This is a genomic window from Oceanospirillum sanctuarii (assembly GCF_002150805.1).
Classification (GTDB): Bacteria; Pseudomonadota; Gammaproteobacteria; order Pseudomonadales; family Halomonadaceae; genus Oceanospirillum; species Oceanospirillum sanctuarii.
Genome location: NZ_MTBA01000004.1, coordinates 230686 through 288215 on the forward strand (window position 1 = coordinate 230686; position 57530 = coordinate 288215).

Sequence of the window (57530 nt, forward strand, 5' to 3'; positions counted from 1 at the left end):
GGGTGTTTTTTCTAACACCCAACACAGATCTCAGTCAGCTTACAGCTGGCTACGACCTTTCTGTGCAGCAATACGCATACGCAGAGCATTCAGCTTGATAAAGCCTTCCGCGTCTTTCTGATCGTAAGCACCGGCATCGTCTTCGAAAGTTACGATGTTGCCGTCGTACAGGCTGTCTGCAGACTCACGACCCACAACGATAACGTTGCCTTTGTACAGTTTCACACGAACCACACCGTTCACGTATTCCTGAGACTCATCGATCATGGTCTGCAGCATCTTACGCTCTGCACTCCACCAGTAACCGTTATAGATCAGCTCAGCGTATTTCGGCATCAGGCTGTCTTTCAGGTGAGCCGCTTCACGGTCCAGAGTGATGGACTCGATCGCACGGTGTGCTTTCAGGATGATGGTGCCCCCTGGAGTTTCGTAGCAACCACGGGCTTTCATACCCACGTAACGGTTTTCTACGATGTCTACACGGCCGATACCGTTCTCACCACCTACTTTGTTCAGGTAGGTCAGAACAGTCGCAGGGCTCATCTCTTCACCGTTGATCGCAACGATGTCACCTTTCTTGAAGGTCAGGTCCAGATAAGTTGCTTCGTCCGGAGCACGCTCAGGGCTCACAGACCAACGCCACATATCTTCTTCCGGCTCAGCCATAGGATCTTCCAGAATGCCACCCTCGTAAGAGATGTGCAGCAGGTTAGCATCCATGGAATAAGGAGACTTCTTCTTGTTAGAAGAGAAATCAACCGGAATGTTGTGGTCTTCACAGTACTTCATCAGGGTGTCACGGGAAGTCAGATCCCACTCACGCCAAGGAGCGATCACTTTAACACCTGGTTTCAGAGCGTAAGCGCCCATTTCGAAACGAACCTGGTCGTTACCTTTACCGGTTGCACCGTGAGCAATCGCGTCAGCACCTGTTTCGTTAGCGATCTCAACCAGACGCTTAGCGATCAGAGGACGTGCGATAGAGGTACCCAGCAGGTACTCACCTTCATAGATGGTGTTGGCACGGAACATAGGGAATACGAAATCACGAACGTACTCTTCACGTACGTCTTCGATGTAGATCTCTTTAACACCCAGAGCTTCAGCTTTGGCACGTGCTGGCTCTACTTCTTCACCCTGACCCAGGTCAGCAGTAAAGGTCACTACTTCGGCGTTATATTCGTCCTGTAACCAGCGCACGATTACAGAAGTATCCAGGCCACCAGAATAGGCCAGTACTACTTTTTTAATGTCTGACATTGGATGCTCCACGCTGACTAAAACGGCCAGAGACCTCTCTGACCCTATCAATTTTCTCAATGATCAATCCGACAGAACAACGATAAACGGCTATCACTGGGATAGCCGTTTCAGGTATTTCGTCTGCCTGAAGAAATTCTTGCGCAATAGTATATACGAGTTGAAGAAAAGTTACGATTTGAGAAAAAGCGACACATCAAAATAAACTTTTTCTCTGACGACCCGCCTCAACAGGCTCAAACCTTTCCCGTTATCAGAAGGATTATTGCAGTTCGCCGTTAAACTCACCGGTATATTCAGGCTCTGCATTCGGATCACCCGGTGCCAGACCTTCACGCTCCAGACGAATAGTGACACGACGGTTCTTCGCACGGTTTGCCTTGGTGGTATTCGGCACAATCGGATAACGCTCACCATGGTAACGGGCGGTCACCATAGCTTCATCCAGACCAACGTCCAGCAGGTAGTTCAGCACCGTATCGGTACGCTGCTTAGAAAGCTTACGGTTATCCCGACGGCTGCCATAACTGTCAGAGTGACCGTCCAGGAAGACAAACTTCACGGATGGGTCAGCTTTGATATAACGAACAATCAGGCTCAGCAGCTCTTTGTCATCAGCTGTGATATCAAAACCACCTCCCGGGAAGGACACCGTGGAACGGGCAATCTGATCAAAGTTCACCGGCAGCAACTCACCGCGACAGGCGATATAGTCAAAGTAAGCGGGTTTGAAATTCAGCGCACTGAGATGACCACGCACCGGCGCATAACGGGTGTCTTTCGGGGTCTGCATGAAAGTAGGATTCATACCACGATTGAGAGATTCGATCATAAGGTGAGCCTGAGGTGAATCCACACGTACCCCTTCTTCGCCTTCGCCCACAGAAACACGCCCCAGATCCAACGGCGCATCACCGGGTTTCCATTCAGGCGCAAGCGCCATCAGGTCGGCCCGACCTTTACGCAAAGGCTGGCCCAGAGGCTCAAGGAAAAATTTCAGATCCTCACCGGAACGGTGAGTAAAACGGGCGACGCCCATTTCAGGAATAGGATGAGTGAGTTCGCAATACAGCGGAGAAGGTTCTGTCGCCTTCCATTCGCTGTTACCGATACCGGCACCGTAATCTGCAGCCATCAGTACAGGCGACAACAAAAGGCCCGATGCGATAGCCAGCCAGTGTATTCCCCGTGACGTTTTCGCCAATGACCGAGTAAGCGGCATCAGTTGCAATCTCCTTGATTTTTAAGAACTCTCATTTTGCCCTGATCGGCCTGCAAACTCAAAACTTTAGCCTATATCTGACGGTTTGAATCAGTTACCATCTGTCCATCGTACTATTGACCAAACAGACTAGGGAGCAAAGGGTCTTGGATTCTTTCACATCTGAAGCAGAGCATTTTGGCGACAAACACCCGATGGCCTACCGCTTCCGCGGCTTCCTGCCAGTGGTAGTTGATGTTGAAACTGCAGGTTTTAACGCCAAAACCGATGCGTTGCTGGAGATTGCAGCTGTTACCCTGATGATGGATGAAGACGGGTATCTGCACCCTTATAACACCTACTCCTGCCATGTTGAGCCTTTCGAAGGTGCCAACATCGAACAGGCCGCGCTGGATTTCACCAAAATCGATCTGGATAACCCGATCCGTAAAAGCATGGCGAAAAGTGAACAGCAGGCTTTAGGCGAGATCTTCAAACCGGTTCGTAAAGCGCTGAAAGAGTTCGACTGTACCCGCGCCGTTCTGGTGGGACACAACGCCAGTTTTGATCAGGGCTTCCTGAATGCCGCCGTTGATCGCAGCGGCATCAAGCGTAATCCGTTCCACCCTTTCTCAAGCTTTGATACGGCAACTTTATCCGGACTGGCGTACGGCCAGACGGTTCTGGCAAAAGCCTGCAAAGTGGCGGGTATCAACTTCGACAACAGTCAGGCGCACTCTGCCCGTTACGATACTGAGAAAACCGCTGAGCTGTTCTGCTCTATCGTAAACCGTTGGAAAGAACTGGGCGGCTGGGAACTGGCTGCAGAAGAGCAACATCGCCTGAGAGACTAAGATCAGATTTGACAGCAAAACACCATCTGCGCTTGGTGTATATGGCTGAAAATCAAAAAGCCCTGACATGTTAAACATGGTCAGGGCTTTTTTGTGGCGCAGCTTACAAGCCTTTCAACTCATAACCTTCACCGGCTGTTTTTCCGAAAAGGGAAATTACAGCTTGCCAGCTTCGTCAGCCAGGTAAGAAGCAACACCTTCCGGAGATGCAGTCATACCTTTGTCGCCTTTGTTCCAGCCAGCCGGGCAAACTTCACCGTGCTCTTCGGTGAACTGCAGCGCGTCAACCAGACGAATCAGCTCGTCCATGTTACGACCCAGAGGCAGATCGTTAACGATCTGAGAACGTACGTTACCTTCCTGGTCGATCAGGAAAGCACCACGGAATGCAACGCCACCGTCTGCTTCAACGTCATACGCCTGGCAGATTTCGTGCTTAACGTCAGCAACCATGGTGTATTTAACCTGGCCGATACCGCCATCGTTGATAGCGGTGTTACGCCATGCGTTGTGAGTGAACTGAGAGTCGATAGAAACCGCTACAACTTCAACGTTACGAGCTTTGAACTCGTCCATGCGGTGATCCAGAGCGATCAGCTCAGATGGGCAAACGAAAGTGAAGTCCAGTGGGTAGAAGAATACCAGACCGTACTTGCCTTTCAGCGCCTCAGTCAGGTTGTAGTTATCAACGATTTCGCCAGTACCCAGTACAGCTGCTGCAGTAAAGTCAGGAGCTTTTTTTCCAACCAATACGCCCATTTTAATTCTCCAATTTTTGGGTTGTTTTAATCACAAATCTTAAGCAAAAAAATTCTGACACCGTAAGGTGTCAGAATTAAAAAAATATCCACACAAAGTAGATATAGGCATAAATTCAGACATTCAAGCCTGATTTATGCACTCAATTAAACCTCTGTTAGTGGTTCAATTGAGCAGATAATCAGGAAGCTGCTGCTTCAGAGATCAGCTTTTTCAGCTCACCGGACTGGTACATCTCGATGATGATGTCACAACCGCCAACCAGCTCGCCCTTAACCCACAGCTGAGGGAAAGTCGGCCAGTTTGCATACTTAGGCAGTTCGGCACGGATATCCGGGTTATCCAGAATATTAACAAATGCGAATTTTTCTTCACAGGCCATCAGCGCCTGAACAGCCTGAGAGGAGAAGCCGCACTGTGGCATCTGTGGATTACCCTTCATATACAGCAGGATAGGGTTGTTTTCGATCTGTTCTTTGATGGTATCTAAAGTCGTGCTCATGTGCGTTCCTTAAAACAGGGAAAAGCATTTACGGGTATTAACCGACTAATAAGGTCAATTTTACCGTGCTTCATTTAAAAATACAGCCTCAATAGCGGTTATTCTATCAATCCAGCTCGAAGGGCCCTACTGGCTTCGCTTTTTCGAAAACCAATCGTTTTTTTAAAATGCGACTTTATTGACAGCGACAAGTTTTGCCTTTAGCTTTAATCTTTTGGTCATCTTCTCGGCAGCAACTCGCTGCCGTTTTCTGTTTTGGGGCTACAGTTTTTTGATCCCTGTTCTCGTTTACTGAGAATAACTGAGCATCCATAACCTGCGATTACCTTGCGCGTCATAAGAAGGCCGAGAAAAAACCGACTTCAGTTGCGGGCAAGCGTCCGGGTTTCGGGCCTGTATCACTAGCTGAACAGATACAGACATCGCCCTAAAGAATACAAGCTAAAACTGATTTATCAGGATACCAACCCTATATAGCAGTATCCGTGAACTCTTTTATTGGAATTCGAGAAAATGGCAAGACACTTTTTAACCCTGCTGGACCTGTCTCCGGAAGAACTCAACTACGTTATTGAGCGGGCTATCACCATTAAGAAAGGCCTGAAGGCTGGTGAAATCTATGAACCGCTGAAAAATAAAGTTCTGGGTATGATTTTTGAAAAATCGTCTACCCGAACCCGAGTATCCTTCGAAGCCGGTATGACCCAGTTCGGTGGCAGTGCCATTTTCCTTTCTCCGCGCGATACCCAACTGGGCCGTGGCGAGCCGGTTGAAGACAGCGCCCGTGTACTATCTGAAATGGTAGATGCAGTGATGATCCGTACCTTTGATCACGCATTGGTTGAGCGCTTTGCTGAGTATTCCAGCGTTCCTGTGATCAACGCACTGACTGACGATTACCACCCATGTCAGCTTCTGGCAGATGTACAGACCTTTGTTGAGCTACGCGGCAGCATTCAGGGCAAAACCGTGACCTGGGTCGGCGATGGCAATAACATGTGCAATTCTTATATCAACGCGGCCCGTCAGTTTGATTTCCAGCTGAATATTGCTTGTCCGGAAGGTTTTGAGCCGCTGCCGGAACTGCTGGAAGCCAACAAAGATCGCATCAAAATTTTCCGCAAGCCGGAAGAAGCTGTAGCTGGCTCCCACCTGGTTGTCACCGATGTATGGGCCTCCATGGGTCAGGAAGAAGAACAGAAAGAACGTGAGAAAGCTTTTGCCGGTTATCAGGTAACTACTGGAATGATGGATCTGGCGGATAAAGAAGCCCTCTTTATGCACTGCCTGCCTGCTCATCGTGGTGAAGAAGTCAGCGCTGAACTGATGGATGACGACCGTGCAGTGATCTGGCAGGAAGCGGGCAACCGTCTTCATGCGCAGAAAGCCTTGCTAGAATTCCTGATTCTGGGCAAAATTGAGAATAACTCTTAATTGCTTTTGCACGGCAGATTCACAATAGCCCGGGAGTTACTTCCGGGCTTTTTCATTTTTAGTCATGGTTTATCTGTCCTCTGCCACCCAGTAAGGAACCCTGAATGAGCACTCTGCTTCAGGTCGACAACATTGAATGCCGCTACGATCAACTGGTTATTACTCAGGAGATCGGCTTTGCCCTCAATCAGGGTGATATCTGCTGTCTTCTCGGTCCCAGCGGCTGCGGTAAGACCACACTGTTACGCACCATTGCAGGTTTCGACCCTGTTTACACTGGCTCTATCACGCTTAATGGCGAAACCATCTCGGCTCCGGGCTTTATGGTTCAGCCCGAAGAGCGCCGCATCGGTATGGTGTTTCAGGATTACGCCCTTTTCCCACACCTGACACTGGCTGAAAACGTCGCCTTTGGCCTGCGAAAACTCAGTGATCAGGAGCGCAAAGAGCGTGTAGCTGAGATGCTGGATCTGGTGAACATGAGTGATCTGGGACACCGCTACCCTCACGAGCTTTCCGGGGGTCAGCAACAGCGTGTGGCACTGGCCCGGGCACTGGCTCCCCGTCCGCAGATGATACTGCTGGATGAGCCTTTCTCGAATCTGGATTTCGAACTGCGCAAGCATCTGGGTCTGGAAGTGCGTCGCATCCTGAAAAGCCTGAACATCAGCGCAATTCTGGTAACCCATGATCAGACTGAAGCTTTTGCAATGGCTGATTATGTCGGCGTACTGAATCAGGGACGCATGCAACAGTGGGATACCCCTTACAACCTGTATCATGAGCCTCAGAATCGCTTTGTGGCTAACTTTGTGGGTCAGGGTTACTTCATCCCCGGCAAACTACAGAATCACTGCAATGTAACAACTGAGATCGGCACTATCGAAGGTAACCGCGCCTACCCTTGGCAGGACGGCACGCCGGTTGATGTTCTACTGCGCCCGGATGACATTATTCATAATCCTCAGGGACCGATTGAGGCCACTGTGGAACAGTTTACCTTTACCGGTTCAGCAACCCTGTATCGTCTGAAGCTGCCATCCGGTCAGGTTGTAGAATCCATGTTCAACAGCCATGCGGAATTCAATATCGGTGATACCGTGCGTCTTGAAGTGAAAGCAGATCACTTGATTCTTTTCCCACAGCCCGGCGCTGACATTGTTGAAGCCCCAGCGGCATTGGCAGAAGCCAGCTGATCGGCTAAGTATTTACAACGCTAATCAGCAAGCATAAAAAAACCACTCAAATCCGAAAGATTGAGTGGTTTTTTATTATCCGAAAATTCTCTCTATCAGCTGTTAAGCACCCGCTTGGTCTGTAGCTTTCACATCGTTCTTTGAGATCTCCAGTACCTTTTGGCGCTTTCGGCGGATATAAAGCGTTCGCATCACACGGGCAACCAGCTCACCGGATTCATCCAGAATCTGTACTTCAAACTCCGGCAGGTACTTTTCACCGGACGCTGTCTTCTGGCGAATATCATCCAGCATCTCCTGAGTGACTCGAAACTCTGCCCGCACTGTCGAGCGCCCCGGCTTAATGTAGTCGATATGTGCAGCCTTATCCCAGACCACATAATCACGCCCCAGACTCTCCGACAACATCAGCATATAGAAGGGATCCGTCATCGAATACAGAGAGCCGCCGTAGTGAACACCAACATAATTCCGGTTATACCAGCGTAACTTCATACGAACACGGGTATAGGAATAATCCTTTGTCAGCTCTTCGACTTTGACACCAGCACCAAGCAAAGGTGGCCAGAGGGAGATTCCCCATTTCAGAAATGCAGCTTTCACAACTCAACCCTCTTCAAGAACAGAAAACACTCAGAAACCGATAACCGACAAAATAATTCAAACAACCGTTTGATATTAAAACAGAGACAAAAAAAGGAAGGCAAGGCCTTCCTTTTTAAAACCTGATAAACAATTAATCAGCTTTTGATATCCAGCAGGTTACCCAGGGATTCCTGATTGGTTCTGGCTTCAGCCTGCTTACGCAGCAGATCATTAGCCTGATCCTGAATACTGCTGTAGGTGCTTTGCTGCTCAGTAGTCTGAGCCGTCTGGCTGACCTGATTACTTGGGGCTGAACTGATCGGCACACCACCTTTTACCGCATCCGCAGAAACACCCGCGCTTGAGGTCGGCTGAGTCGTGCCGGATTCCTCCTGGCGACTTTCACTGGCAGCGTCCAGACGTTGCTGTGCCTGATTGTTAGTGCCGGCAGCCTGACGGTTGATCAGGGTGACCTGTGAAACAGACGATTCAATCATGTTGGCCTCCAGGAGATAAAATTAAACCCATGTTGTATTTGTTGTGACCAACAATACAGACATGGGTTCAATATAGCGCTTAAATTGTGCTTTCGAAAGTGAAAGCCACGATAAACTCTATCCTGAGTTTATCGCTAACAATTAAGACTTAGGCTTGTCGTTCTTGATGAAGTAGATCAGACCGCCAAAGAAAGCAATAGCACCACCGATTACCAGAAGGCTAGCGAATACAGCATCATCCATATACATAGTCATCACCTCAGAGGGTTCGTTACATCATTAAACAAATCAACTGAGGTCAGATTAGCAAGGAGTTGGGGGGACAAACCCTGCCCCAGATCAAACTAATTAGCCACTTTGTATATAGCTGCAGCCCGCATGTGACAGGGGTCAATAAATTAACCCTGCTGCTCCAGAGTAAGCTGAATGAAACTACCGATCGCCTCTAATTCAGCCACACAAACTTCATGCGCCATCGGATAAGGATGCCACTGAGACTCCCCCGCCTGCTCTTCAGTCAGGGTTGCTGCCTTACGCCCCATAGTAAAAGGCACCACATCATCCTGCGAACCATGGCCGTGCCAGAACACCATCTTATTAAGCTGAGGATGGACATCTTCTACCGGCAGTGCCTGATAGGTTGAGAGCGCCAGGGTCGCTGCAGGTTTAACCACTTCACCTTTCTCATCAGCATAACGGGCTCCATTCAGAGAAGCCTCCAGCACAACCGCACCGCCCTGAGAAAAACCGATCCAGAAGATACGATCCTCCGAAATACCCTCCGCAATCTGCTGTTGAGTCAGATCATGCAGGCCTTTAGCGGCATCCTTAAGGTGCTCAGGTACAATCTCGCGCTCCGGCAGCATTTTCAGAATGTCGTACCAGGCAGGCATCTCCCAGCCACCGTTAATAGTTACAGGACGGTTGGGAGCCTGCGGAAACAGAAAGCGGACTTTGGCGGACTCCGGCAACTTCAGATAAGGCACCGCAGGAATAAAGTCATCAGCGCCAGCCCCCAGACCATGCAGCCAGATCACACAGGTATCCGGTTGGGGTGAGGTTTCGATCTTTTTCATGCCTTGGGTAAACATCATCATTAATTCTCTGTATCCGTTAATCTGTCGCTAATTTGTCGTGAATCAGGCTGGATTTTGCCCTTTTATCTCATTATTTTTAAGATATCTTTGAAAACAGACTGCAATTTCTTTATGCTGCCGCACGTCTGCATCTATCCATCTCAACCAGATTCTACGCCATGCCGAAGCTGTTTTTTATCATAACTGCTCTTCTGGGAAGCCTTTTGCTTTCCGCCTGTAGCAGCTCGCCCTATGGCCCAGCCACCAGCAAGGTGCATCTGGTTAAGCCCGGTGAAACTTTTTACAGCATCGCCCGGCGCTACGAGGTAGATCTGGAGACCCTCTCCCGCTTCAATCCTAAGGTTGTCCCTCACCGCCTGAAAGCCGGCACCGAACTGCAGATTCCCGTTGAAGGGGCTGATATTCAGTCGCCAAGCATCCAATACACGGTGCAAAAGGGCGATACCCTGAGCAGTATTGCCGATCACTTTGCCGTGCCCCTGGGCAGCCTGAAGCAAAGCAACCCGGGAATTGATCATGATCGCCTCTATCCGGGACAAAAGCTGATCATCGGCGTTGCCCCCCGCAGAGCAGCCACAGGTTATATCTGGCCGATTTCTAACCCTAGACTGATCAATGGCTTTGGTGAAGAGAACTGGGGCCTTCAGAAAGGCGTTAACCTGCAGGCACAACCGGGACAAACCGTATTTGCCTCCAAAGAAGGCACCGTTAGTTTTGCGGGTGAGATGCGCAGTCTTGGCAAGGTGGTGATCATTCAACACCCGGGCGATCAGCAAACGGTTTATGCCAGCTGCGAAGCCTTAGTGGTGAAAGCCGGTGATACGGTACAGAAACGTCAGCCGATTGCCACCGTAGGCTTTAATACTCTGGTCAACAGAGCAGCTCTTCACTTCCAGTTCCGTGATCGGGGCGCGCCCCTCCCGCCGGAAAACTACCTGCCGATTATTGAGTAGCTTTTGGCCTGAAGGGTAAAAAGATAAAGATAACGTATGAAAAACCGCAGCCTTAGCTGCGGTTTTTGCGTTTGGTGATGGCATCCTGCAAAAAGCCTGCAGGCATCGCTTTGGATTCATTGGCAAAATCCGTTCGGGCACCGCTTTCATCCACCCAGCAACTGATCAGACGGGCAGGCGTGACATCAAAATAGATATTCCGTGCCCGGACAAAATCGATCGCAGGTAGCTGAAGCTCATCTTCCGCCATCTCTTCCAGCTCAATCTCATCCGCGCGGCGATGGCTGTGCTTAAAGCTTTCTGCCGCAACAAAGACCGGCACACCATGGTCCTTTGCAGCCAGCGCCACCAGATAAGTGCCTGCCTTGTTAACCACAGAACCATCTTCCAGCACACTGTCTGCTCCCAAAAGCACCACATCAGCATAATCGATAAAACAACCCAGCTGAGCTTCAGCGATATAGGTGGTTTCGATCTTCATCTCAGACAAAGCACGAGCCAAACGACGACCTTCAATCCCCGGGCGTGCCTCGGTCATGATCACTTTGCAGTCTGCGGTTTGCATCGTTTCCAGCACAGCCAGCACCGTGGTACTGAAGCTGTGAGTCAGAATCACACTGCCCGGTGGAATCTGCGGGCTCATCGCCTGAACAATCGAACGCCCCGCCTGAACCGACATCTGCTGCAGCGCCTCGGCCTGCTCCATCGCATACTGACGGGCATTATCCATCGCATCTTCCGGCATACCCGCCAGCTGATCGATCCAGCGCTGCATCATATTCCAGAGTACCGCCATGCTCGGACGCGCCAGTTGCATCTGCATCGCAAGATCCATCAGCTCACTTTTCAGGTCAGCGGGACTCTCAGCATCACAGGTATTGGCGTACTCTTTCAGATCTTCCAGAGCACTGCGGGAAAGCTCGCTGCCGCCTTTGCGTACATCCTCTTTTACCGCACGGATTCGACGCTCTTTGAACTGATCATTGTTGATATACATGCCGGGGACAATCCTTTTTGTTCAGATCCTGATCTTGTTATTTTAGCTTTCTGTTGGCTTACGTTTTCGCTTACATCCGGGCTTAAATAGCCGCGTAACAGCTTAGTTGCTTTAAGCTAGTGCCTGATGAAGCTCATTAAGACGGCTCACCACCGCCTGACGATCATTATCCGCCAGAGCCTGAGGCGTTACCAGCCAGGTGCCACCCACCACAGGTACGTTATTCAGTTCCAGATAATCAGCCATATTGCTCAGGGTAATGCCGCCTGTCGGACAGAAACGAATATCCTGCAAGGGAGCGCCCATCGCTTTTAACAGAGCGATACCACCGGCCGCTTCTGCCGGGAAGAACTTCTGCAACCCGAAGCCATAATCACGGGCGCGCATCGCTTCAGAAGGCGTCATCACACCGGGCACGAAAGGCACCGGGCAATCCTGCGCAGATTCCAGCAATTTATCCGTTGCACCGGGAGAGATAATAAAGCGGGAGCCTGCATCCACCGCAGACTGAATCTGATGGGCATTGAGCACAGTACCTGCCCCCACGGAAAGCTCCGGAAAATTGCGGTTCAGATGCTCAATCACCTGCAGCGCCTTTGAGGTGCGCAGGGTCACTTCAAGATGCTGAATACCTGCCTCAACAAAACAACCGCCAACCCAATCCGCCTGCTCTTTGGTTTCCAGCACCAGTACCGGCAGCACTTTCTGGTGGCTCAGTTGAGACAAAAACATGATAACTCCTCAGCATCTAATAATCGTTTCAGATATTACAGGCCGATAAATCAGCCTTGCTATATCCGGGGCTTAATATACCCCTTATTGAACCGGTCTGCGATCCAGCTTTTGCTTCAGCCGCCACATCATAACCGGTTGAGCCAGAACGAAAATCATCGTGATGGTACTCAGCAACACCATCCCCTGAAGCGCACCGGTTTCATCCGCCGTCAGCACCCAGGAACTCCCCACCGCAGCGATACCGGTCGAGACATGCTGAAAGGCAAACTGAGCCGATGTATAGGCCGCCCGCTCATGTCCTTCAGGCGTCATACTGGTGAGCGCATTTTGCGTCACCCGACGGGCAGAGGAGAACACCATAAAACCGGCAAAAATAAGCGGCACCCAAACCAGATCCGGCTGCTGCATAAAACCATACCAAAGCACCAGTGCCAGCCCGAGACAAACCACCGTTCCGGTTCCCAGGCTGCCAAAACGATCCGTCAGATAACCGGTGACCTGCATCCCGATCAGAGATGCCACGCCACCAATCATATAGAGTTCACCAATCCGTTCCCTCGGAAAGCCCAGATTGAACTGGATATAGGCCGACAGGTTAGGAATCAGCAGGAAGTTACCAAACATGGAAACCACCACCAACATCAACGCCCAACGGGTCAGCGACTTATTCAGCAAGGACAAAACACCTACCGCAGGCTTACCTTCATGCTTGCCTTTGTGGCCATCCATCTTTGGCAACAGCAGATAAATCGCCAGCAGTACCGTCACACCACAAAGAGCAATGGCATAGAAAGGCGTTTGCCAGCCATGCCAGTTCGCCAGCTCCAGACCAAAGGGAATACCCGCAATCGCCGCGACCGAGAAAGACCCCATGGCAATCGCCATCGCCCGCCCCCGACGTTTGGGCGGCACCACATCGATAATCATCGCCATACCGATGGCTGATGCAGGACCACCAAAGGCACCGGCACAGATTCGGGCGATCAGAAGTGTCACCTGATCAACCGCCAACGTGGCAGCAAAGGTACTGACCGAAAGCCCAGCCATGGCAAAGATAGCAATCGCCCGACGATCAAAACGATCCAGATGTCGACTGAGAAAGAAGCCGGAGGCTGCGGCAGCAAAGGTATAGCTGCCGCCGATCAAGCCCAGATCCGACATAGGAATATTCAGATCATGGGTAAAATCCGGCCCCAGAGGCATCACCATCATAAAATCGACGATATTGATAAACTGAATCAGGGTAACCAGAATCACGACCCGCCATTCGCCTGGCAGGGTATCGGAGTGTTGTGAATTCATCAGAACTCCACAGCCGGAACAGCAGGGCGCTGCGGGCTGAAATATGGGAATCAAAAAAAGGGGCCTAAAGCCCCTCTGAATTACTCAAGTATAACCTGATCAAGCAGTCAGCTCGACGATCAGGCATGAGAATAATTGGTCAACTAAAACTCTAACCTTTAAGTTAAGGTTTAAACTAATCCTGTAAACTCTATAAATAAACCTCTAACCCGCCAGCCCCAGATTACAAAACCAATAAAAGAGGAGATCGACGATGATGAAAATTGGCGAACTGGCCAAACAAACAGGGCTGGCAGCCTCACGTATTCGATTCTACGAGCGAGTTGGGCTGCTAAAGACCGTCACCCGGAATGCCAATGGCTACCGGGCCTATCCTCGGGAAGCTGTCACCGTTCTCAGACTTATCACCACCGCTCAAAAAGCCGGATTTAGTCTGGATGAACTAAAAACACTACTACCCTCAGATCTAGCCAGCTGGGATCATTCGTCACTACTGAGCGCGTTACAACAAAAGATCAGAGATATCGAAGAGCTGGAAATAAAACTGGCAGAAAGCAAGAAACAACTTCTTGAAATAGAAGCTGAAATTAAGGCAAAGCCGGATGATATGAATTGCTCCGATAACGCCAAACGCGTTCTGTCCCAATTCGGCCTTTCAGCGAGTACAGAGATTACAGAAATTACAGAGAGTACAGCGAAGAAAAAATCATAACGGGTATTGACCTTAAAGCTAGGTTCAAGGGCAGCATGACAGGCAGCCAATATGCTATTCAATTCCTTGTAATGACAGGAGCCTGCATCATGTTTCGGAGATTACGATGGCTTTTTCTGAGCCTGTCCATCAGCGCGTTAACAGCCTGCGCTTCTGCAGAAATGTCACCGGACAGGCAAGCAGGAGTATCGCCTGATAGAAAAGCGAATGTATCCCAAGTCAAAGATTCAATTCCGCCTTCTGATAGGAACAACACTATGCTCTCTGCTCCCAAAAAGATTCTGATTGTTCTGACCAATCATTCTGAATACCCGAACCGTAACGACGCCACAGGTCTTTGGTTAACCGAACTGACGCATTTTCTTGAGAAGGCTGAACAGGCTGGGTTTGAAACCACCTTTACCAGTCCGTTAGGGGGCAATGTGCCTTTAGACGAACGCAGTCTGGGCTGGCTCTACATGGATCGCAGTGCCAGAAGTTATCTGAATGACGAAATCTTTCAGGCCAGACTGAACAACACCCCAGCAGCAGATGAAGTTGATCCGACCGAATTCGATGCGATCTACTTTACCGGAGGCCACGGCGTAATGTGGGACTTCAGAGATAACCCTCCCCTAAAAAACGTTGCTGAGACCATCTACCGGAATGGAGGCGTTGTCTCAGCAGTCTGTCACGGTGTTGCCGGACTGATCAATTTAGAAGATGCCACAGGAAATCCTCTGATACAGAACCGTAACCTGACTGGGTTTTCCAACAGGGAAGAGCTGCTTTCAGGCCTGAAAGATGACGTCCCTTTCCTACTGGAGGATGAACTGAATAAAAAGGGAGCGCGCTACCAAAGCAGCTGGATTCCTTTTATTCCCCACGCCATTACTGATGGCCGTCTGGTTACCGGACAAAACCCAAGTTCAGCCAAAGCCGTTGCTGACCGTGTTATCGCGCTGTTGAAGGCCGAGAACCTTTAGCGCCCAGAAACGCCCCCCCGTATTCAAAGCCGCGCCACCAGCGCGGCTTTTTTATGCGCCAATCTTTTTACGTCTCCGTCCTTTTTAAGCGTTGACCTTAAACTTTACTTCAAGCTTAAGATCCTGCTAAACGACATTGATGAGGTAATCATGATGCAAACAATCTTAGGTGCTAACGGTCAGATCGGCCGGGAACTAGCCATCAGCCTGAAACGGGACTTCAACGCGCAGCTGCGTCTTGTCAGCCGGAAACCGGAAAAAATTCATCCAAACGACGAAGTTGTCAGTGCTGATCTGATGAATTATGAACAAACCCTCAAAGCAGTTGCAGGCTCTGACATTGTTTATATGACCGCAGGCCTGCCGATGAACAGTGAACTTTGGGCATCACAATGGCCTGGCATGATGCGCAACGTCATCGAGGCCTGTGTTACTCATAAGGCCAAACTGGTTTATTTCGACAACACCTATATGTACCCGCAAACCCATGAACCACAGGTGGAAGAAACACCTTTCTCACCCAACGGAGTGAAAGGTCGGGTACGCGGTCTGATTACCAAGATGCTGTTAGACGCTATGCATCAGAGGCGTCTGGAAGCTCTGATCTGCAGAGCTCCGGAATTCTATGGGCCGGGCAAAACACAAAGCATCACCAACAGCACCATCATCGACAATCTGTTAAAGGGAAAAGAGGCCAAAGTCTTTCTGCGGGACGATACCCAAAGAAGCCTAATCTTCACGCCAGACGCCAGCCGCGCCATGGCCCTGCTGGGTAACACACCTGATGCCTATGGTGAAACATGGCATCTGCCCTGTGACGACGAACGCCCAACCTATCGGGAATTTGTACAAACGGCAGAAGAGGTGTTCGCAACCCATAGAGGTTATCGGGTGCTTAAACACTGGCAACTTTGGATCGCTGCCCGCTTCAATAAAACGATTCGGGAGACAGAGGAACTTCTGCCCCGCTATAAGACAGACAATCTGTTTGTCTCGGATAAATTTAAAGCCCGCTTTCCCGACTTTCGCATTACGCCTTTGCGGGAGGGGCTGATTGCCATCAGGGCAGAACAAGGTATTCCCGATTATGTCGCAGCCGTTAATTAACGGCACATTTGGACAATAAAAAAGGGGAGATCTGAATAAACTCAGATCCCCCCTTTTTTATGCTGCAGACCTTTTCATTTCTGCGAATAAGGATTAATCATCCGCTAACAGAGTGATCAGAGGTTCCGGTGCATACAGGGCACTCTGGAATTCCGGTACATAGTCATATCTCAACATTTTCCCCAAGTCTAACGACCGGATAAACTGAGCAAAATTTCCCGTTCCCAGTTCAAGCTTTACGTCGTCATCATCCGTACTGGAGGCGTAACTCAACTGACGGGAAACCGCATGACCATAATTCAGCTCACCTGACACCGACAGATTGGTAAAGCTGTTTGTCACCAATGCGGGTTCTTCTGAGAGATCCTGCAGTTTTTGTGTTTCCAGAGCCATCTCAAGCTGCCCAGTTTGCGAGTCTAATACTCTGAAGACGATAGAGTCAGCATTATCCTGATACTCAATGGGAGTCAGCCACTTCGGCAGGTTATAGCCGACAACACCACGAACTCTGGCCAGCTCAGTATCCACCGGAAGTTTCAGCACATAACCCCAGAAATCCTTCGACATCGCCTGTCGCACCAGACTAACCGGCCCCATATTAAAATGCCCTGGCTTCTGCGTAATCACCGCCAGAGAAATTTCGTTGTACTCATCATTATCGCAATAGTGGTAAGCATAGGCAGTAAGGGCAACCAAACCTCTGCCCGGCCAGATCTGAAGCGGCTTAGCCTGTGCTAATACATCTCTCGGCATAAGCTCCCTGAGTCGATCCAGATCCGCAGTGTAGATCACCGTTACCTTGCTGTTGTGGTAATAAAAGTTCGGAGAATAGGATTCGAAACCGATATCAACTTTCTTCTTATCGAGAGTTTCAAACCAGCTCAGATCCGTCTGCGGAGATTCCTGTCGGATAACAGACAATGGCGGGTTAGACCGATAACGGTCATAAAGGCCATCTTTCACAACTGGAACGGAATATCCGGCAATATCGATCATAGCCTGATCACCAGAGGCCGAAGTATCAGCCAGAGCAAATGTCGACATTGCCCCAAGCAACAAAGCTGACGCAGAAAAACGTTTAAACATCGGGTACTTCCTCTTTCTTAGAAAAACCTTATCCGGGCAACTAAAACCCGAAGATGGTCGGAACGGCATAAGACCGCAGAAGAAAGACACCTTAAGGTTAAATCTAACTTTAAGGTCAAGAAGCAAAGTACCGTGTTTTATGAGTTTTATGGGGGGATCTGTCGCTTTCGGGATACACGTTTTATTAAGGGGCATCTCCGGTTTAAGGAGCTAAAGCTATCCTTTAATTGAGATAACCACCCTCCCGAATAGCGATCTGATAAAGCTCATCACTATTGGCTTTCATCAGCTGATAGATACCGGCATCCAGCTGCCCTAGCGCCACCATCTTATCCATAATGGTCAGCACTTCTGTAACGGGCAGGCGATCACGATAAGGACGTTTCTGGCACAGCGCCTGAAAAATATCGCACAGGGTAAGCACCCGGGTCGGGCCATCGATCTGTTCACCAGACCAACCATGGGGATAACCGGAACCATCCAGTTTCTCGTGATGCTCCGAAGCCCATTTGGCAATGGGCGTCTGAGGGAAAAGCAGCTGCAGCACATGTTTGCTATCCAGCGGATGACAACGCATCTGCGCCAGCTCGTCGTCGGTCAGCGCTCCCGGTTTTTCCAGAATCTGATCAGGAGTGCGCAGCTTACCAACATCATGCAGCAAACCTGCTAAACGCAGAATCCGGCGCTGATAGGAATCAAAACCCAGAAGGCCGGATAAGGTATAGGTCAGATCGGCCACACGCAGGCTGTGATAATGGGTGAAGGGACTTTTAGCATCGACAATCTGAGAGATCAGCTCACCCAAAGCCTCGATCTCATCAAAGCTCATGGTCAGGGTGTAATCGATAGAAGCCAGAGTTTCAAAGATGGTTTCATCCAGATAGAGATCCTGCAGCTCCAGCCAGAAAGTATCTTTCTTCGCCGCCTGCTCAAGGGCAGCAAAGAGTTCACCGGAGAAGAGCGTACCCACATAAGGACGGACACGATCGAGCACCACATTCTTGTTGAGCAGCACCTGATACTCCGGATGTTTCTCTCTGAAACCGGCAAAAGCGACATCCAGACGATCCGCCAGAAAAATCAGGTTACTGTACTCTTTGGTATCTTGGCTCAGATGCTCCGGAAGCTTGTTCCAGCGGGTATGGTGGTAACGAATTGCCTCGGCATAGGCTTTGAATGGTGAGAAGCTTTCAAGAAAATATTCGCCACGCAGGCAGTGCTCATTCGCGCCCGACCACTCCATCTCCTCCACCAGCTTACGGTGGGTTTCTGTAGAGGAGACACCACAGTCATGCAGCATACCGGCTAACAGAACAAAGTGCCGACGTTCCTGATCCCACCCCAAATAATGGGCAATACGATGGCAGATCAGGCCTACACGGCGACCATGGCTGTGATCGTCCACACCGACATAATCCAGCGCCTTGGTTACCGTATGAGCTGCACGACCGACATCAATCTTGATGCCGTCTATTGCCTCAACCTTGGGTATTACCAAAGATTCAATCGCCATATCACTCTTATCCTTAATAACCAGATACACAGATCTCACAACAGTGCATCACGCTTAATCCTCCGCAAACCACGACATCTTGTTTCGCACTTACCCGCTTAATCGGCAAGCCCGGAGGATAAGCTTTCAACTATAGCGCTTTCATGAAGCAAACAGCCAGCAGAGTTATCACTGAGAAGGCACTGAGCATTACCACCTTAGCGCTGACTAACGCACAGACACCTGTCTGACGACCTCAACTCCCAAACGCTTAGCCAGTCGAACCAGATTCGCCCGATCCGTCTTCAGCTGACGCGCTGCTTCAGCCCAGTTGCCGTCAGCCTCTGATACTGCACGCACAATCAGCTGCTTCTGATAAGCCTCCGTTGCCGCTTTAAGCCCTAATTCGCTGGCAGGATCAGGGATAAGTGAGACAGCTGATGCAGAACCTGCTGATTCAGGGACAGAACCCTGCTCTGTGTTCGGGCTCAGGGGCAGATCCACCGCAATATTACCCAGATGACGGGGCTGAATACGGGTCATTTTTTTCAGCCCCACAGCAAGGCTCTGAGGCCTGCCGACGCTCTCTTTGGCCATTTCCGCATTGGCCACCAAAGCCGCCCGCCCGATCACATGCTCCAGCTCACGAACATTACCGGGCCAGCTGTACACTTCCAGCACCTGACGCGCCTCCTCTTCCAGCAGCAGCTGCTCAAGCCCCAGCTTGCGGCGTGACAGCTCCAGAAAATAACCGGCCAGCAAACTGACATCACCGTAGCGCTCCCTCAGAGGTGGGATCTTTACCGGATAAACGCTCAGGCGGTGGTAGAGGTCGGCCCGAAAGCGCTTTTGCTCAACCTCCTGCTGCAGAACCCGGTTGGTCGCTGCCAGTACACGGACATCCACTTTAGCCACCTGATCCTGCCCCACCGGCTGAATCTCCTGATTCTGTAACGCCCGCAGCAACTTACTTTGCGCCAGCAACGGCAGCTCACCGATCTCATCCAGAAACAGGGTGCCGCCATCAGCCAGACTGAATTTGCCTTCTCGATGACGATCCGCACCCGTAAATGCGCCTTTAACGTGACCAAAAAGCTCGCTTTCAACCAGATTCTCAGGAATCGCTGCGCAATTAACATAGACCAAAGGCCCAGAAGCTCTTTGTGAAAGGCCGTGCAGAGTGCGGGCAGCCAGCTCTTTGCCGACACCGGTTTCTCCCTCAATCAGGATGGCAAAGTCCGAAGGAGCCACCAGTGCCAGCTCCTGTTTAAGCTTCAGCATCGGCTCGCTATCGCCGATCAGCTCACCGCCATCTTTCGCCAGCGCTTCCTGTGTCAGCTCGCTGATGACGTTACGGGCGTGGAGGGAATCCGCTTCCAGATGCTGAAGCAACATGGCGGTTTTCAGGCTGGCCGCCGCCATCGCTGCGATCACATCAAGGGTTTGCAGCGGGATATGCTCAAAAGCCTCCGGGGTCATGCTGTCCAGCGTCAGCACGCCGATCAGGCGACCGTCCGCCAGCAACGGCAGCCCCATACAGGCATGTACCGGCAGATCGCCGGAGAAGCCCTGCAGCATACCGTCATAGGGATCCGGTAAGCCGCAATCCCGTTCAAAGCGAACCGGGCTCTGAGACTGACAGATGGCCGAAAACCTCGGGTGGGACTCTATCTCGAAACGCCGACCCAGAGCATCCGCCCCAAGTCCCTTCTGCGCCAGAGGCTTTAACTCCCCTCCGGATCGTTGCAGCAGGACTACCGCATCACAGGGAATACTGCCCCGCACCGCATTCAACAGCCGGTCGAACCTATCCTGTGCACTCAGACTGTCCGCCAGATCAATAGCAAACTGCAGCAGTGTGCTTTGACTGACCGGCGAAGCCACGCCCTGAGAGGAAGAAGATGGGTGATTAGGGAGGCTTGTGTGATTTGAGTGGCTTGTGTGATCCGACATATCAGACTCTGGCGATTTAGTTTCAAAAAGACATTTATAGGTCATTTTGACTTTAAAAACAAAGAGTCATTTTGACCTTACAATCCATAAAACAAAGAACCAAAAAACCGTAACCCATTGTTTTTAAAGACAATTAAAAGCATGGCACAACCAGTGCAATGACTATTACCGCCGATCAGAAAAACCGATATCCAGCTCACCGGAAGAAGCCTTACAGCACGGCAAGATCAGGGGCGATCAACTATCGGACACAAAAACCGGATCGTTTCTATTGAGGACTCAGTCTGAGGACAAGCGAATCAATCGACACCGAATCCAACGACCCGGCAATTAACCAAGCAATCAGCCAATCAGGCAGAGAACAGAGGTACCCCACACCATGCTTACATCAGCACAGATCGACATCGTTAAAAGCACTATCCCTCTTCTGGAAAGCGCAGGCAGCAAAATCACCGAACACTTCTACACCCGCATGTTCAGCCACAACCCTGAGCTGAAAAATATCTTCAACATGAGCCACCAGCACTCCGGCCGTCAGTCCGTTGCACTGTTCAATGCCGTTGCCGCTTACGCACAACACATCGACAACCTGCCAGTTCTGCATGCTGCGGTTGAGCGCATCGCGCACAAGCACACCAGCTTTGATATTCGTCCGGAGCAATACTCCATTGTGGGTCATCACCTGATTCAAACTCTGAAGGAGCTGGCTCCGGATGCGTTCACTCCCGAAGTGGAAGATGCCTGGACCGCCGCCTACCAGCAGCTGGCCGATATCTTTATTCAGCGCGAAAGTGAGATCTATCAGGAAAATGCCCAAAGTGCCGGCGGCTGGGAAGGTGCACGCCGCTTCCGTATCGAGGCCACCAAACAGGAATCCGAACTGGTTAAAAGTCTGATTCTGGTGCCGGTTGATCAGCAGCCTGTGGTGGATTACAAACCGGGGCAGTATCTGGGTATCCGTGTTAAACCGAGCCGCTCTGAGTTTGAAGAGATCCGTCAGTACTCACTTTCTGATACCCCTAACGGGAAAAGCTACCGTATCTCGGTCAAGCGGGAGCAGGGTGACGTTGATGGTCTGGTGTCCAACTATCTGCACGATGAGCTGACCAGCGGAGATGAAGTTGAACTCTTTGCACCGGCTGGCGACTTCTTCTTCACCGACCACCAGAAGCCCGTGATACTGATCTCTGCCGGTGTTGGTATCACACCGATGATCGCGACACTGGAATCACTGGCTAAATCCAGCTACCAGCAACCGGTCAGCTTCCTGCATGCCTGTGAAAATGCAGCCCAGCACTCCTTTGAACGCCGTGTGCATGAGCTGAGCGAATGCCTGAACCTCAGCTCCCACGTCTGGTACAACCAGGGCGCTGAAGAAGCAACAACAACGGCAGGCAACCTACACACTGGTCTGATGGAGCTGAGCGCTATTGCCAGCGATCTTCCGGTTGCGGGGGGCGACTTCTACCTCTGTGGCCCAGTCGCCTTTATGGCCTTTGTCAAAAAGCAGCTGCTGGCACTGGGCGTTGATACAGACCGCATCCACTACGAAGTTTTCGGGCCACACGCCGAGCTTTAAGGCAAGGCTTTAAACTCACAAGGCCTGTAAACCGTAAACACAAAGAGCCCCGCACCAGCGGGGCTCTTTGTTCAAAAGACCAACAACAAAGCCATCAAGGATCAGTCAATCGACACCCTGATCAGCCGGTCATCTGAATCCCCATCGTAGCGTGGCGAGCGATTGGTGGTAATAGCATAGATAACCCCCTCTTTCACCAAAAGATCCCGGATGCGCTCCCCCAGAGAAACAGACTTCACCGTTTTTCCTGTGTCGGGATCAATCAGAAGAATCCCCTGCGACCTCAAAGCTGCGACAACCAGATGCTTACCATCATAGGCCAGTCCTGATGGTGCCCAGGTGGAGTAACCGGAGTGAGCCAAAGGACGCTGCATCCCCTCCCTTTGGTTATCACCCTGAATCAGCGGCCAGCCGTAATTAGCCCCGGCCTGAACACGGTTAACTTCATCATGGCCGGATTGACCATGCTCGGCGTTAAATAACTGTCCAGAATTATCCCAGGCGATGCCCTGCGGGTTTCGGTGGCCTAACGACCAGACAGGAGAGTCGGGAAACGGGTTATCTGCTGGGATACTACCATCCGGTTTGATACGCAGGATTTTCCCTGCAAGGCTTTTCAGATCCTGAGGCCGACTCCGATTCTCAGTCCAGCCCGTGCTGATATAGAGCATGCCATCTGGGCCAAACGCGACCCGACCGCCATTGTAGAGCGGGTGTCCCGGAATATTATCCAGCAGTACTCGGGTTTCCCGCCATTGATTGCCATCACGAACGACTTCAATCACGCGATTCCGGCGCTGACCTTCAGAACCATAGTGCTGATAAAGAGCGACCCGCTGAGTTTCAGAGAAGTTCGGGAAAAGCGCCATTCCCAAAAGACCGCCACCCTTGCTATCCAAAATCGGCACAGATGTGACGACAGGCATTCGGGTTAATTGTCCCTCATGGATCACACCAAGGTTTCCTGACTTCTCTGTGATATAGAAATCATCACCGTAGGCTTCAATATCCCAGGGGTAGTTAAGTCCGGACACAAGCGTACGGGCTTCGGCGGCATGGATACTCATAGACAGAGCCCCCATCAGCAAAAGCAATAAAACAGAAAGGATTTTGGGCATAGACCGACCTCCTGAAAAACAAGCAACTCGAAAACGAAAACAGCCATTAAAACCCAACGGCTTTAATGGCTGTTTGTCGTATCGTATCTGATTCTTGCCTGATTCTATTCAGCAAGCCGATGCAGAAATCAGCTGCTCAGGAATTCCTGCACATGGGCGAGGAAATCCAGTGGCTTTTCCGCATGCAGCCAATGACCGCAGCCTGCCATGGTGATCAGTTGGTTATGGGGGAACAGCGCATCAACCTGAGGCAGATAGCTGTCTTCTACGTAGTGAGACACTTCACCACGAATAAAGAGTGAAGGCTTGGCAAACGCATTACCGGATGGCGCTTTAACCACAGAATCATAATCAGCATTGATCTGATCCAGACCCACGCGCCAGCCGAGCTTACCGTTCTCTTTCTTCTCAAGATTGGTACTCAGGAACTGACGCACACCCAGAGTATCCAGATGCTCTGCCATCATCGCATCCGCCTCTTTACGGCTCACTGCACCACCGGAGTTATGAACCGCATAAAGAGCCGCCAGTACGTCATCATGGCCATGCCCGTATTCGACCGGCGCGATATCCGCCACGATCAGCTTCTCAACCCGCTCCGGCTGGTTCAGCGCCAGCTGCATGGCCACTTTACCACCCATGGAGTGTCCCAGAATATGTGCTTTTTCCAGACCCAGCTTATCCATCAGCGCCAGCACATCGGCGGCCATCGCCTCGTAGCTCATGCCCTCGATATGAGGGGAACGACCATGGTTACGCAGATCCAGCGCAATAACCCGATAGGTTTCCGAAAACTTCTTGCTGAGGGTGCGCCAGTTATCCGCAGAACCGAACAGACCATGAATAATCATCAGCGGGAAACCTTCCCCCTGTTCGGTATAAAACAGCTCTGCGTTGCCGGACATAAGCACCTCGAAATCGTCGTGTCGCTATCAGCGATCAATAGCGTTGGATAAACAAAAAATTCAGTGCCGTATTATGCAATGCGTAAACCGCTTCTTCCAGCATAGCTATCCCTTGGCAGGGTAAGTCACAGAGAATTCATCCTGTCTTAATATCGCAACGCAGCATAAGTAAACTCATCACCAAACCATCAGGGTTTATCATCCTCGCTGAAAATGCTTGCTGATTAATCAGGCGATCATTAACGTAGATGTATCAGCGCTCTTGCATATTGATATGCCAAACATGCGCTAACCTGAATCTGAAGATGGTATTTCAAAGAAGTCACAGGAGTGTGTTGCATGAGTATTGCCCGACTGGAGCTGGTCTACCGACTGGCCAAACAGGAAGATGCCGTTCCGGTATTGTTTGTTCATGGCATTTTCAGCGGTGCCTGGATCTGGGAAGAACACTTTCTGGACTGGTTTGCCAATCACGGTTATCACGCCTATGCCGTTAGTCTACGGGGACACGGCCGCTCATCCTCCCCAGACCCCACCGGTCAATACAGCCTGAAAGACTACGCCCAGGATCTGGAAGATGCGATTCGCACCATCGAGCAAAACCACAAGCAGCCGCCACTGCTGGTGGGTCACTCTATGGGCGGCATGGTGGTTCAGCGCTTCCTGACTCAGCATGTGGGTCGCGGTGCGGTTTTGCTGTGCAGTATTCCGCCGCAGGGCATGATGCCATTGTCGATTCAGAGTCTCTGGTGCAATCCGATTACCACCCTTGAGATGACCCAAACCTATATGATGCCGGAGCAGGCAACACCCGCTCAGCTGCAGCGCTATATGTTCTCTGGCCCCGTGGATCAGAAGCAGCTGGATAAATGGCTGCAGTATATGGTACCGGAATCCCAGCGCCTGATCTGGGATATGAGCTGGAACGACCTGCCCAATCCTTTTGAAGTGGCAAAAACCCCTATCGCAGTGGTCGGAGCTAAACAGGATCAGCTGGTGCCTCAACTGACAGTAACTCTGACTGCAGCTACCTACGGCTGCAAAGCCCACTGGGTGGATTCCGGTCATGGTGTGATGCTGGATCATAACTGGCAGGATGGTGCAGCCACCGTTGCGGCCGCCCTTGCGGAACTTCTGCATCAGGAAGAAATGGGATGTGAAGACGCGATCTGCGCTTAACCCTCCCTCGTCAGTAAAGCCAGAAACAAGCCAGAATAAAGAAAGCCCCGTCAGTTAACTCTGACGGGGCTTTGTTTTTTCTATGCCTATCTTGAGGCTTTGGCCTGATCAGGCAGCCTTCAACTGATAACGGCTTACCTCATCAACCGCAGCCCCCAGCATGCCCTGCTCCCGCAATAGCTTACGGAACTCGCAGAGGGTTGGCAGCTGATCAAAGCGGAAGAAATGACCGTGGCACTGACAATCCGTCGCCCCCAGATCTTTCACCGGCACTTCAGAACCCGGCAGACTTGCCAGCACATTCGCCCAGTCATGTTCCCGGGGTTCAGAGTCTTCGGTGATCCAGAGGGAGAGGAAATGCATCGCAGGACGAATATAGTCCAGATGCCAGTGGCAGCGTTCACTAATACTCAGGTGATGCCGTAGCCGGGCGTGCAGTCCGCCGGGGCCAAAGGCACTACCCACATAAGCGTAGTAGCCGGGAGCAAATTCAGTTTCAGCCAGTTTACCAACGCGGATGGTTTTGGCGTGTTTCATCTCGAAAAAGAGCAGATACGTACCCTTTTCTTTCGGTAGCTGACGGGTCAGTTCAGCAATATCGAGACGTGACAGGTCTTTTATTTTTTTCATAGGGTCCCTGTTAGCGTTCTTTGGTCTGTGTTTCTATACTGATTCAGGCTCGTTTTTGTTATTGGTTGCCCGACCAGTTATTCATTGTTATAGAACATAATGTTCATGTTCGTAGACAAATGATCATACTTATCGCATGCACGAAGGAGGCAGATCATGGATCTATCTACTCACAATATGACCAACCTGTTTAACCAGCTTGGCCTGCCCAGCGACGAGACATCTATCCAGCAATTTATCAGAGATAACGCCCCCATCCCGGCAGACCTGCCCATCTACGAAGCCACTTGCTTTACAGATGTTCAGGCGGCCTTTCTGGCACAGGGTCTGGATGAAGATTCAGACTGGAGCGAAGTGATTGACACCCTGCACAGCGCTATGACAGAACCGGCAGATCATAATTAATCACACCCAAACGATACAAAATTAACCAAAGAGTTTCAATTTCCGAAACATAAAATCAACTGGCTAACGCTTTTTTCGTCCGGTCAGTGTGAAAATACACCCTGACCGGACACTCAGCCATTAGCGTTTCGCTATATTGCATCGGGTTAATTTCCTGTTATCCTCCTGTTTTAATTTAACAATTTAAAGACTGCACCCAAGGTATATGACAGCAAACAGCGAACCTCCCAGTTGTCTTCGGACAGCTGATAATAAAAACGCCTTCGCGGCGTACTCCCCAATCTTTTCTGGCTGCAACCAGCAGATCCCAAACGGACTGATGGCCACAAGCAGCAAAAGCTCATTGGCAACCAGTACATCTCTGTCACTGCATCAGCCGATGAAAAGCTTTATTAGAAGTACATCTCTCTTTTCCCCTGACCAGCAATCCGTTACTCTGCTAAAAAATAACCCGCAGCCGATAACGGTGTTGCCCGCTTTTGGCACAACATCGATTTGGGGAACAGATGGCATGATCCACAGGTCACAGAATTTTCAGCAAGCGAGGCAGCATTGATGCGAATTCATGTTTTTCAGCACGTTCCCTACGAAGGGCCGGGTAGTATTGCCCGCTGGGCCGAAAAAAATGGCCATACGCTGACCACGACCCGCTTCCATGAAGGCGACCCTCTGCCATCTCACGAAGATTATGATCTGCTGATGATTCTTGGCGGCCCTATGAGCGCCAACGATGATTTCAATGTCGATTGGATGAAAGCAGAAAAAGTCTTTATCCGTGAAGCGATTGATCAGGAAAAGATGCTGCTGGGGATCTGCCTGGGTTCGCAGCTGATCGCACGGGTACTGGGTGCCACCGTCAGCAAAAATGATGAGCGTGAAATTGGCTGGTTCCCGATTACTGCTACACCGAACGCCATGGTGCTGGGTCTGCCTCAGCAGTTTCAGGCGTTCCACTGGCACGGTGATACCTTCACTTTGCCGGAAGGTGCTAAGTCCATCGGCAGCAGCGAAGGTTGTGGCCAACAGGGCTTTATCTATCAGGATCGCGTGGTTGCCCTGCAGTTCCACCTGGAAACCACACCGGATGCGGCCCGTGAACTGGTAGATGCCTGCCGTCACGAGATCGAAGAAGATGGCACCCATACCCAACCAGCAGAAGCTATGCTGGTGGATCTGGAGCTCTTCTCCGAAGCCAACCAACGTATGGAACAGATTATGGGCTATATGCTGGCTCAGCTTGAGGCGACAGCAACGGCCACAACCAGCTAACACACTCAGATATAGCGCAATCTGAACGCCAGACGTAAAAAAGCCGGAATCTATCACTGATAAATTCCGGCTTTTTTGTGCGAGCTGTAAACACCCTCTCAGGGTTTACAGCTCTTTCCAATCCAGAAGGCTTATAGAGTTTCCAGAACCTTAGCCAGACGCTTCAGGCCTTCTTCCATATCTTCCGGTGTCATCTGACTGAAGCTCAGACGCAGTGCTTTACCTGCTGATTTCTCAACTTCAAACGGCGTACCCGGCAGAGGAACAACCTTAGCTTCGATACCTTTCGGCAGAACTTCACGGGTATCGGTTTCCAGCTCCAGCCAGAAGAACATACCGCCCGCTGGCAGTTTCCACTTCACAGACGCTGGCAGGTACTCTTTCAGCAGCTTCTGCATCAGGTCACGCTTAACACGGTAGTGGTTCTGCAGACGCTCAACGTGCGCAGGCAGGCTACCAGCCGCTAAAAAGTCACCAATGATCTTCTGACCCAGACGGTTAGAGTGCAGATCCGTCGCCTGCTTAGCACGCAGAATCCAAGGGTACAGATCAGGATGCGAAACCACATAACCGGTACGCAGACCCGGCCACAGCATCTTGGAGAAAGAACCCATGTACATCCAGGTCGCTTTCTTCAGGTAAGAACAGATCGGACGGGTGAAGGCGTTATCGTAGTTCAGAACGCGGTACGGGTCGTCTTCGATCAGCGTCACATCGTAACGGTCGATCAGTTCAGCCACAGCGATACGCTCGGCTTCGGTGTAGCTGTAACCAGTCGGGTTCTGGAAGGTCGGAATCAGATAAACCATACGTGGGTTGTTATCTTTCAGTTGCTTCCCCAGAGACTCCAGATCAACACCGTTCTCGCCCAGATCAAATGGCAGCAGATCAGCACCCAGACCACGCAGAACCTGCAGCATCGCCAGATAAGTCGGGTCTTCAACCACAACCTGAGTACCGGCATCTACCAGAATACGCGCGGCCAGATCCAGACCCTGCTGAGAACCGGAAGTGATCATAATCTGATCTTCGGTGCAGGTCAGGCCTTCGCCGCCCAGCCACTTAACCAGCTCCTGTTTTACCAGAGCTTCACCGTCAGAGGTGCCGTATTGTTTAATGCTGGTCAGGTCGCCCAGTTCTGGCATCTCAGGCATAACAGAAGCATCGGGCAGGCCACCGGCAAAAGAGATCATGCCCGGTTGTTGGCTGACCGACAGAATCTCACGCACAGGAGAACCCGGCAGACGGTTAGCGTAAGCGGACAGTTTCAATTCCGGTGAGGGGCTGGACATAGAGTGATCCTTTTTTGCAAATGATGATATTTGTTGTCACTGAGACTCAACCCGGAAGCGGTGAAAACAGTTTCGCAGGACTTCGGTTGATCTCAGACTTTATGGTGACATTATGGAAATGGAAGGGGCACACAGAAAAGATACAGTTTGCTAAAACAGCCCCATACAGACCAAAATAACTGACACACAGTTTGCCGAAATTTTACCATAACGATAAAAAGCCACAAACAGATGTCTGAACCCTATGCCTGAGACGCAAGCCCCGGAACATAAGCTGCAACCCGAGCTTCAACCCGAACCGCAACCCAAGCCGCATCAAAGCCCGATGCACGAGCTGAACCACCCGCCGGAACAGCCCCTGTATCAGCAGGTGGGACGTAAGCTTTATCAGCAGGTGATCCGTCACGCCAACCCGGAACAGAAGCTGCCCAGCCTACGCCTGGTCGCCGAGCAGTTTGATATCAGCCTGAGCAGCGCCCAAAGCGCTTATCAGTATCTGATCGATCAGGGATTGGTTGTCGTTCGCCCCCGCTCCGGCTATTACCTTGCGGGTAGTCCCTCATCAGCCAAGGGTAATCAGCGGCTGCAACCTCAGATTCCACCGGCAAACCCGGCAGCAGAACGGGTTAAGGTCAGCGATCTGGTGATCCGTATGCTTTCTATGGGACGGGAGCATCCGCTGATCAATCTGGGCACGGCAGTACCGGAACCGGCACTTTTACCGCTGGAGGCACTGGCGAAGATTCAACGCCAGATCAGCCGCAAACCTCAGTGGGCTTATGGGGGCTACAGCCCCTCCGGTGGCGAACCATTGCTGCAACAGGCGCTATCTCAGCATCTCAGCCATCAGGGTGTACAGTGTGCGCCGGATGATCTCCTGATCACCAACGGCTGTACCGAAGCCCTGCGTATCGCCCTGACCGAGTGCACCAAACCCGGCGATGTGGTGGCGATTGAGTCCCCCACCTACTTCACTATTTTGCAGCAGCTGGAAAGCCTCGGTCTTAAGGCACTGGAGATCCCTACCTCACCGGAAACCGGTATCGATCTGGATCACCTCGCCACCATGATGTCCGCGATCAAGGTCAACGCCTGTGTGGTCAATCCGGTGGGGCACAACCCGCTGGGGTTTGTGATGCAGGAGCAGCAGAAAACCGATCTGATCGAACTCTGCTACCGCCACGGCACCCGCCTGATTGAGGATGTGATCTGCCTGGATCTGGCCTATGCCGATCGTCCGGTGCGCTCTTTACGCTCGATGGATCCCTATGGCGTGGTCAGCCAGTGCGGTTCTTTCTCCAAAAGTATGTCGCCTTCGTTGCGGGTGGGCTGGTTGTTACCCGCTGGAGATACCGCCTCAGCCACCGCCCGTAAGTTTCAGAACAACGTCAGCGTCAGCACCCCTTGCCAGCTGAGTGTCGCCTATATGCTGGAACAGGGTTTGTATCAGCGCTCGGTGCGTAAGATCGCCAGCCAGCACAAACTGCGGGTGCATCAGACCCGTGAATGGGTACTCAGGTATTTTCCGGAGGGCACACGGGTTTCGTTGCCGGAGGCAGGTTTTGTTCTCTGGGTGGAACTGCCGGAGCCTTTTATGGCGATGCCGCTACACCAGAAAGCACTGGAAAAAGGCGTGATGTTTCTGCCGGGGGATGTGTTCTCCCCCACCAGCGATCTCTACAGCCGTTATCTCAGGATCAACTGCTGTGCCTGCCCGGAGGAGGAAGTATTGGAAGGAATCAAACGCATCGGGCGCTGCTTTTAAGCGCCCGGGTTATCGCCATTTTCACCACGTTGAAGAACAGCCGATGTTAAGACGAGCAACCGATTTATAAAGAACAACCGCTTTAAGATGAGCAGCTCAAGTGCGAGACACCACCTGCCCCAAAGGCTTCAATCGGTTTCTGGCGATAGAAGCCTTCAGCAATCTCCGCTGACTGCTCATCGTAAGGCTGGGTCATCACACTTTGCAGTTCACGGATCAGGCTGTAATCACCCTGTGCGGCGGCCTGATAGGCCGGAGCCAGCAACCATTCCCTTAGGGTATATTTCGGATTAGCCGCTTTCATTCCGGCGCGCACTTCCGCTTCTGAACGAGGGGTTTCGCCGCGTTCATCTGCTGCAACCGCCTCACGCATCAGGGCTTCACGCCACTGGCTTAACCAAAGTGTCCAGCGGCGATCCATCTCGGCATGATCCAGATCGTACCTTGGGTGCAGGGCAACCGCTTCGTAAACTTCACCGTTATAGAAACTGGCTTTCAGGGTATTCAGGTCGTCTGTCAACGCTTCAGCCGACAAACCTGTAAAAGACAGATCAGAAAGAATACGGAAGAAACGGGTGTAATCCACCGGAGTCAGCATCATCAGCATTTCAAGGTGACGGAGCAGCTCAGCATCAAACCCGGTTAAGCCGAGTTTAGCGGCCCACATCGCTTCCATCTCGGCCTGCATGGCGTTATCAAAATCACGCTCTATCTCATGCAGCTGGCGTAACGCCTCCGGCTCATCCGCCAGTAACGGCTGCAGCGCCTTACAGAAACTGCCGAAGTTTTTACCCGCCGCCACCGGCTGATTCATAAAGGCAAAGTGCTGACCGCCACCGGTCCACGGTTGGTAATGGGGGTTAAAGGCATCGATAAAACCGAAGGGGCCGTAATCCAGCGTGAAGCCACCTGCAGCACAGTTATCACTGTTAAAGTTACCCTGGCAGTAACCCACTCTGATCCAGTTCGCCACCAGCCTGGTCAGGCGGCCACGAAAGGCTTTGGCCAGAGTCAGAATACTTTCTGGCAGGCATAGGTCAGTTTGGATTTCGTTTGAGTATTCCCGCTCGATCAGATGACGCACCAGCTGTCCCAGCTCCGCCAGAGCACCGGGTTGCTGCTTACGGGCACGACGGCCAAACAGCTCCAGCTGACCCACTCGGATAAAAGAAGGCGCAACACGGGTCGTGATCGCTACTGGCTCCGCCACCATGCGATCCGGGTCCATGGAGCGGGAACCTTCTGAATACCAAGGGCGTTTCACTACATCGGTTTTGGACACATACAGGGTTAAGGAACGGCTGGTGGGCACACCCAAAGCGTGCATGTGCTCCTGCGCCAGAAACTCCCGCACACTGGAACGCAGCACCGCACGGCCATCACCACCACGGCAATAGGGCGTGCGACCACCACCTTTCAGCTGCATCTCCCAACGCTGGTTGCCCAGCACCGCTTCCACCACAGACACCGCACGACCATCGCCATAACCGTTACCGGTCTGGAACGGACACTGCTGAGTGTATTCCGTACCATAAATGGACAAGGCATAACCCGTTGCCCAACCGGTTTTGCGAAAGCCCTGCGGTTGGTCAGTCAGATCACCAGTGAACAGACGGGTAAAGTCTTTATCCTGCGCGAGATCGTCGCTCAGCCCCAGCTCACGGAAAAAGGCCGGGCTATGGGCGATATATTCCGGCTGCCCGATAGGCGTTGGCGCAACCGGCACATAGTGCCCGCTGAACACCTGACGGGGGTTATGGTCAGCGCCATCTTCCGTGGCATCCGGATCAGGAGTCAGCGTGTCCATCAGGGAGTAATCGAGGCAATTCGCCAGATCATCCAGAGAGTTGATGGTTGCGGTGGATTCTGTAGAGGTTTTCACGATAACGCCTGCCAGTTGGTTGGTTCGGTGTCCTTAATGTGGGGATTATAGGTAGTACGGAGGCAGGCAAACAACGGGACACAAGGTAGGGTTATTTTTTTGAGCAGGATTTAAGGCAAATAAAAAAGCGGCTGGTACGCCGCTTTTCATAAGAAAGATATCAACTCAGTGCTCTCAGGACTGCTTGTGGCTCTTTTGATATGACGTGCAATAGAGCCAATGCTGGGCCATGAGGCGTCCGATTACCGTGTTCCCAATGTCTCAGAGTTGATACGCTGATACTGAACTTGGCAGCAAATTCCATCTGCGTCATACCCAGATTTTTTCGGATAGCGGCCACATCAACAGGTTCAGGTCGATGCGTTTTGGCCTCAACCTTACCGCCTTGGTTAAGTTCGATGGCTTCCTGTAAGCCCTTAGCAATACTTTCAAAGGCACTAGCCATGATTTTTCTCCAATGCTGTATGAGCCAGAATACTGACCAGTTTGGACAGCGCATTTCTGTCCGCTTTTGACAAATTTGCCCGCTCACCTTTACCAAACATCGTCAGCAGGTACAGGGGAATTCTGTGGTCGTGGTAATAATAGATGACACGCACCCCACCACTTTTCCCTTTGTTGCCTCTGCTCCAACGAAGCTTGCGGATACCGCCGGTTCCTTCCATCACATCACCGGCCAATGGATGCTCGGCAAGGTAGTCGATGACGGCCTTGCGCTCGAAGTCCGTGAAAAGGTCATCGGCACGTTTGATGTATTCCGGGAGTTCAGTGATGGTGGTTAGCATAGGCGAAGAGTAATCCACTGGATTACTTTGAACAAGACTTAGTCTTATTGTAATATTCAGGGCATATCAATGCATGCGATACATACCACTCATTAAAAGCCTGTTAGCAAGAGCCTACATCGATATCCACAGTTCAAGAGCACCAACTTTTCATATGACAAAGAAAGGTGAACTGAGTTCTAAGAACAGTCTATTCTGAATCTGGAACTCCCCTCCAGACCAAAAAAGGTCGGTTACTCCCGACCTTTCAAATGACTCAAAACTATTAACGGCGCATACGCCAGCCAAACTCGATTTTGCTATCTCCCAAATTCGTGTAAGTGATATAGGCACCTTCGTTCTGATCCATATTGTGCATAAAGCGATCAATACCGATGCGCCAGCCTGTCTGATCTCCATTATCACGACTACTTTTAATCAAACCTAAATCCAGAGCGAGATCTATACCGGCCAAATACTTCATGCCAAATGTTAGGTCGGTACCATCATTATCAACTGTTACACAACGGCTACCTGCACAGCCGGTGGTAGACTCAAGCACGTAATCAAAAGTAGCGTAGGGGAAGTAGGTCAGGTTGATCGGATAAGTTGCGCCAACACCAAAGTTCCAACCAGAGCGTCCAGCATCGAACAAATTGGTTAAGTCGAAACTGTTCTCATAACCGATACGACCGAAGAAATAGTCAGATTGCTTTGGCATAGCTGATAACTCAATATCAATCCCAATACTTGACCCCATACCGCCAACCGAAGAGTCATAGGAATGATATACAGCACCAAAATCAAGATAAGTGAACATACGACTGGCACTCTGAGCGCGAATCTGTAGAGGATATGGCAATTTTTTAAATGCTTCCCGCGCAACTTCATCAGAACCATTCTGAATCTCTGACAAAAGTTCAGCCATATTATCCCCCTCTTGAGGCAACGACTCTGCAAAAGTCAAAGACGAAGCCAAGGCAGCAGAAATAGCAGTGAGAAGAATACGTTTTTTCATAATAAAGTCCTTAAAAAAGTAAAAGCCGGTCTATTCGGTTAGGGTCAAACTTACCCAGCCCGAAATCCATCAACCGGCAGTAAAGCCGACCTAAAACACAATGATTCAGACTTTCAGGCCAAAAACATAAACTGAGTTTATGTGTAGCTCTGGAAACTAGCAGTGTTGCACTTAATAGTTGAATCCAAGATTCCTGCACCATTCTATCAGCAGACACAAAAGCAGGATGAAGAGGGACTTGTGAAGAGAAATGATAAATCCATTTTCTGATCTGACTGCTTCCCTGCCATTGCGCTTGTACGCCTTTGATTCCGCTCTTTACCTTAAAAGCGGCCATATGCTGAGGCTTAAACCAAACAAGCACACGGTTTACAACATCTGATCGATTAAAAATTTATCGGAAGCCAATTAAGAATTCAACCGCGAAGAAGGTCTGATAAGGCGGCGGGCTCGGTGCCCACCTTGGAATGAGAAGCTGGCGACTGGCGCGATAATCAGCGCCAGCAGCTAAAATGCGATTTAGTTCGTGCCTTTAAGACACGCCTTTAACCCTACCTCTAACTCCTTTACTCCCTCAAACGGTTGCGGGCTGATCAGCTCAAAACGGGAGTCCCGTCGGTAGGCGATGGGGAAGCGGTCGGATTCGCTGCCGACTCGGTTATAAAACTGCCATTGGTTGCGAACGCGATATACAGCTTTCAGGCGTAGCAGATCCGGTACGGTTTCCAGCCAGTTTACCAATTGAGCTTCATCAAACTGATCCTCCGGGTGGAACAGCCAGCCGATTGTATAAACCCCTGCGCCTTCGCCGGAGAGCTGAACCGGCTGCCCCGGTTGTACCTTCTGCAGGGCATCGGCGGAGAAGGCTTCCGGTGAGGCTCCGGCGATCTCCCCATGGGAATGACCGTGATGATGATCATGCCCATGATTATGATGGTCGTGGTCGTGGTCGTGGTCGTGGTCGTGGTCGTGGCTATGATGGCTGTGACCATGATCATGGTGAGCCACTTCCTGCGCATAAAAGGCACCATCCCGACCTAGGGCCAGAAGGCTCAGATCCAGCTTACCCTGCTCTGCCCGTACCACCCGCTGCTTGGGTGGAAACATACCCAGCGCTGCCCGTTCAAACCGTGCGGTTTGTTCTTCCGTCGCCAGATCGGTTTTATTCAGCACCAGAATATCGGAAAGACTCAGTTGATCCTGAAAGATCTCATGCTCCTGCACGCGGGGATCTTCAATGGCGCGGGGATCCACCAGACAGATCACTGCCCGCACATCCAAAACGGGAGCGAAGGTTTCGCTGGTAAGAGTATCCAGAATCCCCGCCGGATGACCGATGCCGGTGGGTTCGATAATCAGGCGATCCGGTTTATGCAGACGGATCAGTTTCACCATCGTTGCCGACAGCACCACCCCCAGGCTGCAGCAGATACAACCACCGGGCAGCTCCTGCACCTTAAGACCGCCCTCACCTTCGGCAGCTTCCGATTCCGGATAGGCCGCCTGATCGATACCGATCTGACCGAATTCGTTCACCACTACGACCCACTTTTCATCAGCAGGCTTCTGCGCTAACAGATGACGGATGACGGTGGTTTTACCGACACCCAGAAAACCGGTAATCAGATGGGTGGGAATCTTTTTAACAGACGGGCTAGCAGATGCGGTCGACTGTGATAGGCTCAAGGGAAAACTCCTGCAGAACAGCGAGATAAAGGCTTTAGGGTTAGAATTCGAAAATGTTACAACATAACATTTTATCTGTCTGCAGAATAAAACGATCAGGGAAATAGAGAGAAACCACCATGAGCAGCCAAACCCGTAACCCATTTTTACGTCTGCCGGTCAGTGTGAATACCGATGTTGTTCACTATCTGGTTCACGCCGACCATATTCTACAGATCACTGAACACGATATCCTGTGCAGTAATGTGGAGCTGGTGAACGGTAAGCAGTTTCTGGTGGAGCTGAATATGGAGATGATCGAAAAGATGCTGAATCAGGCCTACGGCCATGAGATCGCGAAACCTTACTTTGGCGAGTAGTGCTGATTCAGACTTGCGATCTCTTGTGTAGAAAAATCAGCCGAGCCTGATCAGGCCCGACGGAAGTAACGATAGAAGCGCATCAGATCCTGTTGCGCCTGATGACGCGGCATCAGCTCAAACCGCACCTTGGTATTGGGGTGACGCTGCGCCAGCTGACCGGTATCCGGCGGATACACACAACCCAGTTTCGGGTAGCCGCCGATGGTCTGACGATCCCGCATCAACACGATAGGTTGTCCATCCGGCGGAATCTGAATCGCCCCCAGCGCAATGCCCTCTGAGGTAATCCCCGCCTGCAGCGCTTTGATCGGCGCACCCTGCAAACGAACCCCCATACGGTCGCTGTCCGGTGAGATCTGATACTCCTCACTGAAGAAGCGCTCCAGTTGCTCGGCAGAGAACTGGTCATACTGGTATCCGGCGATCACCCGCAGCACCAGAGTTTCGGAATAATCCGGTAGGTAGTTGTTGCTCACCCGCTTGCCGATCAGATTCTGCAGCTGAGGATCTTTACGGTGCTCCTGCTCATCACAGGGCAGGCAATCACCGAAGGTAAGCGGTTTGCCATCACCGTGCAGACCGCCCATCTGTTCCCGCTGAACGGTGGCGACACTGCCGTAACTCTGCTCAACCTTAAAGCCGCCCTTCACCGCCAGATACGCACGGGTGCCGGAACGGGGATAGCCGAACTCCAGCCGATCACCGGCACGCACCGGAATCACTTCCCAGTTGGCGGCAGTTTCACCATTGATAGAAACAGCGAGATCGGCACCGGTCACGGCGATCAGAGTATCTACCTGCGCCTGCAGTTTGAGGCCGCCAAAGCTGATCTCGACAACCGCAGCATCCCAGGGATTTTTCAGCAGATGGTTTGCCCAGAGAAAGGCATGCTCATCCAGTGGGCCACCTGTGGTCAGCCCCACATGCTGATAGCCGTGACGACCGCCATCCTGCAGCTGAGACATCAGCCCCGGATGGATCACGCTAAAGCCAGTGCCTTGTGACGAACGGTTATCCACCGCAACTGTATCGAGTTGCGCAGCCTGTTCTGAAGGCGTTTCAGAATCCAGAACACCGCCCATCGCCAGAAACTGCTCACGGCTGATCGGCACAAAACGTACCGAATCACCGGGGGCTAACGGAGTCAGATTGGGCAACGAGCGATCTATCATCGCCTGAGGTGTGCGACCGATAATGTTCCAGCCACCGGGGGATTCCAGCGGGTAAACCGCAGTCTGGGTTCCGGCGATAGCGACAGAACCTTTAGCAACGGCAAGTCGTGGTGTTTCATGGCGGGGCTGGGCGATACTCTCATCCACATCACCCAGATAGGCAAAACCGGGAGCAAAACCGATGGCGGCAACGCGGTAGCTTTTCTGGCTGTGGCGCTGAATCACCTCATCTGCCGTTAAGCCTTTGGCCTTGGCCAGCGTTTCCAGATCGGGGGCGACTTCCGGGGCGTAATAAACCGGAATCGTAACCTCATTCCTCTCTGCCGCATCAGGCTGATCTTCAGTCTCATGATCAAACTGATCAACAGGTGAAAGCTCACCAAGCAAGGCTTCCAACTGCAGGCGTAGTTGCGCGGCATCCACCAGCAACAGATCAAACGTCACCAGCACCGAGGTATAGGCCGGAATCAGATCGGTAATGCCTTTAAACTGACGGATCTGCTCGCAGGCCTGGGCGATTTTCGCACTCAGCTGCGGGCTGGATTTGGCCGCAAAGTAGAGAATCAGGCTGTCGGTTGAGGCTGTTTCAATTCGCACCATAGAGTTCAGATTCCGGTTTTGATCGTTTTCTTTAATAGCTAATCGTTTCGTAAAAAAGCTAATAGACTAAAGGGCATTCAGCGCCTGACGGATCGCTTTTACCGCCTGCAACGAGGCTTCGTTATCGCCGTGGACACAGAGGGTATCGGCTTTAAGACAAACCTCAACGCCCTCGGCAAGGGTTTTAATCGGCTCGCCTTTAGCAATCGCCAACGCCTGCGCGACCACCTGATCCTGCTGGTGATAAACCGAACCGGGGATTCGGCGATTCACCAGTAATCCCTTCGCATCGTAGGCACGGTCAGCGAAGGCTTCGAACATCAGACTGGCGCCAAGTTCATCTGCCAGTTGCTGTTGTTCGCGGTTATCTGCCGTTGCCATCACCAGAACCAGCAGATTGAGATTCTGCGAAGCGCCGAAATCAACAACGGCCTGCAGAATCGCCCGCAGCACCTCCGGTTGCTGCATCATATCGTTGTACAGCGCGCCGTGAGGCTTCACATAACGCACCTGCTCACCCACAGCCTGACAAATGCCCTGCAGCGCTCCCAACTGATAGAGCACCATGCTGTAGATCTCATCGAATGAACAAGCCATGCTGCGGCGGCCAAATCCGACAAGGTCCGGATAGGCGGGATGAGCACCGATCTGCACACCGTGCTGCTTCGCCAGCGCCACGGTATCGCGCATAATCAAAGGGTCAGAGGCGTGAAAACCGCAGGCGATATTGGCCATATCGATATGGGGCATTACTTCCTGATCCATTCCCATGGACCAGCTGCCAAAACTTTCACCCAGATCACAATTCAGTTTCATATCGCTTTTAAGCCTCTGCCGCGCGACTCTGCTTCAACCCTAACCTTTCTATTTGTGAACAGGTATTTGCAGGATGATAAAACGCGCTGTTTTTATTACAATTTTTTGTGACTCATCAGCCAGATTATAGCCTGTCACCGTAGCGACCTGAACCACAACCTAAGCAGGTTCAACCCCTTAAACCCAGAGAGCAGCTTATCCATGCCTAACCTAACCCGACTCTATCCGGCCGCCCGCCGTTTTGAAGCCCTGCCATCTTCTGTAAATCAGCTTGAAAACAGCACGGATAAGGCTCAAATTGCGGTGATCTATACCGGCGGCACCATCGGCATGGTAGAAAGCGATAAAGGTCTGGTGCCCGGCGACAAGATGCCGGAGCGGCTGCTAAAGCAGCTGGAGACACTGCCGGAGGCTCGTTTATCTTCACTGCCAACTTTTGATCTGGTCACCCTGCCCCGACTGATCGACAGCTCCAACGCCACCCCTCAGGACTGGCTGGAACTGAACCGCCTGATCCGCAGCTACACGAAACAGTATCGCGCTTTTATTATTCTGCACGGTACAGACACTCTGGCTTACACCGCCTCAGCTTTGAGCTTTTTACTGCCCAAGTCCCTGCCCTGCATCGTGACCGGTTCCCAGTACCCGCTGGAAAAAGAAGCCAGTGATGCGCTGGGAAATGTGGAAGCCTCTCTTCTGGTGGCTAACAGCCTGATAAAAGAAGCGCTGACCACCGAGCATACAAACACACCACATCTGACACAAAAGGCCGGACTGATTGTATTTGGCGACAAGATTCTGCAGGGCAATCGCGCCAGCAAAGTCAGCACCTACTCGCCACAGGGTTTTGACAGCATCAACCTGCCTCCTCTTGGCACCTGTTCTGAAGGCAAGCTGCAATGGGCTGAAACCAAGACAGTCACAGAGCAGGTATCTGACTCCGAAACCCACTTCCCGGAGATCAAGGCCGAAGCTGTTGATGAGATCCCGCAGGTGGTGATTCTGAAACTCTGGCCGGGGATTCAGGCGCAACAGGTTGAGAGCCTGCTGGCGGCTCCGGTTAAAGGAGTGATTCTGGAAAGCTATGGCAGCGGTAACGCACCGGATCTGAATCAGCCGTTATTGGCTGCCTTTAAAGCCGCCAGTGACCGTGGTGTTGTGATCGTCAATCGCAGTCAGTGCCCTCAGGGTTCTGTCAGCATGAGCTATGCGGCAGGTTCTGCGTTGGCGGACGCCGGTATTATCAGCGGCTATGATATGACCTGTGAGGCGGCATTCAGCAAACTGACACTCTTGTTTCTGAGTGATTTAACCGCCGACGAGGTTAAAGATGCCTTTAACCGAAACTATTGTGCTGAGCGGAGCGTATAGTCAGTAAACCTTAGGCGTTTCACAGTACAGAATGCAGCCCAAGGTACAAAAGAAAATAAAAGAGCAGCACCGTGCTGGCAGAAGAGGCAAAACGATGGATCCGTTGAAAAACCAAACACTGAACACAGACTTCCACCATGAGTCCGGCAGTATTAACAGCGGCTTCTATCGCGATCTACCTGCGGTCAGTGACTTCTCACTATTACTCAATCTGGATACCTATCAGCCGGTACCCGATGACTGGTATGTGCTGGTGGCGGATGTGGTCAACTCCACCGGTGCAATTCTGAATAACCGCTATCAGGATGTGAACACTCTGGGTGCCAGCTGTATTATCGCGGTGCTGAACGCCTGCGAAAAAATTATCTCCGCCGATTGCGATCCGGTCACACCTGCCGCAAAACATCAGGATGAACTAAATGCGGAAATAAACCCAAGCCTCGATATCAACCCAAGTGCCTTGCACAGCCGGGAGAATATTCCTTACGTGTTTGGCGGTGATGGTGCCTCTTTCTGTATTCCCCCCTGCTATCTGGACGCGGCACTTGCGGCGTTGAAAGGCACGCAAAAAGTCTCAACCGAGGCCTACAATCTGGAACTGCGTACCGGTTATGTGGCGGTATCTGATCTGAGAACTGCGGGTCACGAAGTGCTGATCAGCAAGATGCAGGTGACCGACCATGCCTTTCAGGCGGCCTTTGCTGGCAGCGGTATGACCGAAGCGGAGGTCTGGCTGAAAAAAGATCCGACGAGGTATGCGATACCGGCTGAGATTCCGGCAGAGGCAGATTTCTCCGGTCTGCAGTGTCGCTGGGATCGTATCCCCAGCCCACGGGATGAAACCGTATCCCTGCTGATCGAAAGCCGCTGTACAACGCTGGCGGAGCAAAGTCGCCTTTATCAGGACACCATGGCCAAGATCACCGAGATCTACGGTGACCGGGATCAGCACCACCCTCTGCAAGCCAACAACATGCAGATGACTTTTTCCAACGAGAAACTGCGCACCGAAACCCGACTCTACAGTGCCGGTAAAAGCTGGCTTTATAAGCTGGGTTACATGGTTAAGATCCGCTTTATCGCTATGATGGGTAGTCTGATGATGGCCACCAATATGGTCGCAAACGGCTACAACTGGGGCGGCTACAAAGAAGATATGATCCGCCATTCTGATCACCGAAAATTCGACAATATGCTGCGTATGGTACTGGCAGGTTCGCCGGAACAGCGGGAAAAACTGGAAGAATGGCTGAAGGAGAAGCAGGAATCCGGTGTGCTCTTCTACGGCATCAGCACTTCAGAAGCAGCCCTACTCACCTGCCTTGTGTTTCAACATGGTCACGATCATTTCCACTTTGTTGATGGTGCCGACGGTGGCTATGCCTTAGCGGCAACCCACCTGAAACAGCAGCGCCAGAATGCGCTGGCACCCGCTATGGTGCCGGTTTCCCCTCAGCCTCTGGGTAATACCTGAGGCTGGGTTTATCCCTCCATTAAAGCCCACCATTAAAGCCATCCTATCAAGACCTCCCATAAAAGCTCCTCCTAGCCTTACTTCTTAACCAGCTGATTTTTAAGGGCTGTTGTCTTTAACGCAGATAAAACCGATCAAATGCGCTTCTGTAATTAATAACGTCATACTTTTCGTGTTGCATTGCAATATAGGCCGGCGTAGAGTCCGCCTATGTCAGCAAGGCTGCTTTTCAACGCCAAAACTGAACCCGTAACGCCAAGCTGAACACCGATTTCAGCGCAGGAGGCAACATTATGATGACGGAAGAAGAGTTTAAAGCACTGCAGCAGTGGCGCAGCCACGACCTGTTGGAAGGCGTACGCTATCTGATGGCGGTCACGCCGGTTAACAGTCTGACGGATCTGTTTCGCCTGAACGAGATCGCAGAACGCTATCGGCAGCACTATATCCTGCATACCGACGACTAAGTGGCATCCTCAGCCATAAAAAAATCTATCACTAACGCCCGGTTTCCCGCCCTGCTTGCTTTACAGAATGGCGGCATTTCACTAGAGTTCGCCCTCGGCAAAAACGGGGTAGCAAGTGATGCAACAGCAGCAAAATCAACACGACGTCATTATTATCGGAGCCGGTGCGGCAGGTCTGATGTGTGCCATCAGTGCCGGACAGCGCCAGCGTAACGTGCTGATTTTGGATCACGCCCGTAAAGCGGGTAACAAGATCATGGTGTCCGGTGGTGGCCGCTGTAACTTCACCAACTATTACGTTGAACCCAACCGCTACCTGTCGCGTAACCCGCATTTCTGCAAATCTGCCCTGAGCCGCTATACCCAGTGGGATTTTATCGCTCTGGTGGACAAACACGGCCTGCCTTATCACGAGAAAGAGGAAGGTCAGCTGTTCTCGGATAATAAGTCGAAAGCGATTCTGGATATGATGCTACAGGAAGTATCCGATGCCGGTGCCCGTATTCGTCTGAAAACCGAAGTGCTCGGTATCGAGCAACTGCCGGAAGACGCCGCCCCCTACCGTTATCAACTGACCGTGGAACAAAACGGTCTGAAAGAGACACTGCAGTGTCAGTCACTGGTGATCGCAACCGGCGGTCTGTCCATGCCGACCATGGGAGCATCGGGTTTTGGTTATCAGATCGCGGAACAGTTTGGTCTGGCAGTACTGCCCCGCTCTGCCGCTCTGGTGCCTTTTACCCTGCAGCCGGAAGAGAAAACTCTGACCGAGCCTTTATCCGGCCTAAGCACTCCGGCAACCCTGACCTGCACGCCTGCGAAAGGAAGCAAGAATGATAAGGGTAAACCCCGCGAAGGCATGAGCTTTACCGGCAGCCTGCTCTTTACCCACCGCGGCTTAAGCGGCCCTGCAGTACTGCAGATCTCCTCCTACTGGCAATCCGGCGATACCCTGGAGATCGACCTGATTCCGGGACTAGATCTGGATGAGCACCTGAAAGAACTACGCCAGATCCGCCCGAAAGTGGAACTGAAAACCGTACTGGGTGAGCACCTGCCCGCACGTCTGGCCAAAGCCCTGTGCGAACACTGGTTCGATAACACCACCATGAGTGAACTCAGCAACGCTAAAATCGAAGAGATAGCCGACAAGGTGCACCGCTGGCAGCCGAAAATCTCCGGCACTGAAGGCTATCGCACTGCGGAAGTGACCTTAGGCGGCATCGACACCGACGAGCTTTCCTCCAAAACCATGGAAGCGAAAAAAGCGCCGGGCCTCTACTTTATCGGTGAAGTAGTGGATGTCTCAGGCCACCTTGGCGGCTTTAATTTCCAATGGGCATGGAGTTCCGGTTGGGTCGCCGGGGAAGTTGTTTAAGGTGGGTTAAGGTATTGCCAGCCAGCTAACGTCTAGTTCAGGCACAACCTATAAAAAAACCGCCCAAGTGGCGGTTTTTTGATCCAGCTTTAGCTTTGGGGAGGACGTCCGGTCTTAAAGATGCTCTTTAAAAAACGGGCCAACCTGCGCCATAGCCAAAGCAACCGGTTCGGCTTTGTCGTACAGGTCGTAGTGAGACCAACCTTCCGCAACAAATATCTGCTTCTTGTCGGACGCCGCTCGGCTGTAGATCTCCCAGCCATCACGGTAGGCACCAAAACCTCCCGGCTTGCTACCCACAACAACCATCAGAGGTTGAGTCAACAAGGTTTCGGCATTCGTAAAAGCATCCCATCCCATCGCCGAGCCGGTAAAAGACATCAACTGGCTGGTCGCGCCATTTGGCTTCTGTCCACGAGCAGTTTTGTAATACTCCGTTGCTTCAAGCACATCGATATCACTGATACCCGCGCTCTTGGCTGAGTCGACGGATTCCGGCAGTAAGTCACTGATCGATCTCTTCGTCCCCATCGCCTGTTCGGTTCGCATGTCTGCAATCTGTTTGGCGAGCACCTGAGGCTGAAACTGTGCGAAACCCTCCCGGATCAGGCGGCCATAGTTAACGCCTGTGATCGATGTCAGCGCCTTAATTCTGTGATCGGTTATCCCGGCATGGATGGTATAAGCACCGCCCCCGCATACCCCGATTGCCCCGATACGATCCGGGTCAACATAGGAGCGGGACTGCAGATAATCGACCGCAAAACGAATATCAGAAACCCGGATTGCCGGATCTTCAATAAAGCGGGGGAAACCACCGCTATCACCCTGAAAACTGGCGTCGTGAACCAATACAATAAAGCCTTCTGCTGCCAGTGCTGACGCATAAGTCTTCCCTGCCGTCTGCTCCTTACAGCTACCGATAGGATGGGTGCTGACTATCGCCGGATATTTTTTTGTCTCATCAAAATCCGCCGGAAAATAGATATCGGCAGCAACTTCCCAGCCCAGATTTTGATAGCGAACCGTTTGTAATGTTGTCATGAGGTTATCTCTCTGAATGATGAAGGATCAGGTATCAGATCAGGGTACGGCTGAAGAAGGGCGCTAACGCCTCAACCGCCTGCGCCACGTATGTTGGCTGGTCGTACAGCGACATATGGTTCGCACCGTCAACAATGATCAGCTGTTTGTCTTCAGAGGCCGCACGGGTCATCAGGTCTTCACTCATCCAACGGCTACCGGCCTGATTGCCCGCAATCATTAACAGAGGCTGTGTCAGGAAAGCTTCCGCTTTGTTATAGGCGTCGTAAGTCACCAGCTGATTGAGGTTGCGGGTCAGGGTATAGCCCGGTGCATTCGGGTGCGCACAGCGTGGGGTGTGGTAATACTCCCAGGCTTCTGCCAGCTCTTCATTAGGCGCATCTTCTTTGCGCATAGGAGCCAGGGGGATCTGCATCAGATCATTTTTAGCCGCGTCGCTGGTTCGGGCCTGAGAACCAAAATCGAGATAACCCACAGCATCGGCATCAGCAACGGTATTGTCCCAACCATTGCGGAACATCTGACCGATATTGACGGCACTGACGGTAGCCAGCGCTTTGATACGTCGGTCATTAATGGCGGCATTGGCGGTGTAGCCGCCACCGGCACAGACTCCCAGCGCACCAATTCGGGCAGTATCAACAAAGTTCAGCGTGGTCAGATAATCAATTACTGCGCTGATATCTTCAGTACGTACGTAGGGATTTTCCAGCTGGCGGGGCTCACCGCTGCTCTCTCCCTGATAAGACGCATCAAATGCCACCGCGATAAAACCATTTTTAGCCATCCACTGTGCGTACAGGCCTGCAGCCTGCTCTTTCACACCACCACCCGGGTGAGCAACAACAATCGCAGGATAGGTTTTACTCTCCTCAAAGCCTTCCGGTAGATGAAGATTTGCGGCCATAGTGATGTCTGCGCCATTCAGGTTTTTAAAGGTTACGTGTTTCATTGTCTGCGCTCCGTAAGGATTATTTAGTTGGGCTTGCTGAGCCACTGAACGCAGTTTAGGAGTAACACCTGAATAGAAAAACATGCTAAAACTATCATGATAATTTAGCAGAGCTTTACAATATGAAACTCGATCCGTCCTCTTACCCTTCTCTGATCTGGTTCAGTCATGTCGCCCATCACGGCAGCTTCACCAAGGCGGCCGATCACCTCGGTATCACCCGCGCGGCGTTGTCACAGCATGTTAAATCCCTTGAGCAGTTGTTGGGGGTACGCTTGCTGAACCGCACGACCCGAAGCATGTCACTGACCGAGGAAGGCAGAAAACTGTTGGAGGTCTTAACCCCGGCTTTGGACTCAATTGAGCGGGTCGTGACCGATCTGCAGGAAGCTCATGATGAGCCCAGCGGTATGATTCGAATTAACACCTCCCGGGTTGCCGCCAACCTTCTGCTGGTTCCTGTGATCGACCAATTTCTGCAGCGTCACCCCAAGGTAAAGGTAGAGATCGCCATTAATGATGGCTTTACCAACATCATTTCCGACGCGATGGATGTCGGTATCCGGCTTGGTGAAAGTCTGGATGAGGGGATGGTGGCGATACCGGTATCTCCCGTCATTACCCCCGCGATTGTTGCCTCTCCGGACTATCTGAAGCGTCATGGATATCCGACAACACCGAACGAGCTGACAGGGCATAACTGTCTGGCCTATCGCTTCTCAACCAGTGGTGCGATTGATCGCTGGCAGTTTCATTCTCCCGAGGACGACAAGCGGGTGGTTCATTTTGAACCGGATGGCAATGCGATTTTCAATGATGATGACAATATGATTCAGGCGGCTCTGAATGGTGTTGGTCTGATGAAGCACCTTGATCTCTGCATTGCAGATCAGCTGAAAGCTGGCACTCTGGTGAGGGTTCTCGACCCGTGGTGTAAACCCTTCCCGGGGTTTTATCTCTATGTCTCTTCAAGAGAGAATATGCCGGCAAAAATCCGGGCTCTGATCAACTTCCTGACCGAACAAAGACAACAACTTTCTCAGCTAACCCGCACCCTCTGAGCACGGGGTCAGAATGAAATATCCCTGCGATCAGGTCATCGGGTTGGCAGGATGTTTCCGTATAACATCCCGAAAGAAATCACGTTCATCTACAGGTTCACTATGTCTGATTCCACCCCAAAAGATACAACCCCGACACTACCGGAAAACCTAAATATGGATTTCAGCCAGCGCCTTGCCATTAACACTGCTGAGATGGACTGGCTGCCAAGCCCTGCGCCGGGAGTGCGCCGTAAGCCGCTGGAACGGGCGCAGCGGGAGGCAGGTCATACCACGAGTATTGTCGAGTACGCGCCGGGTACGGGCTTCAGCGAACATCCGCACCCGTTGGGTGAGGAGATCTTTGTTCTGGAAGGCGTATTTTCTGATGAAAGCGGTGATTATCCTGCCGGATCGTATCTGAGAAATCCGCCGGGCAGCCGTCATGCACCTTTCAGCAAAGAGGGCTGCACCATCTTTGTGAAACTGAATCAGTTTGATCCCAATGATCTGGAGCCGGTTCGTATCCAGACCAGAGAACAGCTTTGGCGACAAGGTATTGGCGGTTTACAGGTAATGCCACTGCATGACTTTGAAGGCCAGCATACGGCGCTGGTGAAATGGCCTGCCGGTGAGCGCTTTCAGCCGCACCGGCATTTTGGTGGCGAAGAGATTCTGGTGCTATCCGGTACCTTTCAGGATGAACACGGGGTTTATCCCGCAGGCAGCTGGTTAAGAAGCCCGCACCTGAGCCAGCACCATCCGTTTGTTGAGGAAGAAACCCTGATTCTGGTGAAGGTCGGCCACCTGCCGGTTTAAAGCACTGTTCGCACAGGAAGAGAGGGTATCAGGCCACCTCTTCCGCCGCTTCATGGCTTGTAACCACGCGATTTCTGCCGCTGTTTTTCGCCTGATAGAGGGCAAGGTCCGTCCTCTGGTACCACTGGGAGAAGGATTCAATAGGATCAAGCTGACCAACCCCGATGCTGACCGTAAAAGCAGTAACTGCCTTAGGCGAACCGGCTTCAATCAGCTGGCGATAGCGCTCTGCCAGCTCTTCAGCATCCTTAAGCTGGGTATCCGGCAGCAGAATCAGAAACTCCTCTCCACCCCAGCGCACCAACTGGTCGGTCTCCCGCATCGCCTGACTTAGGGTCGTGCTCAGCCAACGCAACGCATCGTCACCCACCTTATGGCCTTCGGTATCGTTAATCCGTTTGAAGTGATCAATATCCAGAATCATCATCACTACCGGAGTCTCATATCGACGGCAACGCGCCATCTCCTGATTGATGATGGGTTCTGCGCCATGACGGTTCATAACACCGGTCAACTGATCCGTTTGCGCCAAATTAAGCGCCTCCTGCTCGGCGACTTTTCGGCGGCAGACCTCCTGCTCCAGACGGGTATTAAGGCGCACATACCAGACAATCACGCCCCCCAGTACCAACACAGTGATCAGGATGCCTACGAGGGTAATCAACCAGTCGTGATCTGCTTCGTAGCGGATGGAGATCCAACGGTTGATCACATCCTGCCGTTCCGCTTCTGAGATCTGACTGATCGCTTTATTCATAATCGGCAGCAGAGGTTGTAGCTCTTTACGCACCCCAATCGACAGCTGCCAGAATCTGTCTATCTCACTGGAGACTTTAAGCTGCCCCTGATAGCGATTCTGAATCCAGTAACCCGAGGTGATCAGAGAATCGATATACCCGTGCAGATAACCATCCCGAACACGAGTCAGCCCCTGCTCGATATTAGCCACCTCGACAAACTCCAGATCCGGATACTGCTCTTTCAGCATCTTATTAAAGGCATAGCCTTTGACCACGCCAATGCGCTTATTTTTAAGGCGCTTAAGATCCGGGATATAGGCTGCATCCACCTGAGTAATCATGACCAGAGGTGATTCCACAAAGGGCTGAGTGAACTCAAGGAAGGACTCCCGCTCCTCGGTCTTCATAATCAAAGGGAAGAGGTCGCAGGCTCCCTGACGTCCGAGTCTCAATGACTCTTCCCATGAGTCGCTGGGTACGCGATTAAAACGCACATTCAGGCGCTCAGAGATCATCCCCATCAGCTCCGCAGACACACCGACATATTCGCCCCGACGCACCGCCTCTAAAGGCATCCAGTCCGGGTCGATACAGATATTGAGTTCTGCATGGCGATTGAGGAAGCTCACCTCAGAGGAAGTCAGTCCGGTGATGCTGTCTGAACGATAAGCTCCGCGCATCCACTTCTCTTTCAGCTCGGCGACCTGATCATAAGGAATTGCCTGCTGGGCTTTCACCAGAATGCTTCTCAGCAGATGATTTTCTTTCTGCACCCCCATAGGCAGAGACGTTCGCAGGGGCAGATCCAGCCCTTTAATCTGGCCGGTCACAAGGTTGCTCAACCAGTGTTTCTGCACGTAGAAGTTCAAAGACGGATAGCTGCCTACAGCAATATCCGCACGACCATTGGCAACCGCTAGTACCGCTTCATCGGTGGTTGAGGTTGCAAGAACAGGAATCGCCGGATAATTACGCTTCAGGTAGCTGTGCAGAAAGGTGTTCTTGGCTACCGCGATAATCTGGCCTTCAAGGGAACTTCCGGTCAGATCCCGATGAAACACGGCTGCGGTAATGTATTCGATATGGTTATACGGGGTGAAATCGATAAAGGCTCTGCGCTCTTCGGTATCCGCAATGGCCGGGATCACATCCAGCTCGCCGGACTGCAGCTGCTTCAGCGCTTCAAACCAGGGGATACCGCTGACAAAACGTATCTCTTTGTGCAGCACCTCTCCCATCTTGCGCATGTAATCGATGGAATAACCTTTGGAAATCCCCCCTTCACTGAATGCAAACGGAGGAAAGGTATCCAGCGCCAGTACAGACAGATCCGGCTTGCTATCCAGATAAGCCTGCTCGTCCGGTGTCAGATAGATAGAGGTAGCTGCAACAGGCTGAGAGACCATAAGAATGAGCCAGAAAAGCCCGGTCAGGAAAAGGCTCAATACAGAGGGGCGACGATGAAGAAACACCTGTGTAATCAATCTTTACGCCTCCTTATGTAACCTTTTGTATCTAGCTGCATGATACAGCGCTAATTAAGGAGACGCACGAAAAAACCAGATTAATTCGACTTATTAGTGAATAAAGTCAATTTGTTAGCAGTAACCATCGACACTGGGCTGTAGATGGTCGCCAACCTATCCTACGAAAACCAAAACCTTCTTACGGAAACCCAATTGATCTAACGGAAACCCAAGCGATCTATCGGAAATCCAAGTCTTCTGGCAGAAATCAAAGCGCCATCAACAAACCCGACAACGCAAAAGCCAACACCAACCAGACGATATGACAGTTAAAACGCTTCAAGGCGAGCCAACCCAGCACTATCAAAACCAGATCCGGCAATAATCCACGCAGGATATGCTCTGAACCAGCACTACCGGATAGCTCTTCAAAAGGTTGCACCAGAGTGATAAAAACCATCATCACTAATGCCTGCAGCAGAAAGCCCACCACCACGGCATTAAGGCCTTTTACCCCCGACATCAACGCCGGACGCTGACTCAGCATCTGCCAGTGGGGTAAAAGTGCCGCCATGAGCATTAATCCCGGCAGAAAAATCCCCAGGGTCGCAACCAGAGCGACCAGTATCGCGGCAACCGGATTCTGGCTTTCATTCCAGCCAATCTCAGCCCCCATAAAGCTTGCCAGGGTAAACATCGGCCCGGGTACCGCCTGCGCCAGACTGTAACCGGTGAGAAAGCGATCTGCTGTCATCTGCGACAGCATCTGCTCTTCCATCAGAGGCAGAACCACATGACCACCGCCAAAAACGAGACTGCCGATGCGGAAAAACTCAACAAAGATCGCTTCTGAACTGAATCGCTCGGCGGAAGGCGTGATCCAGAAGCCAGCGATCAGAAGTCCCGCCATAAGAATAAGAGTGACCCAAAGAGGCTTTTGGCTCTGACAGGCAAAAGCGTCAGACTGATTAACCTCTTCAGCAGCGCTTATTGCCTGTTTCGCTTGCGGTGTTAAAACAAGCCAGCCGACTATTGCGGCCATGACAAGAAGCAGGATCTGAACCCAGAAACTTACTGGTGCGAAAAGCAGGACAGCCAATGCCATCAGAGCGAGACCCCGGGTCAGCATCTGCTGACAGAAACTTCGGAACATTCCTAAACAGGCATCCGCCACCACCACGATGGCCAACAGCTTTAAACCGTGGGTCAGGCCGGTAAAGATTCCCTCGCCTATCAGGGTCGTGGTGGCAAGGGCCAACCAAAGCATCAGCAGAAATGAAGGCAGTGTAAAACCGATAAAGGCTGCGACACCACCCGGGAGACCCGCCCGCTTCATACCAAGGGCAAAACCCACCTGACTGGAACCCGGCCCGGGCAGAAACTGACTCAAAGCAACCAGAGCGCCGTACTCCTTATCACTCAACCAACGGCGCTGCTCAACAAAGCTTTTTCGGAAATAGCCAAGATGCGCCGCAGGACCGCCAAAACTGAAGCAGCCCAAGCGCAAAAACACGGTAAATACTGCCAGCCATGAATCCTTCTGTTCACCACGGCCATCTGTCAAAACCTGTTCTCTGCTCACGACAAAACCCTTTTCTAAAACCCGTAAAACTCTTTTAAAAACAACAAAATGGAAAATCTTACCAAGCCAATATGACAACTTTCTGACATGCCCTGACCCATTAAGGCTCCACAAATCAACACAAGCACAGAAAAATGACCCGAATCAAATTAATCACGTTCCCTGTCAGTTCGATGCAGTAGCCCGCATTAAGCAGTAAATTGCGTTTTACATTCAATTACTTACCGAATCAGCCGATCACTGGTTCATGCTGCTTAACGCTGGTAAGATACGCGCCATCCTTTTTGGCTGCCTGACAGAAATGATCCGGACTTTCCCTGAGAACGGATCGATAAAACCTCTGCAGCTCGCAGTCACAGGTACTTGAAGGTGGACTGAAACCCCACAGATAAAGGCTTTTCACTCTTGGGATAAGAGCTGAAACAATAAAAAATGATGAGTATGAATAATCAAACGGTAGATTTGTTTTCCCCGGATCATGATTATGATCTGCGCTTTCATGAAGAACCCGACCTGAGCTTTGCCAGTCAATGGACCTCAGTGCCCGTTCATATTAAAGAAGCCGTAGAGCTGTCTCAGAGCCTGCCTGTGGTTTTTCGTCGTAACCCAACCGGTACGATCGAGATCATTGCGCTTTTCACCTGCAACGGCGAACACCTGATCAAAAAAGGTCAGTGGAGCCTGAAACAACAGCCGGATCTGCTGGATCTGTATCCTTTCACCTGGATGCTGAAGCAGCGTGATATCAAGCTGGCCTACTATCCACAGGCACCACACTTTCAGGGCAAAGGTCAGAAACTGCTGACCTCCAAGGGCAAACCAACCCGTAAACTGAATGATGTAATCAAGGGTCTGGACAAGGCACAGAGCTTCTTCTCCGTGACCGGTCAGCGCATGATGGAGCTGGTTCGCTTCAACCTGCTGACACCGATTACAGTAGCCCAGAACGTGACACTGCCTCAGGAAACCTATCTGGTTCTGAAAGAGCCTGTTTCTGAAGAGATCCGTTCCCAGCTGAGTGGTGAAGTGGCTCACCTGCTGGACTGCCATGTTAAGAGTCTGGCGCTGCTGCCAGCGATCAATGGCGCTCTGACTGCCTCTGCAGAAGCCGCTCCAAAAGCGGCTGAGAAGAAGGCATCTGCTAAGAAGGCGGAGACCAAAGAAGCAGCTGAGAAAAAAGCTCCTGCTAAGAAAGCCTCTGAGAAGAAAGCCTCTGAGAAGAAAACAGAGCCCGTTAAAAAAGCAGAGCCAAAAGCTGCTGCGGCAAACAGCGCAGCCGGTATCGATGGCATTATCGATGCCGCTTGTGCCAAATTCGAGGTTAGCCGTGACGACCTGCAGAGCCGTAAGCGTAACGACCTGCTGACTCAGGCCCGTAACCAACTGGCTGCAGAAGCGAAAGCTGCTGACAGCCTGAAAGAGATGGCGGCATGGCTTGAGCGTTCACCAGCAACGCTGAACAGCTGGCTGAAATAAGCGTCTTAAACCGCTAAGGACGGTCAGGGTTTAACACTCTGACATGCATTAAAAAGCCCGATGAAAACCTGACTAACATTTGTCAGGACCTTCATCGGGCTTTTTAGTTTGAGCTGTTTTTAGCTCAGGCGTTTTCGATCTGCTCTTCCAGCATGTGCTGTTTCACCACATCCGGCAGCTCGACCACCTTACGCTCTGTCATGGAAAACCAGCCAAAGACAGCCTTATGTCGGGCAGCCAGATCGCCATTCTGACGATAGATATTGTTCACCAGCTGAACCGATTTGGCAGAGCCTGTCGGTTCGCCAATCTCAACGGTGACCTCAACCATTTCACCCATAAAGAGCTCACGAAAATATTCCGTTTCCTCTTTAAAAAGCACAGGCCCCAGCCCCTGTTTTTTCAGCCATTCCTGAGTCATGCCGACCTTAATCATGTAACCCACACGGGTATGGGCACAAAAATCAGCGTAGGCACTGTGGCGCATGTGCTGGTTGGAGTCGCAGTCACTCCAGCGCACTTCTATCTGTTTGCGGAATAAAACCTTAGCGTCTGACATTGCTCTCTCCTTCTCCGCACTCAGATCCGTAATCCGATGCGGGCAGTAAATCTTTGAATCCGATATTAGAAGCAACAGGCCGGGACAAAGGCCATTAAAGCTTCGGGAAGCCCTGATCAAAAAATGCTTCGTGTCTTAAGGGCACAATCACATTCAAAATCAGGTTATCGATCCAATCGCAGTTGCAGCATTGTGCCCCGATGTTTGGTATAAGTTAAATTCATAATTCAGATTCAAGCCATGACTTAGAATCATTAAGATATAAAAATAATAAAATCAAAAAACAAGAGCCTGCGAATGGATATCCGAACCCTGAAAAAGATCGACCTGAACGCACTGGTTACCCTGAAAGTGCTGCTGGACGAAAAACACGTTACCCAGACAGCTAACCAGCTCAACCTGACCCAATCCGCCGTCAGCCGGACTCTGGCGAAACTGCGGGAGATGTTTGATGACCCTTTACTGGTCAAGTCCGGTAAGCATCTCGCCCTGACCAACCGGGCGGAAAAGCTGCAACCTCAGCTCAATGCCCTGCTGGAAAGCGCCAGCGCCCTGCTACTGCCGGAAGAGTTCAATCCGGCAACCCATAAAGGCAGCATACGTCTGGCGACGACCGATTACGGCACCCATAGCCTGTTACCGAGACTGGTTCCGGCACTGGATGATGTTGCTCCCGGTGTTAGTCTGACCGCCGTCGACTGGCGCTCTAATCTACTCACTGAGCTGGAACAAAACCGGGTCGATCTGATTATCGGCGGTGCAACAGAACCACCGGCGGATATCTTTCAGCGTATCGTCGCCCGGGACAAGTTCGTTGCCGTTCTGAGAAAAGGTCATCCCTGCGAAGACCGGATGAGTCTGGAAGATTATCTGCAACTGAAACACGTGATGATCAGCCCGACAGGTACCGGCAACAGCGGTATCGATGACTTGCTGGCTCTAAGCGGACACAAACGCAATATCAGCGTACGAGTACCTCACTTCTTCGCCGCGCTGGAGATTATCGCTACCACCGACATGGTGATCCTCCTGCCTGCAAAATTTGTCCGTCGCTATGTCGATCCGAAGAAATTCAGCGTACTGGAACCACCCTTCGAGATCCCGCCGATGGAGATCTCCATGTTCTGGCACGCCCGAATGCATCATGATCCATTGCATAAATGGTTCCGCCAGTTTGTCTACGACACCATTTATGACCGGAGCCGTTAAGGCTGCTACCCGCGTTATTCCCGAGCGGGAAGAGTCTTGGCATTCAGCACACGAATACTGATACCGATCACACAGGCGGTGAACAACATCGCCACCATAGGTAGCGGCGTGCCATCGGCGAAATAACCGATGATACCGCCGGAGAGGCCTCCGGAAAGAAAGCCCAGAGCGGCAATCAGTGCAGTTGCAGTGCCTGCCCGCTCCGGGAAGAGTTCGGTGGTGCAGGAGATGCTGTTTGCCACCACAAAGCTGTGGCTGCCCATAAAGAGCATGGTCAGAGGGATCAGCACATACAGGGAATGCTGATCCACCAGCAGGATATACATCACCATCAACGCACTGGCGGTAAGCTGCATCCCCTGACCGAGAGCGATCAGCTGGCGGGATTCAAAACGACTTAAAAGCCTGAGATTGACCCGACTCATCAGCACCATGGCTGCGACATTAAAACCGAAAACAAAGGGATAAACGGTTTCAGACAGGCCAAAGTAGCCCATCAGCACACCGGGCGATGCAGTAATAAAGCCCAGTAAACCGGCATAGGCCGCACAGGTCGAGGTGATAAAACCCCAGACTCTGCGCTCTCGAATGACAACAAAGTAGTTCGCCAGCAGGTTGCCACTGGCTTTCATCGGACTGGTTTCCGGCAGATGCTTATAAAACAGCAGCATCAGGATCAGGGCATAAACCAGCAGAAAACCAAAGATAGTATTCCAGTTACTTACCTGCAGAATCAGCATCCCGATAATGGGTGCTGCAAGGGGGGCGACCATCATCACCTGCATCACCCGTATCAGGTTTGCCGCCCCGGCTTTACCGGAGCTTAGATCCCGGATAATGGCAGAGCTGTTCACCATCGCAAGACCACCACCTAGGGCTTGCAGAAAGCGCAATACCCAAAGCTGAACCAGACTGTCAGAGAGCATGATGCCAAGGCTTGACAGGGCAAAAATGCCAAGACCACTGACCACTAATTTACGGCGACCAAACCGATCCGACAGCGGGCCACCCAACAGCTGCCCCAGACTAAGCCCCACCAGAAAATAGCTGATGGAGATCTCAACTTCATGCACAACGACATTGAAGTCTGTTGCCATTAACGGGATGGCAGACAGATAAATATCCGTTCCCAAGGGTGCAAGAGCAGTCAGCGCCGAGAGCATTAACAGCAGCCCGGTAGTCGCCTGAACAGCGGCAGCCTGTTGAGTTGAAATAGGGTGTTTTGGGTCAGACATGCAGTATGAATCCTCTTCACGGATGGCAGGCATCCCGGGAAAACATCAGAAACGGTCAGAGAAGAAAAAACAGGGTGAGCCGTGACGACTCAACCCTGTGAAAAAGCAACATGGCAAACCTCTTGCGCAAGGGGCATCAACCTTGTTGCTGTTATCCGCCTGAAGAGCAGGCAGTAACGGAAGTGATGGCAGTTCTTACACCGGCACAGTAGTCAAGAACCGCCAGATGGCACGGTTATCAGCTCACTTTGATAAAGCATCACACAGGCACAGTTGTGAAGCTCTGACAAAGGACCTTATAAAGGCACAGTCAGAATCGGGCGACGACAGTGATGCATCACTTTAGTCGGTGTATCACCCAACAGGCTGTTCTGGTGACGGACACCCATGACGATCACAGAGGCATCGATCTCATCGGCAACTTCCAGAATTTTTTTCCAGGGAGTGCCTTCTTCAACACGAGCTTCCAGCTGACCTTCTTCCAGCATCTCAGAAGCATCCAGCTCTTCACGGCAGAAGCGCTCAACACGCTCAACCACCTGCTGCTGAACATGCTGCAGACTCTCATCGTGCAGGGCTTTCAGGCTCGGATCATCGCTCATCATAGAACGAACCAGACGCTCGGCGTGGCCGCTTACCGGCTCAACCACATGCAGAAAAGTGATCTTAGACTGATAGTGACCACACAGGCTCATGGCCGCACGGAAAGCCGGACGAGAACCGGGACGGATATCGGAGGCATACAAAATTCGGGTAACACCGGGCAGCATCGCTAACCCTCCTTATCAGCTTGGAGGGTTCAGAGGTGGGTCGCCTCTGAACGCACTCCTGTCATTGTTATTCTGTTAGCTCTGTAAAACTTTGCTGAAGGCCGTTAAATGACCTTCAGACAAATGCTTTTCGCGTTCAGGCGCTAAAGCACGCTTATCGGTAAAGTGCACTTATCGATACAGCAATTCCGGCAGGAACAGGGCGATCTGAGCAATAAAGGTGATCAGCGCCAGACGGATGATATCGGCCATCCAGAACGGTGTTACGCCCTTGAAGATGGTGCCCGGTTTCACATCCCGGAGAACCGCACTTAACACGAAGACGTTCATCCCCACCGGCGGCGTGATCAGACTGATCTCAGTTACCACCACAACCACGATACCGAACCAAACCAGATCGAAGCCCAGACTCTGAACCAGCGGGTAGAAGATAGGCACGGTCAGCAGCATCATGGACAGACTCTCAAACACCATACCCAGCACGATGTAGATCGCCAGAATCACCAGAATCACACCCATCGGGCTAACATCCAGTGAGGTCACAAACGCCAGAAGAGCATCCGGCAGACCTGCACGGTTGATAAAGTCAGAGAACACCAGTGCACCGATCAGAACACCAAACAGCATCGCTGTAGTTCGACCGGTATCTGTCATCGCATGGAACAGGGAGCCCAGAGTCAGGGAACGACGGGCCAGAGCGATAATGAAAGCACCGCCAGCACCGATACCCGCCGCCTCAGTTGGCGTGAAGACACCCAGATAGATACCGCCCATCACGATGGTGAAAAGAACCAGCACGCCCCAAACACCTTTCAGTGC

The 57530-nt window shown here is 51.6% G+C and carries 54 protein-coding genes (1 of these 54 running past the window's edge); 21 read left to right on the plus strand and 33 right to left on the minus strand.

Annotated elements, in window-relative coordinates:
* Window positions 1-39 precede the first annotated feature (39 nt).
* Entirely contained in the window at window positions 40-1260 is a 1221-nt protein-coding gene (locus tag BV405_RS08045; protein WP_086480357.1) for an argininosuccinate synthase, read from the minus strand.
* A 262-nt stretch (window positions 1261-1522) separates the two neighbouring features.
* Window positions 1523-2482: a flagellar protein MotY gene (locus BV405_RS08050; protein WP_086480358.1), complete on the minus strand. Its 960-nt coding sequence runs from the start codon at window positions 2480-2482 to the stop codon at window positions 1523-1525.
* A gap of 194 nt (window positions 2483-2676) precedes the next feature.
* On the opposite strand from BV405_RS08050, the gene rnt reads away from it, so the two are divergent.
* Window positions 2677-3315, plus strand: a complete 639-nt coding sequence (rnt, locus tag BV405_RS08055; RefSeq protein ID WP_086481127.1) for a ribonuclease T — start codon at window positions 2677-2679, stop codon at window positions 3313-3315.
* 156 nt (window positions 3316-3471) lie between these two features.
* On the opposite strand, the gene BV405_RS08060 is transcribed toward rnt, so the two are convergent.
* Both BV405_RS08060 and grxD read right to left on the minus strand, forming a co-directional pair.
* Window positions 3472-4074 (minus strand): peroxiredoxin, encoded by a 603-nt coding sequence (locus BV405_RS08060; RefSeq protein WP_086480359.1) that lies wholly within the window; start codon window positions 4072-4074, stop codon window positions 3472-3474.
* 181 nt (window positions 4075-4255) lie between these two features.
* On the minus strand, window positions 4256-4576 hold the full coding sequence (gene grxD / locus BV405_RS08065; protein WP_086480360.1) for a Grx4 family monothiol glutaredoxin: 321 nt from the start codon (window positions 4574-4576) through the stop codon (window positions 4256-4258).
* 513 nt (window positions 4577-5089) lie between these two features.
* Here grxD and argF point away from each other — a divergent pair.
* Window positions 5090-6010 (plus strand): ornithine carbamoyltransferase, encoded by a 921-nt coding sequence (gene argF, locus BV405_RS08070; protein WP_086480361.1) that lies wholly within the window; start codon window positions 5090-5092, stop codon window positions 6008-6010.
* 104 nt (window positions 6011-6114) lie between these two features.
* Entirely contained in the window at window positions 6115-7206 is a 1092-nt protein-coding gene (locus BV405_RS08075) for an ABC transporter ATP-binding protein (RefSeq protein ID WP_086480362.1), read from the plus strand.
* Window positions 7207-7308: 102 nt separating this feature from the next.
* On the opposite strand, the gene BV405_RS08080 is transcribed toward BV405_RS08075, so the two are convergent.
* The 4 genes from BV405_RS08080 to BV405_RS08090 form a co-directional block, all read right to left on the minus strand.
* Window positions 7309-7809 carry a DUF4442 domain-containing protein gene (locus BV405_RS08080; RefSeq protein ID WP_086480363.1) on the minus strand — a complete coding sequence of 167 codons (501 nt, stop codon included), beginning with the start codon at window positions 7807-7809 and terminating at the stop codon, window positions 7309-7311.
* A gap of 137 nt (window positions 7810-7946) precedes the next feature.
* Complete coding sequence (locus BV405_RS08085) at window positions 7947-8288, minus strand: hypothetical protein (protein WP_086480364.1); 342 nt, start codon at window positions 8286-8288, stop codon at window positions 7947-7949.
* A 141-nt stretch (window positions 8289-8429) separates the two neighbouring features.
* On the minus strand, window positions 8430-8537 hold the full coding sequence (gene ccoM, locus BV405_RS17995) for a cytochrome c oxidase subunit CcoM (RefSeq protein ID WP_281251654.1): 108 nt from the start codon (window positions 8535-8537) through the stop codon (window positions 8430-8432).
* Between the two features lie 149 nt (window positions 8538-8686).
* Window positions 8687-9385, minus strand: a complete 699-nt coding sequence (locus BV405_RS08090; protein ID WP_086480365.1) for an alpha/beta hydrolase — start codon at window positions 9383-9385, stop codon at window positions 8687-8689.
* Between the two features lie 203 nt (window positions 9386-9588).
* On the opposite strand from BV405_RS08090, the gene BV405_RS08095 reads away from it, so the two are divergent.
* A complete protein-coding gene (locus BV405_RS08095; protein WP_176330083.1) occupies window positions 9589-10338 on the plus strand; it encodes a M23 family metallopeptidase in 750 nt (249 codons plus the stop codon).
* Window positions 10339-10390: 52 nt separating this feature from the next.
* Here the strand turns inward: BV405_RS08095 and BV405_RS08100 are convergent, their stop codons facing one another.
* The 3 genes from BV405_RS08100 to BV405_RS08110 all read right to left on the minus strand — a co-directional run bounded on the left by BV405_RS08100 (window position 10391) and on the right by BV405_RS08110 (window position 13372).
* On the minus strand, window positions 10391-11335 hold the full coding sequence (locus BV405_RS08100; RefSeq protein WP_086480367.1) for an eIF2B alpha/beta/delta subunit family protein: 945 nt from the start codon (window positions 11333-11335) through the stop codon (window positions 10391-10393).
* A gap of 111 nt (window positions 11336-11446) precedes the next feature.
* A complete protein-coding gene (locus tag BV405_RS08105; RefSeq protein ID WP_086480368.1) occupies window positions 11447-12067 on the minus strand; it encodes a bifunctional 4-hydroxy-2-oxoglutarate aldolase/2-dehydro-3-deoxy-phosphogluconate aldolase in 621 nt (206 codons plus the stop codon).
* Between the two features lie 84 nt (window positions 12068-12151).
* The gene (locus BV405_RS08110; protein WP_086480369.1) at window positions 12152-13372 is read right to left on the minus strand and encodes an MFS transporter; all 1221 of its coding nucleotides are present in this window, start codon (window positions 13370-13372) and stop codon (window positions 12152-12154) included.
* 253 nt (window positions 13373-13625) lie between these two features.
* Here BV405_RS08110 and BV405_RS08115 point away from each other — a divergent pair, with 253 nt between their 5' ends.
* From BV405_RS08115 to BV405_RS08125, 3 genes are all read left to right on the plus strand, one after another.
* Window positions 13626-14084, plus strand: coding sequence for a MerR family transcriptional regulator (locus tag BV405_RS08115; protein ID WP_217895604.1), 459 nt, complete (start codon window positions 13626-13628; stop codon window positions 14082-14084).
* Between the two features lie 257 nt (window positions 14085-14341).
* Complete coding sequence (locus BV405_RS08120) at window positions 14342-15049, plus strand: type 1 glutamine amidotransferase domain-containing protein (RefSeq protein WP_086480370.1); 708 nt, start codon at window positions 14342-14344, stop codon at window positions 15047-15049.
* Between the two features lie 150 nt (window positions 15050-15199).
* The gene (locus tag BV405_RS08125; RefSeq protein ID WP_217895605.1) at window positions 15200-16156 is read left to right on the plus strand and encodes an NAD-dependent epimerase/dehydratase family protein; all 957 of its coding nucleotides are present in this window, start codon (window positions 15200-15202) and stop codon (window positions 16154-16156) included.
* Window positions 16157-16249: 93 nt separating this feature from the next.
* On the opposite strand, the gene BV405_RS08130 is transcribed toward BV405_RS08125, so the two are convergent.
* The 3 genes from BV405_RS08130 to norR all read right to left on the minus strand — a co-directional run bounded on the left by BV405_RS08130 (window position 16250) and on the right by norR (window position 20687).
* Window positions 16250-17242 carry a hypothetical protein gene (locus BV405_RS08130; protein WP_217895606.1) on the minus strand — a complete coding sequence of 331 codons (993 nt, stop codon included), beginning with the start codon at window positions 17240-17242 and terminating at the stop codon, window positions 16250-16252.
* A gap of 223 nt (window positions 17243-17465) precedes the next feature.
* Window positions 17466-18755 (minus strand): HD-GYP domain-containing protein, encoded by a 1290-nt coding sequence (locus BV405_RS08135; protein ID WP_086480372.1) that lies wholly within the window; start codon window positions 18753-18755, stop codon window positions 17466-17468.
* A 207-nt stretch (window positions 18756-18962) separates the two neighbouring features.
* Entirely contained in the window at window positions 18963-20687 is a 1725-nt protein-coding gene (norR, locus tag BV405_RS08140; RefSeq protein WP_086481130.1) for a nitric oxide reductase transcriptional regulator NorR, read from the minus strand.
* Between the two features lie 379 nt (window positions 20688-21066).
* Between norR and hmpA the strand changes: the two genes are divergently transcribed.
* Entirely contained in the window at window positions 21067-22266 is a 1200-nt protein-coding gene (gene hmpA / locus BV405_RS08145) for an NO-inducible flavohemoprotein (RefSeq protein ID WP_086480373.1), read from the plus strand.
* 101 nt (window positions 22267-22367) lie between these two features.
* Here the strand turns inward: hmpA and BV405_RS08150 are convergent, their stop codons facing one another.
* Together BV405_RS08150 and BV405_RS08155 are read right to left on the minus strand one after the other, a co-directional pair.
* A complete protein-coding gene (locus tag BV405_RS08150) occupies window positions 22368-23384 on the minus strand; it encodes a PQQ-dependent sugar dehydrogenase (protein ID WP_086480374.1) in 1017 nt (338 codons plus the stop codon).
* A gap of 128 nt (window positions 23385-23512) precedes the next feature.
* Window positions 23513-24289: an alpha/beta fold hydrolase gene (locus tag BV405_RS08155; protein WP_086480375.1), complete on the minus strand. Its 777-nt coding sequence runs from the start codon at window positions 24287-24289 to the stop codon at window positions 23513-23515.
* Between the two features lie 339 nt (window positions 24290-24628).
* On the opposite strand from BV405_RS08155, the gene BV405_RS08160 reads away from it, so the two are divergent.
* Entirely contained in the window at window positions 24629-25468 is an 840-nt protein-coding gene (locus BV405_RS08160) for an alpha/beta hydrolase (RefSeq protein WP_086480376.1), read from the plus strand.
* Window positions 25469-25576: 108 nt separating this feature from the next.
* Here the strand turns inward: BV405_RS08160 and BV405_RS08165 are convergent, their stop codons facing one another.
* Window positions 25577-26098 carry a GIY-YIG nuclease family protein gene (locus BV405_RS08165; RefSeq protein WP_086480377.1) on the minus strand — a complete coding sequence of 174 codons (522 nt, stop codon included), beginning with the start codon at window positions 26096-26098 and terminating at the stop codon, window positions 25577-25579.
* Window positions 26099-26254: 156 nt separating this feature from the next.
* Between BV405_RS08165 and BV405_RS08170 the strand changes: the two genes are divergently transcribed.
* On the plus strand, window positions 26255-26503 hold the full coding sequence (locus BV405_RS08170) for a DUF2789 family protein (RefSeq protein WP_086480378.1): 249 nt from the start codon (window positions 26255-26257) through the stop codon (window positions 26501-26503).
* A 555-nt stretch (window positions 26504-27058) separates the two neighbouring features.
* On the plus strand, window positions 27059-27772 hold the full coding sequence (locus tag BV405_RS08175) for a type 1 glutamine amidotransferase (protein ID WP_086480379.1): 714 nt from the start codon (window positions 27059-27061) through the stop codon (window positions 27770-27772).
* 131 nt (window positions 27773-27903) lie between these two features.
* Here BV405_RS08175 and BV405_RS08180 read toward each other — a convergent pair whose 3' ends face one another.
* Entirely contained in the window at window positions 27904-29064 is a 1161-nt protein-coding gene (locus BV405_RS08180; protein ID WP_086480380.1) for an aminotransferase-like domain-containing protein, read from the minus strand.
* A gap of 244 nt (window positions 29065-29308) precedes the next feature.
* Between BV405_RS08180 and BV405_RS08185 the strand changes: the two genes are divergently transcribed.
* Window positions 29309-30829 carry an aminotransferase-like domain-containing protein gene (locus BV405_RS08185; protein ID WP_086480381.1) on the plus strand — a complete coding sequence of 507 codons (1521 nt, stop codon included), beginning with the start codon at window positions 29309-29311 and terminating at the stop codon, window positions 30827-30829.
* Between the two features lie 82 nt (window positions 30830-30911).
* Here the strand turns inward: BV405_RS08185 and BV405_RS08190 are convergent, their stop codons facing one another.
* The 5 genes from BV405_RS08190 to BV405_RS17645 all read right to left on the minus strand — a co-directional run bounded on the left by BV405_RS08190 (window position 30912) and on the right by BV405_RS17645 (window position 36179).
* A complete protein-coding gene (locus tag BV405_RS08190; protein WP_245832276.1) occupies window positions 30912-32711 on the minus strand; it encodes a protein adenylyltransferase SelO in 1800 nt (599 codons plus the stop codon).
* Between the two features lie 160 nt (window positions 32712-32871).
* Window positions 32872-33156 carry a NadS family protein gene (gene nadS / locus BV405_RS08195; protein WP_140054527.1) on the minus strand — a complete coding sequence of 95 codons (285 nt, stop codon included), beginning with the start codon at window positions 33154-33156 and terminating at the stop codon, window positions 32872-32874.
* Entirely contained in the window at window positions 33149-33496 is a 348-nt protein-coding gene (locus tag BV405_RS08200; protein ID WP_086480384.1) for a type II toxin-antitoxin system RelE/ParE family toxin, read from the minus strand. The genes nadS and BV405_RS08200 overlap by 8 nt, the downstream gene beginning before the upstream one ends.
* A gap of 265 nt (window positions 33497-33761) precedes the next feature.
* The gene (locus BV405_RS08205; protein ID WP_086480385.1) at window positions 33762-34493 is read right to left on the minus strand and encodes a hypothetical protein; all 732 of its coding nucleotides are present in this window, start codon (window positions 34491-34493) and stop codon (window positions 33762-33764) included.
* Window positions 34494-35012: 519 nt separating this feature from the next.
* Window positions 35013-36179, minus strand: coding sequence for a CobW family GTP-binding protein (locus BV405_RS17645; RefSeq protein WP_245832277.1), 1167 nt, complete (start codon window positions 36177-36179; stop codon window positions 35013-35015).
* A 119-nt stretch (window positions 36180-36298) separates the two neighbouring features.
* On the opposite strand from BV405_RS17645, the gene BV405_RS08215 reads away from it, so the two are divergent.
* Window positions 36299-36538 (plus strand): hypothetical protein, encoded by a 240-nt coding sequence (locus BV405_RS08215; protein ID WP_086480387.1) that lies wholly within the window; start codon window positions 36299-36301, stop codon window positions 36536-36538.
* Between the two features lie 50 nt (window positions 36539-36588).
* On the opposite strand, the gene pxpB is transcribed toward BV405_RS08215, so the two are convergent.
* Window positions 36589-38313: a 5-oxoprolinase subunit PxpB gene (pxpB, locus tag BV405_RS08220; RefSeq protein WP_086480388.1), complete on the minus strand. Its 1725-nt coding sequence runs from the start codon at window positions 38311-38313 to the stop codon at window positions 36589-36591.
* 66 nt (window positions 38314-38379) lie between these two features.
* Window positions 38380-39129, minus strand: a complete 750-nt coding sequence (locus BV405_RS08225; protein WP_086480389.1) for a 5-oxoprolinase subunit PxpA — start codon at window positions 39127-39129, stop codon at window positions 38380-38382.
* 201 nt (window positions 39130-39330) lie between these two features.
* Here BV405_RS08225 and BV405_RS08230 point away from each other — a divergent pair, with 201 nt between their 5' ends.
* The 4 genes from BV405_RS08230 (at window position 39331) to BV405_RS08240 (ending at window position 43819) form a co-directional block, all read left to right on the plus strand.
* Window positions 39331-40500, plus strand: a complete 1170-nt coding sequence (locus BV405_RS08230; protein WP_086480390.1) for an asparaginase — start codon at window positions 39331-39333, stop codon at window positions 40498-40500.
* Window positions 40501-40594: 94 nt separating this feature from the next.
* On the plus strand, window positions 40595-41974 hold the full coding sequence (locus BV405_RS17650; protein WP_176330084.1) for a DUF3095 domain-containing protein: 1380 nt from the start codon (window positions 40595-40597) through the stop codon (window positions 41972-41974).
* A gap of 293 nt (window positions 41975-42267) precedes the next feature.
* Window positions 42268-42441 (plus strand): hypothetical protein, encoded by a 174-nt coding sequence (locus BV405_RS17655; protein ID WP_176330085.1) that lies wholly within the window; start codon window positions 42268-42270, stop codon window positions 42439-42441.
* Window positions 42442-42559: 118 nt separating this feature from the next.
* Window positions 42560-43819 carry a BaiN/RdsA family NAD(P)/FAD-dependent oxidoreductase gene (locus BV405_RS08240; RefSeq protein ID WP_086480392.1) on the plus strand — a complete coding sequence of 420 codons (1260 nt, stop codon included), beginning with the start codon at window positions 42560-42562 and terminating at the stop codon, window positions 43817-43819.
* Window positions 43820-43933: 114 nt separating this feature from the next.
* On the opposite strand, the gene BV405_RS08245 is transcribed toward BV405_RS08240, so the two are convergent.
* Entirely contained in the window at window positions 43934-44863 is a 930-nt protein-coding gene (locus BV405_RS08245) for an alpha/beta hydrolase (RefSeq protein WP_086480393.1), read from the minus strand.
* A 34-nt stretch (window positions 44864-44897) separates the two neighbouring features.
* Window positions 44898-45815, minus strand: a complete 918-nt coding sequence (locus BV405_RS08250) for an alpha/beta hydrolase (protein WP_086480394.1) — start codon at window positions 45813-45815, stop codon at window positions 44898-44900.
* Between the two features lie 122 nt (window positions 45816-45937).
* Between BV405_RS08250 and BV405_RS08255 the strand changes: the two genes are divergently transcribed.
* Both BV405_RS08255 and BV405_RS08260 read left to right on the plus strand, forming a co-directional pair.
* Window positions 45938-46876, plus strand: coding sequence for a LysR family transcriptional regulator (locus tag BV405_RS08255; protein ID WP_086480395.1), 939 nt, complete (start codon window positions 45938-45940; stop codon window positions 46874-46876).
* A gap of 102 nt (window positions 46877-46978) precedes the next feature.
* Window positions 46979-47674 (plus strand): cupin domain-containing protein, encoded by a 696-nt coding sequence (locus BV405_RS08260; protein WP_086480396.1) that lies wholly within the window; start codon window positions 46979-46981, stop codon window positions 47672-47674.
* Window positions 47675-47702: 28 nt separating this feature from the next.
* Here BV405_RS08260 and BV405_RS08265 read toward each other — a convergent pair whose 3' ends face one another.
* Window positions 47703-49820, minus strand: a complete 2118-nt coding sequence (locus BV405_RS08265) for a diguanylate cyclase (RefSeq protein ID WP_140054531.1) — start codon at window positions 49818-49820, stop codon at window positions 47703-47705.
* 328 nt (window positions 49821-50148) lie between these two features.
* The gene (gene chrA / locus BV405_RS08270; protein WP_245832278.1) at window positions 50149-51462 is read right to left on the minus strand and encodes a chromate efflux transporter; all 1314 of its coding nucleotides are present in this window, start codon (window positions 51460-51462) and stop codon (window positions 50149-50151) included.
* A 441-nt stretch (window positions 51463-51903) separates the two neighbouring features.
* On the opposite strand from chrA, the gene BV405_RS08275 reads away from it, so the two are divergent.
* Window positions 51904-52938 (plus strand): SapC family protein, encoded by a 1035-nt coding sequence (locus BV405_RS08275; protein WP_176330086.1) that lies wholly within the window; start codon window positions 51904-51906, stop codon window positions 52936-52938.
* Between the two features lie 124 nt (window positions 52939-53062).
* Here BV405_RS08275 and BV405_RS08280 read toward each other — a convergent pair whose 3' ends face one another.
* Window positions 53063-53497 carry an acyl-CoA thioesterase gene (locus BV405_RS08280; protein WP_086480399.1) on the minus strand — a complete coding sequence of 145 codons (435 nt, stop codon included), beginning with the start codon at window positions 53495-53497 and terminating at the stop codon, window positions 53063-53065.
* 297 nt (window positions 53498-53794) lie between these two features.
* Here BV405_RS08280 and BV405_RS08285 point away from each other — a divergent pair, with 297 nt between their 5' ends.
* Window positions 53795-54706, plus strand: coding sequence for a LysR family transcriptional regulator (locus BV405_RS08285; RefSeq protein WP_086480400.1), 912 nt, complete (start codon window positions 53795-53797; stop codon window positions 54704-54706).
* 14 nt (window positions 54707-54720) lie between these two features.
* Here BV405_RS08285 and BV405_RS08290 read toward each other — a convergent pair whose 3' ends face one another.
* The 3 genes from BV405_RS08290 to BV405_RS08300 form a co-directional block, all read right to left on the minus strand.
* Window positions 54721-55941, minus strand: coding sequence for a multidrug effflux MFS transporter (locus BV405_RS08290; protein WP_176330087.1), 1221 nt, complete (start codon window positions 55939-55941; stop codon window positions 54721-54723).
* 296 nt (window positions 55942-56237) lie between these two features.
* Entirely contained in the window at window positions 56238-56711 is a 474-nt protein-coding gene (locus BV405_RS08295; protein ID WP_086480402.1) for a universal stress protein, read from the minus strand.
* Window positions 56712-56882: 171 nt separating this feature from the next.
* On the minus strand, window positions 56883-57530 hold the 3' portion of the coding sequence (locus BV405_RS08300) for a TRAP transporter large permease (RefSeq protein ID WP_086480403.1). It continues 681 nt past the right edge of the window; only the last 648 of its 1329 coding nucleotides appear in the window; the start codon falls outside the window, past its right edge — the gene reads right to left on this strand; the stop codon is at window positions 56883-56885.

What these genes read in the sequence shown, in the direction of transcription:
- BV405_RS08045 (WP_086480357.1), bottom strand. Translation starts at nt 1,260, where the DNA reads ATGTCAGACATTAAAAAAGTAGTACTGGCCTATTCTGGTGGCCTGGAT.
- BV405_RS08050 (WP_086480358.1), bottom strand. Translation starts at nt 2,482, where the DNA reads ATGCCGCTTACTCGGTCATTGGCGAAAACGTCACGGGGAATACACTGG.
- rnt (WP_086481127.1), top strand. Translation starts at nt 2,677, where the DNA reads ATGGCCTACCGCTTCCGCGGCTTCCTGCCAGTGGTAGTTGATGTTGAA.
- BV405_RS08060 (WP_086480359.1), bottom strand. Translation starts at nt 4,074, where the DNA reads ATGGGCGTATTGGTTGGAAAAAAAGCTCCTGACTTTACTGCAGCAGCT.
- grxD (WP_086480360.1), bottom strand. Translation starts at nt 4,576, where the DNA reads ATGAGCACGACTTTAGATACCATCAAAGAACAGATCGAAAACAACCCT.
- argF (WP_086480361.1), top strand. Translation starts at nt 5,090, where the DNA reads ATGGCAAGACACTTTTTAACCCTGCTGGACCTGTCTCCGGAAGAACTC.
- BV405_RS08075 (WP_086480362.1), top strand. Translation starts at nt 6,115, where the DNA reads ATGAGCACTCTGCTTCAGGTCGACAACATTGAATGCCGCTACGATCAA.
- BV405_RS08085 (WP_086480364.1), bottom strand. Translation starts at nt 8,288, where the DNA reads ATGATTGAATCGTCTGTTTCACAGGTCACCCTGATCAACCGTCAGGCT.
- ccoM (WP_281251654.1), bottom strand. Translation starts at nt 8,537, where the DNA reads ATGTATATGGATGATGCTGTATTCGCTAGCCTTCTGGTAATCGGTGGT.
- BV405_RS08090 (WP_086480365.1), bottom strand. Translation starts at nt 9,385, where the DNA reads ATGATGATGTTTACCCAAGGCATGAAAAAGATCGAAACCTCACCCCAA.
- BV405_RS08100 (WP_086480367.1), bottom strand. Translation starts at nt 11,335, where the DNA reads ATGTATATCAACAATGATCAGTTCAAAGAGCGTCGAATCCGTGCGGTA.
- BV405_RS08105 (WP_086480368.1), bottom strand. Translation starts at nt 12,067, where the DNA reads ATGTTTTTGTCTCAACTGAGCCACCAGAAAGTGCTGCCGGTACTGGTG.
- BV405_RS08110 (WP_086480369.1), bottom strand. Translation starts at nt 13,372, where the DNA reads ATGAATTCACAACACTCCGATACCCTGCCAGGCGAATGGCGGGTCGTG.
- BV405_RS08115 (WP_217895604.1), top strand. Translation starts at nt 13,626, where the DNA reads ATGATGAAAATTGGCGAACTGGCCAAACAAACAGGGCTGGCAGCCTCA.
- BV405_RS08120 (WP_086480370.1), top strand. Translation starts at nt 14,342, where the DNA reads ATGCTCTCTGCTCCCAAAAAGATTCTGATTGTTCTGACCAATCATTCT.
- BV405_RS08125 (WP_217895605.1), top strand. Translation starts at nt 15,200, where the DNA reads ATGATGCAAACAATCTTAGGTGCTAACGGTCAGATCGGCCGGGAACTA.
- BV405_RS08130 (WP_217895606.1), bottom strand. Translation starts at nt 17,242, where the DNA reads ATGTTTAAACGTTTTTCTGCGTCAGCTTTGTTGCTTGGGGCAATGTCG.
- BV405_RS08135 (WP_086480372.1), bottom strand. Translation starts at nt 18,755, where the DNA reads ATGGCGATTGAATCTTTGGTAATACCCAAGGTTGAGGCAATAGACGGC.
- norR (WP_086481130.1), bottom strand. Translation starts at nt 20,687, where the DNA reads ATGTCGGATCACACAAGCCACTCAAATCACACAAGCCTCCCTAATCAC.
- hmpA (WP_086480373.1), top strand. Translation starts at nt 21,067, where the DNA reads ATGCTTACATCAGCACAGATCGACATCGTTAAAAGCACTATCCCTCTT.
- BV405_RS08150 (WP_086480374.1), bottom strand. Translation starts at nt 23,384, where the DNA reads ATGCCCAAAATCCTTTCTGTTTTATTGCTTTTGCTGATGGGGGCTCTG.
- BV405_RS08155 (WP_086480375.1), bottom strand. Translation starts at nt 24,289, where the DNA reads ATGTCCGGCAACGCAGAGCTGTTTTATACCGAACAGGGGGAAGGTTTC.
- BV405_RS08160 (WP_086480376.1), top strand. Translation starts at nt 24,629, where the DNA reads ATGAGTATTGCCCGACTGGAGCTGGTCTACCGACTGGCCAAACAGGAA.
- BV405_RS08165 (WP_086480377.1), bottom strand. Translation starts at nt 26,098, where the DNA reads ATGAAAAAAATAAAAGACCTGTCACGTCTCGATATTGCTGAACTGACC.
- BV405_RS08170 (WP_086480378.1), top strand. Translation starts at nt 26,255, where the DNA reads ATGGATCTATCTACTCACAATATGACCAACCTGTTTAACCAGCTTGGC.
- BV405_RS08175 (WP_086480379.1), top strand. Translation starts at nt 27,059, where the DNA reads ATGCGAATTCATGTTTTTCAGCACGTTCCCTACGAAGGGCCGGGTAGT.
- BV405_RS08180 (WP_086480380.1), bottom strand. Translation starts at nt 29,064, where the DNA reads ATGTCCAGCCCCTCACCGGAATTGAAACTGTCCGCTTACGCTAACCGT.
- BV405_RS08185 (WP_086480381.1), top strand. Translation starts at nt 29,309, where the DNA reads ATGCCTGAGACGCAAGCCCCGGAACATAAGCTGCAACCCGAGCTTCAA.
- nadS (WP_140054527.1), bottom strand. Translation starts at nt 33,156, where the DNA reads ATGGCTAGTGCCTTTGAAAGTATTGCTAAGGGCTTACAGGAAGCCATC.
- BV405_RS08200 (WP_086480384.1), bottom strand. Translation starts at nt 33,496, where the DNA reads ATGCTAACCACCATCACTGAACTCCCGGAATACATCAAACGTGCCGAT.
- BV405_RS08205 (WP_086480385.1), bottom strand. Translation starts at nt 34,493, where the DNA reads ATGAAAAAACGTATTCTTCTCACTGCTATTTCTGCTGCCTTGGCTTCG.
- BV405_RS08215 (WP_086480387.1), top strand. Translation starts at nt 36,299, where the DNA reads ATGAGCAGCCAAACCCGTAACCCATTTTTACGTCTGCCGGTCAGTGTG.
- pxpB (WP_086480388.1), bottom strand. Translation starts at nt 38,313, where the DNA reads ATGGTGCGAATTGAAACAGCCTCAACCGACAGCCTGATTCTCTACTTT.
- BV405_RS08225 (WP_086480389.1), bottom strand. Translation starts at nt 39,129, where the DNA reads ATGAAACTGAATTGTGATCTGGGTGAAAGTTTTGGCAGCTGGTCCATG.
- BV405_RS08230 (WP_086480390.1), top strand. Translation starts at nt 39,331, where the DNA reads ATGCCTAACCTAACCCGACTCTATCCGGCCGCCCGCCGTTTTGAAGCC.
- BV405_RS17650 (WP_176330084.1), top strand. Translation starts at nt 40,595, where the DNA reads ATGGATCCGTTGAAAAACCAAACACTGAACACAGACTTCCACCATGAG.
- BV405_RS17655 (WP_176330085.1), top strand. Translation starts at nt 42,268, where the DNA reads ATGATGACGGAAGAAGAGTTTAAAGCACTGCAGCAGTGGCGCAGCCAC.
- BV405_RS08240 (WP_086480392.1), top strand. Translation starts at nt 42,560, where the DNA reads ATGCAACAGCAGCAAAATCAACACGACGTCATTATTATCGGAGCCGGT.
- BV405_RS08245 (WP_086480393.1), bottom strand. Translation starts at nt 44,863, where the DNA reads ATGACAACATTACAAACGGTTCGCTATCAAAATCTGGGCTGGGAAGTT.
- BV405_RS08250 (WP_086480394.1), bottom strand. Translation starts at nt 45,815, where the DNA reads ATGAAACACGTAACCTTTAAAAACCTGAATGGCGCAGACATCACTATG.
- BV405_RS08255 (WP_086480395.1), top strand. Translation starts at nt 45,938, where the DNA reads ATGAAACTCGATCCGTCCTCTTACCCTTCTCTGATCTGGTTCAGTCAT.
- BV405_RS08260 (WP_086480396.1), top strand. Translation starts at nt 46,979, where the DNA reads ATGTCTGATTCCACCCCAAAAGATACAACCCCGACACTACCGGAAAAC.
- BV405_RS08265 (WP_140054531.1), bottom strand. Translation starts at nt 49,820, where the DNA reads ATGGTCTCTCAGCCTGTTGCAGCTACCTCTATCTATCTGACACCGGAC.
- BV405_RS08275 (WP_176330086.1), top strand. Translation starts at nt 51,904, where the DNA reads ATGAATAATCAAACGGTAGATTTGTTTTCCCCGGATCATGATTATGAT.
- BV405_RS08280 (WP_086480399.1), bottom strand. Translation starts at nt 53,497, where the DNA reads ATGTCAGACGCTAAGGTTTTATTCCGCAAACAGATAGAAGTGCGCTGG.
- BV405_RS08285 (WP_086480400.1), top strand. Translation starts at nt 53,795, where the DNA reads ATGGATATCCGAACCCTGAAAAAGATCGACCTGAACGCACTGGTTACC.
- BV405_RS08290 (WP_176330087.1), bottom strand. Translation starts at nt 55,941, where the DNA reads ATGTCTGACCCAAAACACCCTATTTCAACTCAACAGGCTGCCGCTGTT.
- BV405_RS08295 (WP_086480402.1), bottom strand. Translation starts at nt 56,711, where the DNA reads ATGCTGCCCGGTGTTACCCGAATTTTGTATGCCTCCGATATCCGTCCC.